Origin of the sequence: Oceaniglobus ichthyenteri, from assembly GCF_003057885.1 — a bacterium.
GTDB classification, from domain to species: domain Bacteria; phylum Pseudomonadota; class Alphaproteobacteria; order Rhodobacterales; family Rhodobacteraceae; genus Oceaniglobus; species Oceaniglobus ichthyenteri.
On sequence record NZ_QAGK01000002.1, the window covers coordinates 228,520 to 286,190 of the forward strand.

Below are 57,671 nucleotides of genomic sequence, written 5' to 3' on the forward strand. Positions count from 1 at the left end.
CGGTGGCCACGCTTGTCATTGTGGTAACGGCACAGATCGCCCGGATGACCCGCGCCATCATCAGCAATCTGTTGGGCCAGCCATTCGCGGAAATGGCGATGCTGAAAGGTGTGCCGCGCTATAAAATCGTCAGCCAACATGCCCTGATCATGGCGGTTGGCCCCTTGGCCAATGTCGTCGCCCTGAACGTGGCCTATCTGGTCAGTGGCGTTGTGGTTGTTGAAACCGTCTTTGCCTATCCGGGGTTGGCGCGGCTGATGGTGGATGCCGTACAGGCGCGCGACATGCCGGTGGTTCAAGCCTGCGCCATGGTGTTTGGCGCGGTCTATGTGATCCTGATCCTGCTGGCCGATACATTGGCCGATCTTTTCGACCCGTTTCTGACCACATCGCGAAAGGCAACAGGGCAATGACGACAAAACCCGATCTTGCCCCCCTGCCCCGACAGCGGCCATCACTGACCCTGTGGTTCAGTTTTGGTGTGCTGGGCGCATTTGTGTTCATCGCGGTGTTCTCACCCTGGCTTGTGCCGTTCGATCCGACCGAATTTGTCACCGATCTGCCGTTTCAGGCCGGCAATGGCGCAAGCATTCTGGGCAGTGATTATCTGGGCCGCGATCTGTTTTCGCGGCTGATTGCGGGAACATCGCTGACCCTGCTTATGGGGCTTGGGGCGACGTTGCTGGCGCATCTGGTGGGTGACACGCTGGGCATGCTTGTGGCGCTGCGCGGTGGATGGCTTGACGTGGTGCTGTGCCGGATTGTTGATGTTGCGCTGTCCTTGCCCAAGATCATCGTCGGTCTGGTGGTGGTTGCCGCGCTGGGATCATCCATCACCACGTTGGTTGTCGTGACCGGCCTGATCTATTCGGCCAGCGTGTTTCGCGTGGCGCGCGCGCTGGGGCGTGATCTTGTCGGACAGGATTTCATGCGCGTGGCCCGAATGCGCGGTGAGGGGCCGGTGTGGTTGTTATTTGGTGAAATGCTGCCCCATGTGGTGCGCCCTCTTGCCGCCGATTTCGCAATCAGGATGAGCTTTGCAATCCTGTTCATGAGCAGCCTCAGCTTTCTGGGCTTGGGCGTACAGCCACCGCTGGCCGACTGGGGCGCATTGGTGCGTGAAAACCTGCAGGGGTTGGGCGGCGGGTCGCTTGCTCCGATATACCCCGCTTTGGCAATCGCATTGGTATCCATCGCCCTGAACCTGTTTGTCGATGTGTTGGGCGAACGCAATGACGCGGCGGAGCTTTCGAAATGACACAAAACCCCGTTCTTGAATTTGACCGGTTGGTCATTGCCCAAACGTCGGGCGGAAAATCCATTCTGAACGACATATCCCTGTCCGTCGCCAAAGGTGAGGTTTTGGCGCTGATCGGAGAATCTGGATCGGGCAAAACATCCCTTGCGCTCAGCGCGCTGGGCCGTATCCGCCCGGGCCTGATGGTGCGCCACGGCAATGTGCGTCTGGCGGGCCTTGATATGATCCGCGCCACCGAACAGGAATTGCGCCACCGGCGCGGCAAAAGCATCAGCTATATCGCCCAGAGTGCCGCGATGTCGTTCAATCAGCGGATGCGCCTTGACCGGCAGGTGACAGAACCCGCCGCCGTGCACGGGGCCATGCCGGCCATGGCGGCAATCAAACGGGCCCATGCGCTGTATGCCTCGCTTGGGCTGCCTGATCCGGGCCAGATCGGCGCGCGCTTTCCCCACGAAGTGTCGGGTGGGCAATTGCAACGCTTCATGATCGCGATGGGGCTGCTTCTTGATCCTGATCTGGTGGTCTGTGACGAACCGACCAGTGCATTGGACGTGACCACCCAGATCGAAGTCTTGCGCGCGCTCAAGACCGGCATCCGCGAAAACGGCACTGCGGCGCTGTTTGTCAGTCACGATCTGGCCGTTGTGGCCCAGGTGGCCGACCGTATCGCGGTGCTGAAACGGGGCGATCTGATCGAATGTGCCAGCACAACCGAGATTCTTGAAAACCCGCAGCACGACTATACCCGCGAATTGATCAGGGCCTGTCAGCGCTGGCCGGTTACCGCACGTGATCTTGTCGCCAAAAAGCCCCCGGCAGCCGCCGAAGGCGCGATTGAGGCGCGCGGTATCGTGGCCGGCTATGGCAGCGTGACCAACAACAAACCCAAGATCGAAATCCTCAAGGGCGTGTCGCTGAATGTGGCGCGGGGCCGGGTCGTGGCCATCATTGGTGAATCGGGATCAGGCAAAAGCACGCTGGCGCGGGTGATTGCGGGGCTGCACGCCCCGGCGGCGGGCACGATCACCCTGTCGGGCAAGACCCTTGCAGATCGCGGCAGCGGGCGCACCCGCGATGAAATGCGCCGCATTCAGATGGTGTTTCAATCGGCCGATACCGCACTGAATGCAAAGCACAGTGTCGGGCGGATACTGGGCCGCGTTCTGGATTTCTTTGGCGATAAATCCCCCGGGCGCATTGCCGAGCTTTTGGAAATGGTAAACCTGCCCGCCGAATATGCGCGCCGCAAACCCAGCCAGCTTTCGGGGGGTGAAAAACAGCGCGTCAATCTGGCCCGTGCTTTGGCCGCCCGGCCCGAGGTTTTGATCTGTGATGAAATCACCTCGGCGCTTGATACCGTTGTTGCCGCCTCGATCATTCGACTGGTCGAAGATCTGCGCGACCGGCTTGACCTTGCCATTCTGTTCATCAGTCACGACATGGCCACCGTTGCCGCGCTGGCCGATCAGGTTGTCGTGCTGAAACAGGGCGTCGTGGTTGAAAACGGCGCCGCACCGGATGTTTTGCTGCGCCCTCAGGCCGATTATACGCGGCTCTTGCTGGGGTCGGTGCCTGAATTGCGTATCGGATGGCTTGAGGATACCGCACCGGGTGCGCCTGCCTTGTGATCCGAAAACTGCGATGACATATTTTTGGGAGTCCTGCCTTGAGTAAAAATCTATCCGCAATCGATGGTCAGACATTCGATGTTGTCGTGATCGGTGGCGGCGCCACCGGGGCCAGCGCCACACAAAACCTTGCGGCACAGGGATATAACACCCTGCTGGTGGACAAGGGCGATTTCGGCAGCGGCACATCCAGCCGGTCAAGCCGTCTTTTGTATTGCGGGTTGGCGCATCTTTCCCCGGATTATCCAATCTGGAAATTCCTGATCCATCCCCGCGATCTTTTTCGACGGTTGTGGATGGCGGGTCTGGCGATGAAATGTCGCGCGCAACTGGTTGAAACCATGCCCGAACGCCTTTTGGCCCATACATTCTTTTTCCCGATCTATCGCGGCGGGCAATATCCCGGCTGGAAGGTCGATCTGGGATTTCGCGCGCTTGAAACACTGGGCCGGTTTCGGGTCAGCCTGAAATACCGCAGGCTGGGCGTGAAAAAGGCCGCCGAGCAATACGGCATGGCAAAACTGCTGGCCGCACGCGAAGATCTGACCAGTCTCGCGGTGTATCGCGAATACCAATACAACTGGCCCGAACGGATCTGCGTTGATACCGTTCTGGATGCCGAACGGATTGGCGCACAGATTCAGAACTATGCCAAGGTGACAAAGCTTGAACAAACCGATGGTGAGGGTTGGAAAATCCGGCTGGAAGATGCGTTGGTGCCCGGATCAGATGCCACCGTTCAGGCGCGCATGGTCGTCAACAGCGCCGGCCCCTGGGTCGACCGCGTCAACGCGGTGTCTGGCCATGAAACGCGCAAGCACTTGGTGGGCATCAAAGGCGTGAACATCGTGGTGCGCCTGCCCGACGGGTGCGAGGGGCAAGGATTGGAAACGATCAGCAGCATAGATCAGCCGTTTTATTGCATGCCTTGGGGAAAATACCATTTCTTCGGCCCAACCGAAACGGTGTTTGAGGGCGATCCCGATGACGCCCGCGTTCTGCCCGAAGAGGTGGATTTCATCCTTGATCAGGCAAACCGGCTGTTTCCCACGCTGAAACTGACACAGGCGGATGTGGTCTATTCGTGGTGTGGCGTACGCCCCCGCACATCCAGCGCCGCCACCGATGGGATCAAGGCCCTGACGATGCACGAAATGTCCGACGAAGGCATGCCCGGTATGGTGGCCCTGACCGGTGTGCCGATCATGAACCACCGCCACGCCGGGTCTATCGTGGCGGGCCGCGTCGGCCAGTCATTGAAACCCACCCGCCCGGCCACGCCACTGTCACATGCGGCAAAGCTGTTTCCCGACAATCAGAACTCGCCGCCTCTTGATCCGGAAAACCCCCATGTGAAAATGGCCGATCTGCGCCATGCCGCGCGCCATGAACGTGTGCGCACCCTGAGCGATCTTTTGTTCCGGCGCACCGATATCGGCTGGACCCCGGCGATGGGACTGGGCGCGGCACGGCGTGCGGCATCCGAAGTGGCCGATATCCTGGACTGGGATGAGGCGCGCATCAACCGCGAAGTCGCGCAATATGAAACCTTCGTGCGCGACAATTTCAACCCCGTACCCCCATCCGAAAAGGCCGAGAAATGACTGCTGCGCCGCCCGCCCGGACGGGCGATGATATCTTTCATCCTGATTTCCAACAGCGCCCGTTCTGGTGGGATGATGCCCCCCCCGATGATGGCAATACGCCATTGCCACCGCGCGTGGATGTGGCGATTGTCGGCAGCGGATATTGCGGCCTTTCGGCGGGGCTGGAATTGGCCCGGGCCGGTCTGCGGATTGCCGTTCTTGACTCCGGTCAGATCGGCGAAGGCGCCAGCACCCGCAATGGCGGCATGGTCAGCGGCGGTTTGAAACTGCCGGAAAAAATGCGCCGGAAAATGGGGCCCGAACGGTTTGAGCGTGTCATGCAGGAAGCCGCCAAATCATTCTATTATCTCGAGAATTTCCTTGAGAAGGAAAAATTCGATGCGCAATATGTCCGCTGCGGGCGCTTTACCGGTGCGCATTCCCCCGGTGCCTATCACCGGTTAGAGGCCCAGGCCGACAGCATTCATCGCAACACGGGTTTTGCCACCAACATGGTGCCCAAACAGGCCCAGCATCAGGAAATCGGCGGTGATTTCTATCACGGCGGCATGGTCGTGGCGGAAAGTGGCGGATTGAACCCAGCCCGCTATCATCGTGCGCTGCGCCAAGCGTTCATTGATGCAGGTGGCACATTGCATGGCCATTCAGAGGTGAAAAACATCGCCCGTTCCGCTGGCGGGTTCACATTGCAAACCTCAGCCGGAGATATGCAGGCCGATCAGGTTTTTGTTGCGACAAATGGCTATAGCGGGCCGGTTTGGCCGTGGCTTCGCCGCCGGATCATTCCTATTGCCAGCTATGTCATTGCAACCGAGGAATTGTCACCGGATCTGATCAGCACCCTGAACCCCAAGGCGCGGATGCTGGTCGATACAAAGCGCATTTTGTATTATTTTCGCCAATCCCCCGATGGGCGCCGCATTATATTTGGCGGACGGGCCAGTTTTCGAAACTCAAGCGAGAAAACATCGGCAAAATCGCTGCACCGCTTCATGTGCGATGTCTGGCCACAGTTGGGGCAAACCCGCATTACCCATGCCTGGAAAGGCAATGTCGGGTTTTCCTTTGATATGTTGCCGCATATGGGCAGCCATGACGGGATACATTTTGCAGGCAGTTACCAAGGCACCGGCGTGGCCATGGCCACCTATCTGGGCCATCAATCCGCGCTGAAAATGCTGGGCCGTGATCAGGCACCATCGGTTTTTGGCGAATTGCGGTTTCCCGACAATCCGCTTTATCACGGCACGCCGTGGTTTTTGCCAATTGTCGGAAATTATTACCGCGCGCGCGACCGGTTCGAACGCTGGACCGGGCGCTAACGGGTCTGTGATTGCCGGCGGGCCGCGCGGTGTTTCATCATCGCATCGGCCCGCCCCAGAGCGGGATCAGGCCCGATGCCATTCCCGGTCACCATCAGTGTCTTTCACGCGGGTCGGCAGACCGATAGTGTCCAACACCGTGAACAACGGCTTTGGATCAAGCTCTTCAACGTTCAGCATTTTTCCGTGATCATAGGTGCCATCGGCAATCAGCAAGGCCACCGCAACCGGCGGCACACCGGCGGTATAGGAAATGCCCTGACTTCCCACCTCTTGATACGCGTCCTCATGATCGGCCACGTTATAGACGAACACTTCGACATCCTGTCCGTCTTTTTTGCCTTTCACCAGATCACCGATACAGGTCTTGCCCGTATAATCCGGCGCCAATGTCGAGGGGTCCGGCAACACCGCTTTCACAACCTTCAATGGCACAACCTCAAGACCTTCGGCAGTGACCACCGGTTGTTCCGACAACAGACCCAGATTTTGAAGAACGGTAAAGACGTTGATGTAATGATCGCCAAACCCCATCCAGAACCGCACGTCGGCTTCGGGATAGTTGGCGGCCAGCGAATGCACCTCGTCATGGCCTGACAGATACGCCTTTTGTTTGCCGACCACGGGCAAATCCCATTCCCGGCCCACTTCGAACATCTTGTTTTCCTGCCACGCCCCCTGCTGCCAACTGTAAACGGTGCCGGTAAATTCGCGAAAGTTGATTTCAGGATCGAAATTGGTCGAGAAATATTTGCCATGGCTGCCGGCATTGATATCGACGATGTCGATGGATGTGACCTCGTCCATGAATTCATCCACCGCAAAGCGCGCAAACGCGTTGACCATGCCCGGATCAAACCCCGCCCCCAGAATCGCGGTCACGCCTGCCTTGGCGCAATCATCGCGCCGCTTCCATTCGTAATTCGCGTACCATGGCGGAGTTTCGCAAATCTTGGCCGGATCTTCGTGAATGGCCGTGTCGATATAGGCGGCACCCGTGCGAATACAGGCCTCAAGCACTGTCATGTTCACAAAGGGTGATCCCACATTGATCACGATTTGCGCAGCTGTGTCGCGCAACAGCTTTTCAACCGCGTCGCTGTCCATTGCATCAACGCTATGGGCCTTGAATATCCCGTCCTGTTTCATCGCCGCCTTGTCATGGACGCTTTGAATGATCGCTTCGCATTTTGAAACCGTGCGGCTGGCGATATGCAGGTCACCCAGCCTGTCATTGTTCTGCGCACATTTATGCGCCACGACCTGGGCGACGCCGCCCGCTCCGATGATAAGGACATTGCGTTTCATGTATTCAAGAGACCTCGTGTGTTTGACAGTGTCAGGAAAGCGCGGATTTGAAATCCGCATAGTCAAATTCGCGCACCTCGGTGATGGTGCCGTCCAGTTCGCGAATGGCGATGCCGGGCATTTTCACCCCGTTGAACCAGTTCTTCTTCACCATGGTATAGCCGGCCGCGTCCTGAAACGAAATCCGGTCGCCCGATTTTAACGGGGCGTCAAACCTGAACTCGCCAAAGATGTCACCGGCAAGGCAGGATTTGCCGCAAATCATCCATTCATGCGCACCGGTGTCGGGGGTGATTTTCGCCGGTTCGCGATAAATCAGCAGATCCAGCATATGCGCCTCGATCGAACTGTCGACGATGGCCAGATTTTTGCCGTTATAAAGCGTATCCAGAACCGTCACCTCAAGTGTGGCGGCACCGGTGATCGCGGCCTCGCCCGGTTCAAGATATACCTGCACGCCGAAATCATCACCAAACCGCCGCAGCCGCGCCGCCAATCGCTCCAACGGATAATCCGCACCGGTAAAGTGGATACCGCCCCCAAGGCTGATCCAGTTCATTTTATGCAATGTGTCGCCAAACCGGGTTTCGATCATCGTCAGCATTTCATCGAAGCGGTCGAAATCGTCATTTTCGCAGTTGTTGTGAAACATCAGGCCGGTGATCCGGTCGGCCACGGCGGCAATCTGTTTGGGGTCATGTTCGCCCAGACGGCTGAACGGGCGGGCCGGGTCGGCCAGATCGAACTCTGAGGTTGAGACACCGGGATTCACCCGCAAGCCGCGCACGTGGCCTTGGGATGCGGCATCAAACCTGTTCAACTGGCCGATAGAGTTGAAGATAACCTTGTCGCAATTGGCCAACACTTCGGCAATTTCATGATCGGCATAAGCCACGGAATAGGCATGGGTTTCGCCCCCGAACTTTTCATAGCCCAATTTGACCTCGTAAAGTGACGAAGAGGTCGAGCCATCCATATAGTCCGCCATGATGTCAAACACCGACCATGTGGCGAAACATTTCAATGCCAACAGTGATTTGGCCCCCGATGCCGTGCGCAGCCAGGCAATTTTTTCCAGGTTCACCAGAAGGCGTGACTTGTCGATCAGATAAAAAGGGGTGTGCAAGGAAAAATCCTCTCGGTGGGCCGATGGCGATGGTTGGAAAAACTGAAGACCCACTATGACCAATTACCCCGGCCAATGCAATTCATGCACAGCGGCCCAAGCGGCGGAATTGGCAGCACTTTTGGTCACACCCCTTCACGTTAATGCGAAAGGCGCCCGTCCCGTGCGCCCTTGGGCACGGCAACGGGTCCTGTGCGAAATTGCGCTGACCGGTCCCGCCTTAGGCGGCGATGGCCCGGTTTATTGCGCCAGAAAGCTTGCCAACCAGTTCGCCGATCTGATCATCGGTGATGATGAACGGCGGCGCCAGCAGCACGTGATCGCCCTGTTGCCCGTCAATCGTGCCCGACATCGGATAACAGATCAGACCGGCGGCAAATGCCTCTTTCTTGATCCGCGCGGCGATGCCCCGGCCGGGATCGAACGGCGCTTTGGTTTCGCGGTCGGCAACCAACTCAACACCCCGAAAAAGACCGCGGCCGCGAATATCCCCGACATGGGCATGTTGGCCAAATTCATCCTGAAGCGCAGTTTGCAGTTTCAAACCTTGCGCCTGTACCCGGCTTAAAAGATCGCGGTCCAATATTTCGCCAAGCACGGCATTGGCCGCCGTCGCGGCAAGAGCGTGGCCCATATAGGTATGGCCGTGCTGGAAAAACCCCGATCCGGCCGCGATAGCGTCATAAATTGCGGCGCTGGTCAGCAAGGCGCCAATCGGTTGATACCCGGCACCCAGCCCCTTTGCGATGGTCACCATATCCGGCGCGACCCCGTCTTCGAGACAGGCAAACATATGGCCCGTCCGCCCCATGCCGCACATCACCTCATCAAGGATCAGTAAAACGCCGTGCCGGTCACAAATCTCGCGGATCCGGCGCAGATATCCGGGCACGGCGGGCACCGCGCCGCTGGTGGCGCCCACCACCGGTTCGGCGATGAACGCCATCACGGTTTCAGGCCCCAGACGCAGGATTTCGGTCTCAAGTTCGTTTGCAACCCGCAAACCATAGGTTTCGGGCGATTCACCATCGTGGCGATCACGGTATTCGTAACAAGGGCTGATGTGGCTTGTGTCGGCCAACAGCGGCGCAAACTGCGCCCGGCGCCATGCATTGCCCCCGGCCGCAAGCGCGCCCAAAGTATTGCCATGATAGCTTTGACGCCGCGCGATCACGCGGTGGCGTTCGGGTTGACCGATTTCCAGAAAATACTGCCGCGCCAGTTTCAATGACGCCTCAACCGCCTCTGATCCGCCCGACACCAGATAGACCCGGTCAATCCCTTCGGGCGCGTTTTCGATCAAACGATCGGCCAGACGTTCGGCGGGTTCAGAGGTGAAAAAACCGGTATGGGCGAAGGCAAACTGGTCAATCTGCCCATGCAGCGCGGCGCGCACGGCAGCGTTGGAATGGCCAAGGCACGACACCGCCGCCCCCCCCGATCCATCCAGATAGCGTTTGCCATCGGCATCGATCAGATAGCACCCATCGCCCGCCACAGCAGTGGGCAACGCCCCCTTGGTCGAGCGTCCGAAAATATGTCCAGCCATGACTTTTAAGACCTTATAACAAGCACGGAAACGGGCGAACGACGCACAATACGGTCGGCGTTCGACCCCACCAGAAATTCGCGCACACGGTCAGGACGGTGTGACGCCATGACCACCAGATCACAACCGGTCTGTTCGATCACTTGCAGAACCTTGCGATGGATTTTGCCAAACGCAAGATGCTGTTTGACCTTGATATCGCTTGGAACATGCTCTTCCACCAGTTTATCGAGCGCCTTGCTCGCTGCCTCAACGGCCAGCTTTTCGTAATTGCTGGGGAAAAAGCCATCAACCAGGGGCGTGCCCATATCCGGCACCACCGACATGACATGCAATCGCCCGCCCGAGGTGCGGATCAGTTCAATCGCCGCTGGCAGCGCCTTTTCCCAGGATTCCTTGGTGTTCAGATCAAGGGTCAGAAGAACCGTATTGAACATCTTCTCTCTCCTCAGGCGAGTGCGGTTTTACGGGGCGCGCGCGCGTTGCGCCCCCGCTGCAGGAATACGATCAGGCCCAACAGTAACAATGCCGGAATGAACATCCAGTATTTGCTGGGTTGTGGCACAGGTTTCAGAACGCGCACCACCTCTTGGTCCCAATCCAGCCCCGCCTCGGCGGCGGCGCTGCCATAGGCCACGTCGTCGATGAACATCCTGTCCCCCTCCTCGCGGAAGGTCAGGCCGGCATTTTCCAGTTTTTCCGCGCCTGTTGCACCTGCGGTGATCGGAACAAGCGCCACAAATTCAATCGGATCGCCGAGATCATTCAACCCCGCCACGCGCACCCTCAGGGTTTGCCCGATGTCGGTATCGGCCGCGGCCTCGGTGATCGCGGCGGGCGCTTCTTCAAGATAGGGGGCGCTGACCATATCCATCCAGAAACCCGGACGGAACAGGGTAAATGCGATCAGCAACAAAACGATGGTTTCATAAAACCGGTTCCTGGCCAGAAACCACCCCTGTGTCGCCGCCGCAAACAGCAGCATCGCCACGGTTGCCACGATAAACACGAATATACCCTGAATCAGTGTCACATTGATCAACAGCAGTTCGGTATTGAAAATGAACAGAAACGGCAGGGCCGCCGTGCGCAAACTGTAGAAAAACGCGACAACCCCGGTGCGGATCGGATCACCGCCCGAAACCGCCGCCGCCGCAAAAGAGGCAAGCCCGACAGGCGGCGTTACATCGGCCATGATGCCGAAATAGAACACAAACAAATGCACGGCAATCAGCGGCACGATCAGTCCGTTCTGTTGACCCAGTGTCACGATGACCGGGGCCAAAAGCGCGGAAACAACGATATAGTTCGCCGTTGTCGGCAGCCCCATGCCAAGGATCAGAGACAGGATCGCGGTCAGAAACAGGATCGCCAGGATATTGCCGCCCGACAGAACCTCGACCACATCGGCAAGGGCCGATCCAACGCCAGTCTGGCTGACCGCGCCGACGATGATACCGGCGGTTGCGGTGGCAATGCCGATGCCAATCATGTTGCGCGCGCCAACCACCAGACCTTCAAGAAGATCACTCGCCCCTTCTTTGACGCGGGCGCCCATCTGGCCTTCGCCGCGCAGCATCGCCATCAGCGGGCGCTGTGTGATCAGAATAAAGATCATGTACATCGTCGCCCAGAATGCCGACAGGCCCGGCGACAGACGATCCACCATCAGCGCCCAAACCAGAACGACAACCGGCAGGATAAAATGCAGGCCCGACCGCACGGTTGGCCCGGGCATCGGCAATGTGGTCACCGCCGCATTCGGATCATCCAGTTTCAATGGTGCCTCTTTCGATGCCACATAAAGCAGCCCGACATAGGCCGCCGTCAGCACCAAAAAGACGATATAGGGTGCCGCAACCGGAAAGGCGGGGCGGATCCAGCCCATGCCGTAATACACAAGAAACGACAGCGCACAGACAAGCGCGACACCAAACACAAACCCGACCAGCCGCCGAACCAGCGGCTTTGGCTCATAGGGCCTTGGCAGCCCCTCCATCCCGGCCTTCAACGCCTCAAGATGCACGATGTAAACCAGCGCGATATAGGAAATGACTGCGGGCAGGAACGCATGTTTGACCACGTCAAAATACGGAATGCCGACATATTCCACCATCAAGAACGCAGCGGCGCCCATGACCGGTGGCATGATCTGACCGTTGACCGACGAGGCAACCTCGACCGCGCCGGCCTTTTCGGAACTGAATCCGACCTTTTTCATCAGCGGAATGGTGAATGTGCCCGTGGTCACAACGTTGGCAATGCTGGACCCCGAAATCAGACCGGTCATCGCCGATGAAACGACGGCGGCCTTGGCCGGGCCACCCTTCATGTGACCCATCAGCGAAAATGCGACCTGAATGAAATAATTGCCCGCCCCGGCCCGGTCGAGAAGCGAGCCAAACAAAACGAACAGGAACACGAAACTTGTCGACACACCAAGGGCGATGCCAAACACACCCTCGGTCGTGATCCATTGGTGGTTCACGATTTCCGACAGGTTGTTGCCCTTGTGGGCAATGATGCTGGGCATCTGTGGCCCAAGAACGGTGTAGAGCAAAAACAGGGTGGCCACGATCATCAGGGCCGGACCCAACGCGCGGCGCGTGGCCTCAAGCAGCAGCATGATACCAATGACCGACACCACGAAATCCTGCAGGATCGGCGCACCGACCCGGCCCGAGATATCGCGGTAATATACAAACAGATACAGTGCCGCGGCCGCCGCAACAATCGCCATCGCCCATTCCCAAAGCGGCACCCGGTCCTTTGGGCTTCCGGCGACAATCGCGGCGACCAAGGTCAAGCCGACAACCGGAATCCACCAGATCGACGTGCCTTCCTTTGAGCTGACAACAAAAAGATAGGACAGTAAAATTGGAATAACGACGCCAAGGCCCAGTTGGAATTTCGACCGCGTCGCGGGAAAGGCAGCAAAGGCCAGAAAAATCGCAAAGGCCAGATGAATGGACCGGCTTTCGGTGTCGTTGAAAACGCCCCAACCGACGATGAACGGGATGGGCGACGCGATCCAAAGCTGAAACAGGGACCACGCCAGCGCGACCAGCATCAGGAATGTTCCGACCGGGCCGGTTACATTGCGCCCGCCGGTATCGGCAGAGGCGACAAGCGCATCCAATTCCGACTGATCCAGACCGCCGCGCCCGGCCGCCTCGGTTTCGACGCGCGCAGCCTTATATTGGTTCGGATCGTCGGTCATATTTGTCCCCCCGGTCACCCGCTCTGGACGGGCGAGATTTTTTATAACTTTTTTATAACGATAATTGGGCCGACTTTGTCAGAAAAATCGTGGTGCCGGTGGCCACCCCGAAAGGCGGCCACCGGCGTCAGTCAGGCAGAACTTACATCCAGCCTTTTTCTTTGTAGTAACGCTCGGCACCGGGGTGCAGAGGGGCAGCCAGACCATCCTTGATCATCTGCTCTTCGGTCAGATTGGCAAAGGCGGGGTGCAATTTCTTGAAGCGGTCAAAGTTGTCGAACACGGCTTTGACCACCTGATATACTGTTTCCTCATCCACATCGGCAGAGGTTACAAATGTTGCCTTCACCCCAAAGGTGACGGTGTCATCTGGCGATCCTTCGTACATGCCGCCGGGGATCGTGGCAGTAGCGTAATAAGGATTGTCAGCGATCAGCGCGTCGATTTCGGGGCCGGTAACGGAAACAAGAGTGGTTTCCACGGTCGAGGCCGCCTCTTGGATCGAACCGTTGGGGTGGCCAACGGTATAGATGATGGCGTCAACCTTGTTGTCACCCAATGCTGCGGCCTGCTCGGCAGGCTTCAGCTCGGATGCCAGGGCGAAATCGTCCATTGTCCAGCCCAAAGCGTCCATCACGACCTGCATCGTGGCATACTGGCCCGATCCGGGGTTGCCGATATTGACGCGCTTGCCCTTCAGGTCGGCAAATTCCTTGATGCCGGCATCGGCGCGCGCAACGACGGTGAACGGCTCGGAGTGAACGGAAAAGACGGCCCGCTCCTTGTCGAACTTGTTGCCCTCGAAATCGGATGTGCCGTTAAAGGCGTGGTACTGCCAATCAGACTGGGCAACGCCCATGGTCATGTCACCGGCCATGATCGCATTGATGTTGGCAATCGATCCACCGGTCGAGGGCGCGGTGCATTTCAGGTTTGTCTCGGCCGTGGTGCGGTTCACCAGACGGCAGATCGATTGACCGACAACAAAATAAACGCCGGTCTGTCCGCCGGTGCCGATTGTAATGAATTGTTCCTGAGCATGCGCTCCGGTCCCTGCGATCATCGCGCCAGCCAGGGCCATTTGCTTTAGTATCTTCACTTGTTTCTCCCGTTTTTCAGGGGAACTTTACCATACCTTGCAGCAGGTTGCGCATTCACGCGCCAGTTTCCCTGTGTTTTACCCGAACGTCAGTGCGCTCGGACCCCAAGTCTCTGACTGAGTATGATGGAGCAGAATTTACGTGTCAACAGATCAGACCGGCAGGATGACCGGCCCAAAACGCCATATTTGCCTATCGCGATCAATGCCTTGCCCTTCCGCCACGTAACCCGGGCACCTGCGGATTTCGCTATCCTGTGGCGGCGCGCCAGAACACCGATCAACATCCGCGCGGGCAGGACACGCTTTCGCCCCATCAAAATTGTTGACAATCTTCAATCGATCATCAACCTTGCACCCATATTCACCACACCGAAAGACGCCCCTTGATCTCTTCGCCGCTGAAACGTGAAACGATGAGCGCGCAAATCGTGGCGCTTTTACGGCGTGCGATTTTGACGGGTGAACTGACGCCGGGCGCGCAAGTGGTTGAAACCGCGCTGGCCGTGCGATTGGGCGCCAGCCGTGGGCCCCTGCGCGAAGCGATGCGCCAGTTGATCGACGAAGGGCTTTTGGTGAACGTGCCCTATACCGGCACGCGCGTCGTCGATATTTCGGTACAGGATATCAACGATATTTATGCTATGCGCACCTGTCTTGAACAGTTCGCCTTTGCGCAGATCTGGCCGCACCGCGACACGGATTTCACCGCCGAACTGGCCGCGCGCAGTGCCGCGCTTCACCATGCCATTGATCAGGCCGACGATGTGCGCGCCATCGAGGCCGAGCTTGACTTGCACGGTCTGGCTTATGAACGGGCGGGCAACCGTATCCTGCTGACCACCTGGACCGGGCTGCGCGGGCGATTGCAACTGTATTGGGCGGCGCACCACCGCGCCCACGGCCTGACCGGGCCGAAACGTGACAGCCACGATGCCTATATCCGTCTGGCCAAGGGCAACAGCCTTGAGGCGATGCAGGCCGAAATTCACGACCACATGCGCCTTGGGCTGGAAACCACCAAAGCCTTTGTCGAATCCCGCACCCGGGCGCAGACGGAACCACAGATTAAATAACCAAAGGGAGAAGACGATGAACCGACGCATGATGTTTGCGGCCGCCGTTGCGGCCACGTTGATCGGGATGGGCGCCAGCGCCCAGGCCCAGGACAGCACGATGGATCAGGTCAAGGAAAACGGCGTGTTGCGCGTGGGCGTGACCCAGGCGCCGCCCTGGTATTCCAAGGATGTGATGAGTGGCGAGTGGACCGGGGGCCTTGGCATTTCCATGGGTAAGGCAATGGCCGAAAACCTGGGCGTGACGTTCGAACCTGTCGAAGTGACGTGGGGCACCGCCGTTGCCGCCCTTCAGGCGAACCGGATCGATCTGATGTATGTGCTGGATGCCACCGACGAACGCCGTCAGGCCGTGGCCTTTCCCGAAACGCCGTTGCTGTATTACTCGCTTGCCGTTTTGGCGCGCGACGAGTTGGAAATCACCGACTGGGCCGATCTGAACACCCCCGAGATCAGCATTTCAGTACCCCAAGCCACCAGCATGGATGCCTTTGTGACCGAACACGCACCCGACGCCGATATTCAGCGGTTCCCGGGCAATGCCGAAGCCATCGCCGCGTTTCAGGCCGGTCGTGTGGATGCGGTGACGTTGTTTCACCCGCCGCTGATTGCTGCGCGCCAACGCCTTGGCGCAGGTCAGATCGTGGTGCCCAAACCGGTTGAATCGCGCCCCTCGTCGGTTGCCGTGCGCCAAGAGGCCGATACCGCCTTTGTCGATTGGGTGAACGAACAGATCGATGGATACTATACGTCGGGCCAGACCCAGCAGTGGTACGAGGATTTTCTGACCGAATTCGGGCTTGATCCGGCCAGCGTGCCCGCAATCATGCGCGAACGGCTCTGACCTTGCAGGCAGGGCACAGAACAGATGTATGAGTGGGATTTCACCCCGGTAATCCAGAATGCCGATCTGCTGTGGCAGGGGCTGGTGGGAACGCTGGCGATCACCGGCACGGCACTGGCCTTTGGGCTGCCGCTGGGTCTGATGCTGGCCCTGGCGCGGTTGTCGCCGCGCCGCTGGCTGGCCTGGCCTGCGGGGTTCGTGATTGAATTTTTCCGTACGACACCGCCGCTTGTGCAACTGTTCTGGTTCTTTTTCGCCCTGCCGATTCTGATCGACATTCGGATGACGCCGTTCCTTGCGGCGGCGATCACCTTTTCAATCCAATCCTCGGCGTTTTTCGCCGAGGTGTTTCGCGCCGGTATCGTTTCCATCGAGCGGGGCCAATGGGAGGCCGCGCGCGCCATCGGCATGCAACGCAAACAGGCGATGCGCCGCGTGATCCTGCCCCAGGCGGTGAAACGGATGATCCCCGCCTTTACCGAACGCGCCATCGAGTTGATGAAAACCACAACGCTTGTGGCTACGGTTTCCTATGCCGATCTTTTGTATCAGGCCAATGAGCTGGCCCAGAAAACCTTTCGCCCGATCGAGGTATTTACCGCCACCGCGCTGATTTATTTCGTGGTGATCTTCGGGCTCAGCCTCTGTGTGCAGGCGATTGAGCGCCGCCTTGCCGTCAGCGGCGACAGCACGGTGCGATAATATGGAATACACTTGGGATTTCGGATCGGTCTGGATGTACCGCGAAGCATTGTGGATCGGGCTGCTTAACACTCTGAAGATATTTGTGATCTGTCTGGTTGCCGGCCTGTCCTTGGGCCTGGCGATCGGGCTTGCCCGGTATTCGCCGCGCCGCTGGCTGCGTTGGCCTGCGGCCTGTTTTATCGAATTTTTCCGCAATACGCCGGTTCTGGTGCAGATCTTCTGGTTCTATTTCGCGTTTCCGATCCTGGCACCGTTTGAAATCACCTCACTGACTGCCGCCGCCCTTGGGATCACCCTTAATTCTGCCGCCTTTTCTGCCGAAATCTTTCGCGGCGGCATTCAATCCATCGATCCCGGCCAATGGGAGGCGGGGCGCGCCATCGGTATGCGCCACCGCGATATCATGCGCCGCATCATCCTGCCCCAGGCGGTGCGCCGGATGCTGCCCGCCCTGACCAATCGTGGCATCGAAATTTTCAAGATGACAACGCTGGCCTCGGCGATTGCCTATGCCGATGTGCTGCATCAGGCGCGGCTGATCGCCTCGATCAACTATAACCCGATTGAGGCCTATACCGTCGTCGCGCTGGTGTTCTTTGCTATCCTCTATCCCGTCGTGCGCGCCACCTATGCGCTGGAACGCCACATGGCCAAAGGAGACTGAGCCGATGAGTGATGACCCGATCCTGCGCATCCGCGGGCTGCAAAAGTCGTTTGGCGACAATCACGTGCTGCGCGGCATGGATCTTGATGTGAAACAGGGCGATTGCATTGCGATCCTGGGCGCATCGGGGTCGGGCAAAAGCACCTTTTTACGCTGCCTGAACTTTATGGAAATTCCCAGCGATGGTGAAATCATCCATGCCGGTAAAACCGTCGGCACCGCCCGAAATGGCAAGCCGCGCCTGTACCCCGAAGGCGAATTGACCAAGGTGCGCCAAAAGGTCGGCATGGTGTTTCAACAGTTCAACCTGTTCCCGCACATGACCGTTCTGGGCAATGTCACCGAAGGGCTGCGCATTGTGCAACGCATGGACAAGACAGGCGCCGAAACGCGCGCGCGCGAAGAACTGGCGCGCGTCGGATTGGCCGAAAAGGCCGATGAATATCCCGCGCGTCTGTCGGGTGGTCAGAAACAGCGCGTTGCCATCGCCCGCGCGCTGGCGCTTGCCCCCGATCTGATGCTGTTTGACGAACCCACATCCGCCCTTGACCCCGAATTGGTGGGCGAGGTGTTGAATGTGATCCGCGGTCTGGCCGATGAAGGGCGCACCATGCTTTTGGTCACCCACGAGGTTGGCTTTGCCTATCACGTCGCCAACCGGGTGATTTTCATGGCCGCTGGCGTGATTCAGGAAGAAGGACCACCCGAACAGGTGCTGAAAAACCCGAAAAACCCGCGCACGCAGGCGTTTCTTTCGCGCCACAAACAATTCGAATTCTGAACAGGACCGATCCCATGACCGATGCAACCCAAGCCAGCGCCCAAAGCTATGCCCACGACCCCCGCAACGACCGGGTCGAAGTTTACGTAAACGGCCAGTTCTTTCCCCGCGACAAGGCAATGGTGCCGGTGTTTGACAGCGGTTTCGTGCTGGGCGATGGCGTGTGGGAGGGGCTGCGCCTGGTCAAGGGGCGGCTTCTGGCCATCGACGAACACATGGCCCGGCTCTATGAGGGTGCAAATTCCATCCAGCTGGATATCGGCATGGAACGCGCCGCACTGGTCGAGGAAATCTGGAAAACCCTGCGCCATAATGACATGGAGGATGGGGTACATATCCGCCTGATGATTTCACGCGGTCTGAAATCCACGCCCAACCAGGATCCGCGCTTTATCATTGGCGCTGCAACCATCGTGATCGTGGCCGAATACAAGCAACCCAATGCCGGGCTGAAAGAACGCGGGCTGAAACTTCTGACCTCGACCATTCGCTGTTCGACGCCTGATGTGTTTGATCTGCGGCTGAATTCCCATTCGCGGCTAAACTATATTCAGGCGTTGATTCAGGCCATCAACATGGGCGCTGACGAAGCGCTGATGCTGGATGACCGGGGCTTTGTGGCCAGTTGCAATTCCACCAACTTCTTCATTATCCGGGGCGAAGAATTGTGGACATCCACCGCCACCACCTGTTTCAGCGGCATCACACGGTCCAAGGCGATCAAGCTGTGGCGTGACGCGGGCAAGCCAGTGTTTGAAAAGGATTTCACCCTTGCCGAAACCTACGCCGCCGATGAATCCTTTGTCACCGGCACCTTGGGCGGTATCACCCCTGTTACCGTGATCGACGGGCGCAAGGTGGGCACCGGTACGCCCGGCCCGGTCACCGGAAAAATCGCGGATCTGTATCGCGCTTATTGCGGCGAATAACCGGGCTGTTCATGGCGGCGCGTGCGCCCTACCCCACCGGCTGGGCGATCACGCCGACGCAATCGCCCATGCCGACCAACCCGGAAAAATGCCGCGCCGTCAAAATGCCCGACAGGCGCGCCTCAAGGTGCCGGGGGGCCGCGCCGCTGTGATCGGTTGGCCACAGCCGCGCGATGGGCTGCCCCTCGCTCACGCGTCCGCCCAGATCGACCAAAGGTTCCAGCATCCCGGCATGTTCGCTGATCACGAAACAGCGCCCGTCCGGCATGTCGAGCAGGGTTGATGGGCCTTGCTCCGGCGTTCCGTCCAGAATTCCGGCGTGAATCAACAGATTGCGCGCGCCCTTGCGCGCCACCGCCACGCTGGCCGCTGTCGATGTGCCACCGCCGCCCAGTTCCGTGGTGACAAACACCTTGCCTTGGCTTTCCACTTCGGTGTCGAACATGCCGACATTGTCGATTTCCAGCATTTTCATCGAATAGGGCGCGTTGAACGCGGCCATTGCCGCCATGCAGGCGGCCTCCTGCTGTTTGTCAGGCAGGATATGGGCCGCGGCGAACGGCAGAAAATCCAGCGTGCGCCCGCCGGAATGATAATCAAGTACGATATCGGCCAGCGGCACCAGATGGGTGGCAATGTAATGGGCAATCTTTTGGGTCACGGTGCCATCGGGGCGGCCCGGAAAGCTGCGGTTCATGTTGCCGCCATCAATCGGCGAACAGCGCCGCCCGACGGAAAAGGCCGGCAGATTCATCATCGGCAAAATGATGACCCGGCCCTTGATCGTTGCCGGATCAAGGGTCGCGGCAAGGCCCTGCAATGCGATTGGCCCTTCATATTCATCGCCGTGATTGCCGCCGGTCAACAATGCGGTTGGCCCGTCGCCGCCCGCGATCACGCTGATCGGAATCATCACCGCCCCCCAGGCGCTGTCATCGCGGCTGTGAGGCAGGCGCAGGAAGCCATGAAATGTGCCGATGGCATCCAGCGGGATTGTGGGGGTGACAGGGCTGTTGGTCATGTTTTCACAAACAATTCGCGGGGTGTGGTGCAGAAACACTCATACCCGGTTTCGGTGATGCGGATCGGTTCGGTGATTTCCAGCCCGCCATCGTCAAGCCAAAGTGCCGGCATGAAATGAAAGGTCATGTCAGGCTCCAACACGGTTTGATCGCCGCGCCGGAACGAAATCGTGCGTTCGCCCCAATCGGGCGGATAGCTGATGCCGATGGCATAGCCACACCGGCTGTCCTTTTCAAAGCCGGCCTTGTTGAGGGTGGCGTTGAAGGCATTGGCGATGTCTTCGGCGCGGTTGCCCGGGCGGGCCTGTTCCAATCCGGCTTCAATCGCGTCAAGAACGGCGGATTCAGCATCGCGGTATTTCTGCGGCACCTCGCCCAGAAACAATGTGCGCGATTGCGGGCACTGATACCGCCGATGCGCGCCGGCAATTTCAAAGAAGGTGGATTCACCGGTTTCCATCGGCCGGTCATCCCACGTCAGATGCGGCGCGGTGGCATCCAGCCCCGAGGGTGCCATGGGTACGATGGCCGGATAATCGCCCCAGAACCCATGGGCCCCCCGAATGCCGGCGGCATAGATTTCGGCAACCAGATCGTTCTTGCGCATTCCCGGTTCGGCGACTTCGCGGATGTGTTCGTGCATCACTTCGACAATCCGTGCCGCGCGCTGCATATATTCAATCTCGCGCTCCGATTTGATCGCGCGCTGCCAATTGACCAGCGCGGTCACATCCGACAATTTTGCCTTTGGCAAATCCCGCGCAAGGGTGGCATGGGCGGCGGCGGAGTAATAATAATTGTCCATCTCGACGCCGATCCGCGCCTTTTCCAACCCCAGATCTTTCAACACGACGGCCAGATCGGACATTGGGTGCTGTTCGGGGTTCTGGACAAAAATATCGTCATACCCGCGAATGCAGGCGTCATCATCCATGAACACCGTGCGCCGGGCCCCTTGGGCATCCATGCCGCGCCCCCACCAGACCGGATCGCCCTCTTGGGTCAGGATCACGGCCTGAAACACATAAAACGACCACCCGTCATAGCCCGAAAGCCACGACATGTTCGACGGATCGGTAACGACAATCGCATTGAGCCGCCGGTCGGCCATGACCTTGCGGGTTTTGGCGATGCGCCGCCCGTATTCGCCCTTGGTGAAGTTTGCCTCAAACGTTGTCATGCCCTGCCCCCGTCATTGCTGTGAAATTCTGTTGCGCGTCACCCGCCGATGCCGTTGGCAAAGGCCGCAGGCAGGGCAAGGGTGCGCAACCGCCCGTATTGTTCGGGGCGGCCGCGCCCCCCGGCGATCCGGCCAAGCGCCCAGCAGAGCGCCTGATTGGATGTGACCACGGGCTTGCCCAGCCGCGCCTCGATCCGGTCAATCACATCGACGCCGCGCATCGCCGTGCAAGACAGGAACACCGCCTCAACCTCGGGGGTGTCCAGCGCGCAGGCGGCGTTGATCATGCTGTCGTCATCAATCCGGGCCATATCGCGGTCATCCTCCAGCGCGAAACAGGCGCTGTTGACCACGTCCAACCCCTGGTTTTCAAAGTATTCAACCATCGGTTCGGTGGTTTCAGGCAAATACGGGGTCAGCAAGGCAACCCGCGTCACCCCAAGGGCGGCGAACCCGGCCATGGCGGCATAGGACGGTGTGAAAATCGGAACACCCGGCAGGCCGACGTGAATGGCATCGGCAACCGCCCCATTGCCGATGGTGACCGATGCCGAGGTGCAGGCAAAGGCCACCGCCGCCAGATCGGCCCCCGGCACAAGCAATCCGGCAGTGCGGGCCAGATCGGGGGCCATGGCGCGCAAGGTTGCCGGGGTGGTGGGGTTTTCAAACCCGATCCGCGCCACGTGCAAAACCGCCTGTTCAGGGTCAAGCAGGCGTGCGGCGTCTGCCTCGAACACAAGATCGGTGGACAGAAGGATCGCGCCCAGGCGCGGCGGGCTTTCCGAAAGCTTCCGCAAACTGCTTTTGACGATATGCGTTTGCGGGGCGGCGGCCATGCAATTGCCCCCTAGACCACAAGAACCGGGCATTTCGACAGCCCGGTCACCTTGTGCGATACACTGCCCAACAGATACCCGTCGCCCGATGCGCCCAAACCGCGACTGCCGACAATGATCAGATCGACACCATGTCTGGCGGCAAATTCGTTGATTGCCCGGGCCGGACGGCCCGACCGGACAAAGCCGCGCACATCTTCGACGCCCGCCTCAATCAACATGTTTTTCGCATGGGTCACAATCCCGGCGGCATGTTCGCGCATGGCATCATCAATCCGCCCCGGATCACTGACCCGCACCATCGAAAGCGACGCCTCAAGCATCGAATGATGGCGAAAGACCGTCAACACCGTAACTCTGGCACCGGTCAGTTTTGCCATTTCTGCGGCCTTCTCCAACGCCCGGTCCGCGTTCTTTGATCCATCATAGGGCGCAAGGATATGGGTGAACATGCAAGGCTCCTTAATGGGTTATTTTGCGAATGCCAGATCACGCAGGAACAGGGCGATCTGCGGAAAGAAGATCAGCGCAACAGACACGCTGAGCAGCATCAGAATGAAGGGCGGCGTGCCACGGATGACTTCGATATAGGGGCGTTTGAACACCGCAATGGCGGTAAAGATGTCACAGCCAAACGGCGGCGTGGCCGATCCGATGGCCACCTGCAACGTGATCACCGTGCCCACCAAAACCGGGTCAAGCCCGACAGATTTCACCACCGGCGCAAAGATCGGCACCAGAACCAGGATCACCACGATCGGATCCACAAACATGCAGCCGATAAAGAACGCAATCGAGATCACGAACAGCACCCCGATTGACCCCATCTGATCAATCCCGATCCCGCTAAGGATGGCCTGTGGGATCTGCGCGAATGAAATCACCCAGGAAAACGCAGCACCCGCCGCAACCAGAATGAACACCACTGCCGTGATCAATCCGGTCGATTTCGCCGTTTCATACAATCCCCGCAAATCAAGGGAGCGGAACACGATCAACTCCAGAAAGATCGCATAAAGAACACAGGCGGCCGCCGCTTCGGTCGGGGAAAAGATGCCACCATAGATGCCGCCGATGATGATCGCCGGAAAGCCCAGCGGCCAAAGCGCCTGTTGCACCGCGCGCACGCGCTGGCCCCAGGTGGTTTTTTCCTCGGTCGGAACATTGTTGCGGATCGCATAGATCACGGAATAGATCGAAAACAATAAAAGGATCAAAAGCCCCGGTCCGATCCCGGCAATGAACAGTTCGGCAATCGAGGTGTTGGACACCACGCCATAAATGATCATGCCGATCGAGGGCGGAATAAGAAACGCGATGTCGGATGAGTTGACGATCAGCGCCAGAACGAAACTGTCCTTGTATCCCGCTTTCAACATCCGGGGCCGCATCGGTGATCCGATGGCAACCACTGTCGCCTGCGTCGATCCCGACACCGCGCCAAACATCGTGCAGGCCGCCGCAGTTGACACCGCCAGCCCGCCCTTGAGATGGCCGACAAACGACATGACCATGTCAATCAACCGCCCCGCCGACTGACCCCGGGTCATGATATCGGCGGCAAAAATGAACATCGGCACCGCGATAAGGGATGCAGGCCGGATGCCCGCCATCATCTGTTGCACCATGGTTTCAAGCTGTCCAAACCCGTTGAACAGCGAATAGAACCCCACAAAGGCCCCGACGATCAGCGGAATCATCATCGGAAAGCCTAAAAGCAGCAGAACGATCATGGTCGAGAATATCGTGATGGCCATGGCTCAGACCTCCGTTTCGTTGTCGTCGTAACCTTCCAGAACATTGGTCGAAAGATATATATCCCTTTCGATCATGTTCTTGACGGCGGTCAGAAGATATTGAACCCCGGTCATGAAAAACCCGACCGGCACCCAGACAAGGGTGAGCCATACGGGAATCTGCAACGACGGCAGGACACGCCCGCGCCCCGCCTGGGTCATGATATATTGCAGCGAATACCATGCCAGCCCCAGCATGAACGCCGCCGTAACCAGCGAAATCACGATCATCAAAATCTTGCGCCCCCTGTTGGGCAAGGCATCGAAAATGGCCGACATGCGGATATGGCGGCCATGGCGCGCGGCATATGAAATACCGGCAAAGGTGATCATGATAATCAGGATGCGGTTCAGTTCTTCGGAAAAGAACAGCGAACTTTGAAAAACAAACCGCCCGATGACATTGGCACTGGTATTGGCGGCCATCAGCAACACGCCAATCGCCAGCATCGCGGATTCAATTTTGCTGATCCATGTATCAAGCGTGCCGAGAATACCCGGCAAGCTGGATTCATAGACTTCGAGAGGCGCGTCATCCGTGCCGGTGGTGTCGGTCTGCGATTGCAGTTGCGAGCCGTGGTTCTTGTCCGTCACCGGCATCCTCCCGTCAGTGGTTCAACGACAGGCCCCCGGCGACGGTGCGCCGGGGGCCTGAAGGCGTGGTCTTACTTCTTGACGGCGTCGAGATCGGCCTTGAACTGCTCAAGCAGCGATTTGCCGCTGTCGCCGGTCATTTCAATGAACGCGGCCTCGACCTGTGCGGCGGCATCCTTGAACGGCTGGCGCTCTTCCTCGGTCAGGGTGGTGACGGTGTAACCGGGCTTGGCCTCCATGATGCCGTTGATGGCTTCTTCGGTCTGGCCCTGCTGATAATCGAGGATATATTCAAACGCCACGTCGATGGCGTTGCCGATCATCGTCTGATCTTCTTCGGACAGACCGGAATAGAAATCCTGATTGGCCATCACGGCCGTGGTAAAGTTGTTGTGGCCGATATAGGTCATGTAATCGCTGACCTCATACAGTTTGTTGGACAGGATATAAAACGTCGGGTTTTCCTGTCCCTGAATGATACCGGTCTGCAGCGCGCCGTATACTTCGCCCCACGGCAGCGGCGTTGGCGTGGCGCCGAATGCCTTATAGCTTTCAACCAACAGCGGGTTGGTCATGACGCGCACCTTGACTTCGTTCAGGTCAGCAGGTGATTTCAGCGGTTCGCGCGTTGTGATCGCCACGTCGCCCTCGGGGAACATGGTCAGCAATTCCAGGCCCTGCTTTGCATAAAGCTCGGGGAACATTTCGGTGATCGCTTTTGATGTGCGGAAAAACTCGAACAGTTCCTGATCATCCTGCGGCAACAGATAAGGCACAAAGAATACCTGTGCTTCGGGGATCAACGCGCCGGTGAACCCCGGTGACTGGTCGACAAACTGCAGGATGCCGGCCTGCGTCTGTTCCATGATATCGGCGGACTCGCCCAAAGTACCATAGGGGAACAGTTGAATTTCATGGTCGGAATTGGCTTCGACCTCTTCCTTGAATTTCTGTGCAAACTTGCCCTGCACTTCGTCCATTGCCTCTTCGAAGGCATAGCGCCATGTGTCGGCGTGAACGGCGCTTACACCTGCAATTGTGGTTGCGGCGGCAAGAATGCTGCTTGCCAAAACCTTGCTGTAGACTGCCATCGTTCTTCCTTCCTATTTCTTTGCTTTACCCGGCGCGCACGGCCAAAAAGGCCGCCGCAAACGGATTGTGCTGATGGGGGGATCATTGAAAAGGCAGCCAATCATGTCAATCCGATAATTGAACCATTACAATTACCTTATTTATTTTCAATCATTTAGGTGCTTTATTAGATTTCGACGCCGCTGATCTGGCGGGTAATCTGCGCAACAATGCGCAGACCGCGGGCGAAATCCGGGAAGGATTGACCACCAAGCGCGACTCGTATCCCGGGATGAAGCCCGTGTGGGCCAATGGCAAAACTTGACGCGGGCGCCACGGCCACACCCCCCTCGCGCGCGGCGGAAACAAGGGCCTTTTCCTGCTGCACGTCGGCGCAGCCGATCCAGATATGCAACCCATTCGGACTGCTTTGAAACGGCAGCCCCTCAAGAATGCGGCGGGCATAATCCGCCCGATCGCCCAATGCCAAACGCTGTCTGTTCAGCAGTTTTTCGGCGGTGCCATCCGCGATCCAGCGTTCTGCAATTTCGGTCATCAGGCCCGTGGCCATCCAGTTTGTCACCAGATGCCGGTTGGCCACCGCCGCGCCCAGATGATCGGGTGCTGCCAAATACCCCACCCGCAAACCGGGGATCAGACATTTCGACAGGCTGGTGAAAAACAGCGTGCGTTCGGGGGCAAGCGCGGCAATGGGGGGCGGCGGCGCATCCTGAAGCGGGCCCCAGGCGTGATTTTCGATGATGGTGATATCGTGCCGGCGGGCAATATCCACCACCGCCGCACGCCGCGCCTCGGACATGGTAAAGGCCAGCGGATTCATTCCCGTGGGCATGATATACAGGGCTTTGACCCCGTGATCGCGGCATATATCCTCTAACGCATGCGGGCAGATGCCGCCGTCATCAACGGTGACGCCCTGCAACCGCAGGCCCAGAAACCGCGCCAGGGGGCGTAGGGTGTGATGGCCGATATTTTCGGTCACCACCAGATCGCCGGGCTGGGCCGCCGCCATCAACGCAACACTCATCGCGCTGGTGCTGCCGTTGGTCGGGATCACCGGCCCATCGCCCACATCCAGACCGCACAGGCCAAGCCAGTGTTTGATCGCAGCCGAGGCCGCACCAATGCCAAGGTCGGGCCGCGATCCGCCCAGAACCGAATGGGGCACCGACCGCGCAATGGCGTGCAACACTTCTTGCAATGCGTCTTCGTGGGCGTGGTCGGTGACGGGTTTCAGGATCGACATATCCAAAAGGCCGCGCGATGTTTTTCGGGTCACAAACGGCATCTTTACATCATCTTGCGATGCCCGCACGAATGTGCCCCGCCCCACCGCGCCGGTGATTTTTCCCGCTTCGGTCAGTTTGGCATAGGCGCGGCTGACGGTTTGCACGCTAAGGTTCAGATCATAAGCCAGCTTGCGCTGCGTCGGCAGGCGGTCGCCCGGTTTCAGGGCGTCGTTTTGTATCGCGGTTTCAATCGCCTTTACCAGCGACCGGTAGGCAGGACGCCTGAGCGATCCGGGATCGGGTGGCCAACTTGTCATGATTGGCACCATTGCGATAATCATGACAATTGACAAGTCTGCGCGCGCTGCCCATCACTCGCCCATGAGCTTTTTGAAACTCGATTCACGCGATATCGCAATCCTGCGGGTGCTGTCCACACAGGGCCGGATTTCAAAATCGGCCTTGGCCGATCAGGTCAATCTGGGCGCCAGCGCCTGTGGTGACCGGTTGGCGCGAATGGAAACCGCGGGCCTGATTGCGGGCTATCGCGCCGAGGTCGCGCTGCGCCGCATGGCGCCCCATGTCACGGTCTTCGTTCTGGCCGAACTGGCCAGCCATCAGGCGGCCGCATTCCAGCTGTTCGAACAGGCGATTGAGCGGCACGATGAAATAACCGGGTGCTGGGCGCTGGGCGGTGGATATGATTATCTGTTGCAGGTGGTGACACGCGATATCGATAGTTATCAAAGCCTTATTGATGATCTGCTGGCGCAGCGCGTCGGGCTGGCGCGGTATTTCACCTATGTCGTGACCAAGGCGATCAAATCGGCACCGCCGCCTTTTGCCATCCTGCATCCGGGCGCCGCCGACTGAACCGCAGATTTCACCGCCACCGCGGGCAGATCGGCGCAGAATGCCCCGTTAATTTCCGCGCAATCCGGCGTTTCTGCGCCCTTGCATGGCTATTTTACCCCTCTGAACAGAACAACCCGCCCCTGTGCCGACGATGGCGCGCGGACAGGGTTGGTTTAACGCGCCCGCCGCAAGAAAGGTAAGACGATGCTGAAGAATGATATGTTGGAACAGTGGGACCGTGAAAATTTTTTTCATCCCTCAACCCATCTGGCGCAACATGCCCGCGGTGAAACCCCCACCCGCGTGATCAAGACCGCCCAAGGCTGCCATATCACTGACCGCGACGGCAATCAGTCACTTGATGCCTTTGCCGGCCTTTACTGCGTGAACGCAGGGTACGGGCGCAGCGAAATCGCCGAAGCAATCGCGCAACAGGCCCATGAACTGGCCTATTATCATTCCTATGTCGGTCACGGGACCGAGGCATCGATCACCCTGTCGAAAATGATCCTGGACCGCGCACCAAAGGGAATGAGCAAGGTCTATTTTGGCCAATCCGGTTCGGATGCCAATGAAACCAACATCAAACTGATCTGGTATTACAACAATATCATGGGTCGCCCCGAAAAGAAAAAGATCATCAGCCGGTGGCGTGGCTATCACGGATCGGGCCTGATGACCGGTTCATTGACCGGGCTTGAGGGGTTTCACCGCAAGTTCGATCTGCCCCTGCCCTATGTCATTCATACCGACGCGCCCTATTATTATCGCCGCGAAACCGAAGATCTGACGCCCGAACAGTTCACCGATCATCTGGTCGCCCAGCTTGAGGCGCTGATCGAACGCGAAGGCGCCGACACGATTGCCGCCTTCATTGGCGAGCCGGTTCTGGGCACGGGCGGCATTGTCCCCCCACCCCCCGGCTATTGGCCCGCGATCCAGAACGTACTGGATCGTCACGATATCCTGTTGGTCGCGGATGAGGTTGTAACCGGTTTTGGCCGCCTTGGATCAATGTTCGGGTCCGATCATTACGGGATGCGCCCCGATCTGATCACCATCGCCAAAGGGCTGACATCGGCCTATGCGCCGCTGTCAGGGTCCATCGTGGGCGAGAAGATGTGGAAGATTCTGGAACAGGGCACCGATGAAAACGGCCCCATCGGCCACGGCTGGACATATTCTGCCCACCCGATTGGCGCGGCGGCGGGGGTCGCCAACCTGAAATTGATTGATGAGCTTGGGTTGATCGAAAATGCCAAAAACGTAGGTACCTATCTGAACCAACAGATGCAGGCCGCCGTCGCCGACCACCCCAACGTGGGCGAAGTGCGCGGGACCGGCATGTTATGCGCGGTTGAATTGGTGGAAAACCGCGCGGGTCGGCAGTTTTTCGACCCGGCGCGCAAGATCGGGCCGGCGGTTTCGGCAGAAATGGCGAAACAGGGCGTGATCGCCCGCGCCATGCCACAGGGTGATATCCTGGGCTATGCGCCGCCATTCTGCCTGACCCGGGAAGAGGCCGACACAATCGTCAGCGTCACTGCTGACGCGCTGAACACGGTTCTCAACGCGTGAGTGGTGGTCGGGCGCGGCAGCTTACTCTGGCGCCGCGCCCGACCCGTTGTATGTGTCGCGCAAGACGTTTTTTTGAACCTTGCCCATGGTGTTGCGCGGCAGGGCATCGCACAGAATATAGCGGCGGGGGTGTTTGAACCGCGCCAACAGGGGTTCAACCTGTGCCGCGATTGCATCGGGTGTAACGGATGCACCCTGTTCAAGGATCACCGCCGCCAGCACGCTTTCGCCGAAATCGGGATGTGGCACGCCAAAAACCGCGCTTTCCAGCACGCCGTCCACATTATTGATCAATTCTTCGATTTCTTTGGGGTAAATATTGTACCCCCCGGAAATGATCAGATCCTTTTGCCGGCCGACAATGCTGATCCGGCCATCGTCGGATTGAACCCCCAGATCACCGGTGATGAAAAAACCGGTATCGCGCAATTCTTCGGCGGTTTTTTCCGGCATGTTCCAATAGCCCTGAAACACGTTGTCACCGCGCACTTCGATCATGCCGATGTCACCGGCCGCAACAGGCGCGCCGGTGTCTGGATCTGTGATCACAACCTCGACCCCCGGCAGGGCATACCCGACAGTTCCCGCAACCCGGTCGCCCTCATAGGGGTTTGAGGTGCTCATGTTTGTTTCGGTCATGCCATAACGTTCAAGAATGCGGTGGCCTGTGCGGCGCGCAAATTCGGTATGGGTGTCGGCCAAAAGCGGCGCCGAACCCGACACAAACAACCGCATTTCGGCGCAAAGATCACGGGTGAGGCGCGGATCATCCAGCAGGCGGGTGTAAAAGGTTGGCACCCCCATCATCAGCGTCGATTTTGGCAGCTCTTTCAAAACTTCATCACCGTTGAATGCCGCCATGAACCGCACCCGCGCCCCGACCAGAAGACAGGTATTCAGGGCAACAAACAAACCGTGGGTGTGAAATATCGGCAAGGCGTGGATCAGTCGATCCTGATCGGTGATTTCCCACAGATCGGCCAAGGATATGGCGTTTGAAAGCAGGTTCTTGTGCGACAGCATCGCGCCCTTTGAACGCCCGGTGGTGCCCGACGTGTACAGCAGCGCGGCCAAATCATCAGGTCCGCGCGCGACTGTCTTGAATGTATCCTCTGCCGCGTCGGCCGCGGTTGCCAGACTGCCGGTGCCATCGGGCCCCAACGTCAGGATCGTCACGCCCTGTCGCCCACAGATCTGCGCCATCGCCGCCTCGTCCTTGGGGTCGCAGATGATGGCGCGGGGCTGGGCATCTTGAATGAAATACGAAAGTTCGCTCAGGGTATAGGCGGTGTTTACCGGCAGATAGACCGCGCCCGCCTGAATTGCCGCGCCATACAGGGCGATGGTATCAGACACTTTGGGCGCTTGCACAAACACGCGATCGCCGGGCGCAACCCCGGCGTTGACCAACACATGGGCCATCTGCGCCACCCGCCGCACATACCCTCCATAGCTTAGGACCGTGCCATCGTCACACTCCAGAAACACCTGCTCAGAGGTCGCGTGGGGCGCGATCAGCGCATCGTATAAAGTATTGCTCACGATGTGGATTCCTTGGTCTTGGTCACAAATGGGGCGGTTGACAGCGCGCGCACCCCGCGCGCCGCGGTGATGGCTGCCGTGGCGGCAAAACTTTCGTGGTTGCGTTCGGTTTGGGCACGGTCGTAGAGATAATTCACCATCGCGCCGCTGGATTGTGCCATGCCATTGTCCGACAGATCGGCGCTGGCGTGAATTTCATGCACCTCTGCGCCGTTGCCCAGATGAAACCGCGCCACCGGATCAAGCGGCAGACCATCTTCGCGTTTTGCACCCAACAGATAGCGCGCCGCCATGGCCCGAATATCTTCGGCCTCGGCTGTTCCATCCAGAACCGATTGCGCCGCCTGCCCATGGGCCGGGTCGTCAATCTGCGTGGCCAACCACCGGTTCAGACCCGGAATAGGCGACAGCGTGACATAAGACGCAATTTGTGGGCATTCGCGTGAAAGTTCGGCCACCACCTGTTTGATCAGAAGATTGCCAAAGCTGACCCCCGACAGGCCCTTTTGGCAGTTCGAAATCGAATAGAACACGGCCGCCTTTGCCTGATCGGCATCCAGCGGCGTGCGCCCCTCGGACAATACCGCATCAATCGATCCCGGAATCGCAGCGGTCAGGGCGACTTCGACAAAAATCAGCGGCTCATCGGGCATCGCGGGGTGGAAAAACGCAAAACAGCGCCGATCGGCGGGGTACAACCGGCGCCGCAGATCATCCCAATCGCTGATTTCATGCACGGCCTCATAGGCGACAATCTTGTCCAGAATGCTGGCCGGCGTATCCCAGTTTATTTTCCGCAACACCAGAAATCCGCGATTGAACCAACTGCGCAGCAGATGCAGGAAATCGATATCGGTGCGCGCAAGATCGGGGTGGTCTTTCAACCGGTTCAACAGATCAACCCGCATCGCCACAAGTTCGGCCGTGGCACCCACCGGCTGATTCAACCGGCGCAAAAGCTCTTGTCGTCTGGCCTCGGATGCGGTGCACAGGTGTTTGAATACCTCTGGGGTTGGCGTGGCTGCATACTCTGCCGCCAGGGTCGCCACCTTGGTTGCATCGATATCAAGTTCGTTGTTCAGGAACCGGAAAAAATCGGTTTTCTCATCGTCGGACATGGCCCCGTACCGGGCCAGAATCGTGGTGGAAAGGCGCAGCCCCGCAACCTCGCCTTCGGCCGAGAGTAACGCCGCGCACAATTCATGGGTATCGCGCGCATCATCCCGCCCCCGCCTCACGCCCCGGCGGTCAAAAAGTTGTGACAGGATTTCCCCCAGAAATCGATTTCGCTGCATATCCGCCTCCAAAAATCAGAGCTGTGATGATGATATGGACATTCGCCGCGGGCTTCCAACGTAAATCGCCCCTTTGTGCGGGTTGGTCGGGTAAGTGGGGCGCGCATGATCCCCTTGCACGCTGGCGCGAACCATGCGCCCATGGTCGACGGTGCAAAAAGCGCGACGTTAAACAGGCGAAACATGACCATGACTGAGATCGCACAAACCATCGACGCGGCCTTTTCGGCACAGCGTGATACCGTTGCCAGCCGTAGACAAAGCTTTGGCCTTGCCGAACGGCGCGCCGCCCTTGCGCGCCTTGGCCGTGCCATCCGCCAGAACGAAACCGCCCTGATCGCGGCCTTGGCCACGGATTTTGGCAAACCCGAAGCCGAAGTGATCCTGACCGAGATTGTGCCGGTGATGCAGGAAATTCGCCACACGTCGCGTCATCTGCGCCGCTGGATGCGCGCCAGACGCGTTTTGCCAACCCTTGCAACCCTTGGCACATCCGCCCGGGTCCGGCCCGAGGCGCGCGGCGTCTGCCTGATCATCGCGCCGTGGAATTATCCCTTCAGCCTGGCGATTGGGCCACTGGTTTCGGCATTGGCGGCGGGCAACAGCGCAATCATCAAACCATCGGAAATGGCCCCTGCCACATCTGCATTCATTGCGCGGCTGATCAGCGAGATATTTCCACCCGATCTTGTTACCGTGATCGAGGGCGCCGTTGACACTTCGACCGAATTGTTGGCCCAACCGTTCGATCATATCTTTTTCACCGGCAGCCCCAAGGTGGGCAAGATCGTGATGGGGGCGGCCGCGAAAACGCTGGCATCGGTGACGTTGGAGTTGGGCGGAAAATCCCCCACCATCATCGGCCCCGATGCCGATCTGAACGCAGCGGCGCGTTGGATTGCCTTTGGCAAATTCGCCAATGCGGGGCAAACCTGCATCGCGCCCGATCATGTGTTTGTTCATCACGCGGTAAAGAACGATTTTTTAACCGCCCTGCGCGACAGGATCGCCGGGTCGTATGGCACCGGCCCAACCAGCCCGCATTTGGCCCGCATCGTCAACGCCGATCATGCCACGCGTTTGGCGGGGCTGCTGCGCGATGCCGTGGCCAAAGGCGCGCGCGTTCTTTTGGAAGGCGGCCAAAAAGACCGCGAGATGGGCCCAACATTAATTGAATCCATCACCCCCGAGATGGAAATCGACCACGAAGAAATCTTTGGCCCGATCCTGCCGATCATGACCTATGACAATCTGGATACGGTGATTGATCGCATCAACGGACGGCCCAAACCCCTGGCGCTGTATATTTTCAGCAAACAGCGGTCACAGGTTGACCGGATCATCGCCGCCATCAGTTCGGGCGGTGTGGGTGTCAATCTGACGGTGGCGCAATTTGTTCATCCCAATCTGCCGTTTGGCGGGGTAAACACGTCGGGCATCGGCATGGCCCATGGCCATTACGGATTTCGCGCCTTCAGCCATGAACGCGCAATCCTGTCCAACCATTTTTCGGCGCTGCCGCTGATTTTTCCGCCCTATACCCCCAAGGTGAACCGCCTGGTTGCCTTGATCAAACGTATTCTGGGGTAAAACGCGGCCTGCAATCGGTATTTTTCTGTCATTGCACCTTGATCAAAAATTGCGGCAGCGTTGCGGTAAAACTGCCGGTGATCTGCAAAGTTTGGGATGGGTCACTTTCCCCCGAGGATAACGGTTTCTTGTAATTGGTTTCGGCGGCAAACCGGCCCTCAACCAGAACGCCATCGTCGCGGGGCGCCAGTTCGGTCAGGGAAAATTCGATCTGTTCAGCCTCATCCGCCATCCAGCCCGCGGCCCAGCCCGATTCAAGATAAGTCAGTGACACGTTCAGGGGGATCATTTGTGTACCCATGGACATGACATCAAAGCTGAGCAACAGCGCCCCATCGACCGTTTGAATATCGTCTGCGCCGGGCATTCCCCACAGGGTGAAGGATTGCAAATTCGCAACCGCCATGGACAGACCAAAGGATTGGCTTTCCCCATCCTGTGCGGTCAGAAACCAGGTGCGCGCAACCCCGTCGATATCTGCGTCGATGGTGCCAAACACCTGTTGCGCCCACGCACCCGAGGGTGCCAGACAAAGAGCGGCGGCAATAACCGCGTGGCGAAGTGATGGAATTGGCATGGGCGCTCCGGGGATTGGACAAAGGGATGCCGCGTCTTTCAAACCGTCGCTCACAGGCTACGCCTGCATATGCCGTTACGTCAACTTAAACAGTGCGGGGCGGCACGCAAACGCACCCGCGCCTTTTGCCATCAAATCGGATTATTCCAACGCCTCAACCTTCAAAGATCCGCACCGGGCCAGATCAGATATGCTGCAGGGAGGCAATTCACGCGCGATGGCGCGCAGGGCCGAGCGCAGCCCCTCCTCCAGTGTCGGGTGATAGAACGGCATCGCCAGCAAATCATGCACGCTCAGGCTCTGACTTATTGCCAGCGCCAACAACTGGGCAAAGTGTTCCGCTGCGGGCGCTGCCATTTCAGCGCCCAGAATGCGGCCACCATCGCGCTCGGCATAGATGCGCAACATTCCATGGTTTTCCTGCATGACCCGCGCGCGCCCTTGCGTGCTGAAATCAACAGCGCCCACCAGACAGGTTTCAAGGTTTAGCTCACTGGCACGTTTACCAACCGATGCAACCTCGGGCGCGCAGAACGTGACGCTCATCGGGGTGCGCCGGTCCAGTTTCACAGTCTCATCGCTGACCGCGTTGATCCCGGCAATGTGGCCATCATCCGAAGATTCGTGCAGAATCGGGCGGATTCCATTGGCATCTCCGGCCAACAAAACAGATGTATCGCCAATGCGCATGGTCTGTGGATCAACCTTGGGCATGCCCTTGTCATCCAGCGCAACATCCAGTGTTTCAAGGCCAAGATCCTGCACATTCTGCCGCCGCCCCACGGCGACAAGCACCTTGTCCACCACCACCCGGTCATCGCCCCAGCGGATTTCAACACCGTCATCGGCAGCGGCAAGATCAACCTCAACCCCCAGATGAATGGCAAATTCGCGGGCCAATGCCTTGTGCAATGTCTGGGCGATCTTTTCATCGGAAATACCGGCCATTTGCGGCGCGCCGTCAAATCCGTGCACCTCAATTCCCAGACGCGCCATGGCCTGTGCCATCTCCACGCCGATTGCGCCCAGCCCGATGACCCCGATCCGTGCCGGCAGGTCTGTTTGTTCAAACAAGGTGTCGGTGGTGATGATCCGGTCGCCCAGCTCTTTCCACGGTTTGGGCACAATCGGGCTGGACCCGGGTGCCAGAATGATCTGGCGCGCCTCAATCGTGTGCCCGTCAACAATCAGACGGTTTGGCCCATCAAGACGCGCCTGCCCTTCGATGTTGCGCGCGCCCAGACCTTCGGTCGCGTCCAGAACACCAGCAACAAAATGATCGCGCAACGCGCGCACACGGTCCAGCACGGCGGGAATATCAGCCGTCAGATGCGCGGCTCCGCGAATGCCGAACGTATCCAGCAAGGTGCGCTGATGAAACGCATTCGCCGCCGCAATCAGCGTTTTTGAGGGCATGCATCCGACACGCGCGCAGGTCGTGCCATAGGGGGCCTTGTTGATGATCACAAAATCATCGGTTTTCTGACGCACCTCGCGCAGCGCGGCCAGCCCCGCAGTGCCAGCACCCACAATTGCCACGTCTACCTTGTCAATCATTCTGGATCTTCCTTTTTGCCCTCATGCATTCCGGTCCATCCTGACCGGATACGATATAAAATGACACGCCGCCTGCCCGCCCGATGTTTTTCAGCGTACGTTTGATATAATCCGGGCGGCCCGTGATGGTTCCTGTATCGGCCTCTGACCCCGGCGCGCACGCAATCACCACGGTTGAAACTTTACATATCCCTATCAGGTTTTTCGTTTTCTTACAATATTTTAGCGCCAGACCCGGAATCCTGCGCGCGCAATTGACGGCATTCGGGTATTTCCTTGCCGAACATATCACAATCCGCGAATATGATAACCAGTAACCAGAAGGAGGAGATTACCATGGCCTATATCCGCACCACTCTTGCCGCGCTTACACTTGGCGCGATCACCTTGTCCCCGGCGTTTGCCGAACCGATGCACAAGGTGGCAATACATGTAGACGAAGAAAAACTTTCGACCATGAACATGGCGTTGAACAACGCGCAGAACATTGCGAAACACTATGCTGATCTGGGTCAGGAAGTTGCGATTGAAATCGTCACCTATGGCCCCGGTCTGCACATGTTGCGCGCGGATACATCGCCGGTGAAAGACCGCATCGCGATGATGGATCTGGAACTGGACAATATCAGCTTTTCCGCCTGTCTCAACACCGTACAGGCCATGCAACAAACCACCCAGACCGATATTACCCTGATCGACGAAGCCACGGTTGTGCCATCAGGCGCGGTGCGCCTGATGGAATTGCAGGAACAGGGATATTCTTACCTGCGCCCCTGATTGATTTATGGGGCGGTGGGGGATCAAAGGTTCAGTAAATCAGATCCGTACCGCCCTGTTTCATCGACGGCAGCACGATCACCGATGCGCCGTGCACCGCCCGCTGATGCAGATCAATCACATCCTGATTCAGCATCCGGATACAGCCCGACGACACCGCCTTGCCCAATTCCTGTGGCGACGCACTGCCGTGAACACGATACAGCGTGTCTTTGCCATCCTTGAACAGATACAGCGCCCGCGCGCCCATCGGATTGCCCGGGCCCGGTTGCATGCCGCCATTTGCCACCGAATAGGGGGCCAGTTCCGGCTGACGCTTGATCATCGCTGCGGGCACTTTCCAGACCGGCCATTCGCGGCAAAACTGAAGCCGCGCCGCGCCTTCCCACGCAAATCCGGCCGCGCCGACGCTGACGCCATAACGCATCGCCTTTTGCGGGCTTTCGACAAAGTGAAGAAGTGCGGCATCGGGATCAATCACGATGGTGCCACGGGCGCGCGTCGGAAACGGGTTTTCCACCTCTTGCCGCCACAGGTGCGGGGCAAGGGCGCCATCGGGAATGGCCGGAATCGGAAAAGGCTCGGTGGTGATGGCGGCGTAAAAATCCGGCACCGGCGGATAGGTCGGGGCGGGCGGTGCCACCACGGCGCGTGTCACCGGTTCGGCAGGGGGGCGAACGCAAGCGGCAAGGCCGCCCGCCCCGGCCAAAGCCACAAATGAGCGACGGGTCAACATAATACTCTCCTGATAATCAGTGAATGAAATTGGGTTACGCGCGGGCGTTCGCGATTGCTTCTTTCAGCTCGGCGCGGTTCATGGTGCCCGGATAAATGGTTGTGCCAATGATGTAGGCAGGAGTGCCGCGCAATCCAAGCTGTGCCGCCTGAAAGTCATTGCGCGCCATCAGCCCATCCCATTGGCCCCGGTTCGCCCGGTACGCGCCATCCAATTCGCCCAGGTCAAGTCCGGCGGTTTCCAATGTCGCCGTGATGTCGGCCTCGGACAGGCGGCCTTTGGTGGCCATCAGCGCGGCAAGCACCGTTTCATACGCCCCAACATCCACCGCCCCCAGCGCCAGTTGGCTGGCCCGTACCGATGGTGCCCCGAAGATCGGCCAGTCTTTCATCACCAGACGAATGTTTCCATCTGCGCCGGTGACATCCATCAGATCCGGGTGGTTCGCCTTGCAATAGGGGCATTGATAATCAAAGAATTCAACAATGGTCAGATCGCCATCGGGGTTGCCCAGCACCGGATTGACCGGATCAAACAGCACATCCTCAACCGTCAATTCCTGCGCCTTTGCCTGCGTTGCCCCCGGAAAGCGGGCAACGCCGATAATTCCCGCGGCCCCCGTCGTGGCAACGGCCCCCAGCAATAGATTTCTGCGTGTTGTCTGTTTCATGACGGCTCTCCTTCGTGTTCGAAAATATGTTTGATAGCGGGCGCTTGCGTCACTCTGCGCCGCTGTCGCGCTTGAGATCGTTGATCGCGGCCAAAAGGGCGGCGCGCGAAATCTCACCGGTGTGAACCGATTGCAGCGTGCCATCGGCGGTGAAAAACAGCGTGCTTGGCAAACCCAACAGGCCAAATTCCTGCATCAGGGCGCGGGTGGGGTCACGCACCATCCCCGCCGCTGTCAGGCCGGTCAGATCAAGATAGCGTTCGATGTTTCTTTCCGGCTCGCCCTGATTGGCAAAGATGATATCGACCCCGGCTTGCGATTGCGCCAGATCGACCATCATCGGCATTTCGCGTCGGCACGGCGGGCACCAGGTGGCCCACAGGTTCAACACCAAAGGTTGCCCATCGCGCGCGGCCAGGTTCACCGGAACACCCGACATGTCCGTAAAGATCGCCACCGGGATCCGGCCTTTTGCCTGATCGGGCAAAAAATACGTGGCAACGCCAAAGGCCAGCGCCCCGCCCAGAATGCTGATGGCAAGGGGGCCGATAATTTTGGGCCGCGTGAAAAATGCCGCCAGAACGGTTGCGCCCAACCCGACCGCGCCGGCGGTCGCGTTAAATCCACCCTGCCAGATGGCCAGAACGGTCAAGGGCGCGGGGGCGAACCCTTCCCAATTGGCAATGACAAAGCCAAGGCGCGCGGTGATGATCCAGATCACCAGCGCGCCAGCGGTCCAGTTGTGAATTACCGCGCGGTAATCGGGCCGACGCCGTGCCACGATCTCTGCCACGATGAAAAAGGTCAAAACCGTAAGGATCGCGACAAAGCGGTCATTGGAAAAAACAAACGGTCCGATGGCGATGGCATTCATTGCAACACCTGCGCCGATTTCTGCACCGCGCCCGGCCCGGTATCGCCGATAATGCGGGTGCCCGGTGCCTCGGATTTGTCACGGTTCAGGAACACCATGGTGGGCGGCCCGACCGCGCCGAGGCGGTTCAACATCTCTTGCCCCTGTGCACCGAAATCCGACACATCGGCGGCAATCACATTCACCCCAGACAGGGCCGCCTGCACGCCCGCATCGGGCCAAACCTTGCGTTCGATCACCCGGCAGGTGACGCACCAATCGGCGGTAACATAGATCATCGCGGGCTGATCGGGCTGTGCCGATATCGCGGCGTCAAGCGCGCTGGCGCTGGTGACGGTGCTGAAGGTCACGCTGCCCGCTGGCTCTGCCACGCTTTGCAGCATCGCCAGGGGGCGGGTTGGATCACTGCCGCCCAATGCCGCACCAACGGCCATGATCGCGCCTGCGATCAACGACAAAACGCCACCCGTTTTCACGCCCCGCCGTACCGGTCCAGCATCGGCTGGCAATAGATCCATCGCACCCGCGAAAATACCGGCCCCCACCAGCAACGCCGCCCAAAGCGCGAGGATAACAGGGCCGGCAATCAACCGCCCGATCAGCCAGATCGCCATGCCCAGAAAGACGAAACCAAAGACCCGCTTCACCCCGTCCATCCATGCGCCCGCACGCGGCAACACCCGTGCGCCCAGGGTTCCGGCAATCATCAGCGGAATTCCCTGACCCAGCCCCAAAGCGAAAAGTGCCCCGGCCCCCAGCCACACATCGCCCGTTCCGGCAATATAAAGCAGCGCGCCCGCCAGCGGTGCCGTGACACAGGGGCCGACAATCAGCGCCGATGTGAACCCCAGGGTTGCCGCACCGCCAAACGTACCGCGCCGCCCCGCCCCGGCCGATGACAGGCGGCGTGTCCAGGCCTGGGGCAGTTGCAGTTCGTACAGCCCGAACATAGACAGCGCCAGTGCCACAAAAATCGCCGCCACGGCATAGATCGCCGCAGGGGATTGCAGCGCCACCTGAAGGTTTTGCCCCGACCACGCCGCCGCAACCCCAAGCAGGCCAAAGGCCGACGCCATCGCCAAGACATAAACACCCGACAACGCCGCACCGCGCCGCGCGGTCAGGGTATCGCCCTGCCCGCTTAACACTCCGGCGAGGATCGGAAACATCGGAAACACACAGGGCGTAAACGCCAGCAACAACCCAAAGCCCAGAAATCCCGCCAGAACCAAAACCGTGCCGCCGCGTGTGCGGAGCGTGTCGATCATCCCCTGTTCCTGCGCCAGAACGATGCCATCAGCCGGGGGCGCGACAGCGGCAACCGGGGCACCCCCATCAAGCGCGGCAAAGGTCTGTTGCACCGGAGGATAGCAAATGCCGCCGTCCTGACAGCCCTGCCATGTCACGGTCACCGGCCCATCGGCAGGCCCCATCACCGCCTGTGCGGTGTCGAAATATACTTCGACCGATCCAAAGGTCGGATCATCCATTTCGATACCGGGATCCGTGTCCAACGCCACGCTGACCCCGCTTTCGGTCTGCGCCGCCAGATAATCGCGGTACAAATAATACCCTTTGGCAATGTCCCATGACAGTATCCGCGTGCCGTCGTCCTGATCGGCAACGGTGATCTGAAATGCCTCGTCGGCAGGCAACGGCGCGGTATTGCTCAGGCTCAGAAGCTGTGCGGTTGCGGGCAACGCTGTGGTGACGATAAACAGCACAGACAATGCTGTGGCGATGGATCGCGCGGCGCGGCGGATGTGGTTTGAAATTCTGCTCATGGTGGCCTCTTTCGCGCCCCGACCTTAAGCGGGGCTTAAGGTAGCCCTTCTATCCGACAAACGTTGGGGAAAGGAACTTGGCCAATGCGCATACTGATTGTCGAAGACGACGCGATGCTGGCCGATGGCCTGTCGGTTGGGCTGCGTCTGAGCGGATTCACCCCCGATCTGGTGACCACTTGCGCCGATGCGGATGAAGCATTGGCAAATGGCGGATTTGCCGCCGTGGTTCTGGATATCATGCTGCCCGACGGGTCGGGTCTGGATGTTTTGTCGCGGATGCGCGCGGGTGGCGACCGCACGCCGGTTTTATTGCTGACCGCCCTTGATCAGGTGCGTGACCGGATTGCCGGGCTTGATCTGGGCGCTGATGATTATCTTGGCAAACCCTTTGATCTTGAAGAGGTGACGGCGCGCCTGCGCTCGATCGTGCGCCGAGCCGAAGGGCGCGCCGAGGCCGGGCTGGAATGGAACGGGCTGAGCGTTGATCCCGCCCGGATGAGTGGCCGGCATTCCGACCGCGATATCGCGTTTTCTCCGCGCGAATTTGCGATCCTGCGCGCTTTGCTGGAACGCCCCGGTGCAATCTTGTCGAAATCGACGCTCGAAAATCGGCTGTATGGCTGGCAAGACGGTGTGGAAAGCAATGCGGTTGAGGTGCATATTCATAAACTGCGCGCCAAACTGGGGCCGGATTTCATTCAAACGGTGCGCGGCGCGGGATACAAGCTGTCAAAGGGGGCGCAATGAATTCCATTCGTGTCCGGCTTTTCCTGATCCTGCTGCTGGCAACCGGCGTTGTCTGGCTTTCGGCGTTTTTCTGGATTCAACATTCAACCCGGGCCGAGGTTGAGAGGGTGCTGGATGCCCGCCTCGCCGAGTCGGGGCAGATGGTATCATCGCTGATTTCCGACCGGCGCATCGATGTCGCCAGCGCGGCAACGGTTGTACCGGATTTCAAGGTCGCGGACGACGGGCCGATGGCGGGGTATTCCCACCGCCTGTCCTGTCAGATCTGGTCGCTTGAGGGTAATCTGGTCGGCAGATCCGCCAGCGCCCCAACCGACAGCCTGTCAGGACAGGCCCCGGGGTTCAGCAGCAATATCGTGGATGGCGAAGAATGGCGGGTTTATACCGTCATCAACGAAGAACTGGGCGTGCGCGTCATGGTCGGTGACAGTCACACGGTGCGTGACCGTCTGGTGCGCGATGTGACAACGGGGTTGGTTTTGCCCGCGCTGATGATCCTGCCGGTTCTTGCCGGTCTGATCTGGTTATCGCTGCAGCGCGGGTTGCGCCCGTTTGACCGTTTGGCCGAAGGATTGGCGCGCCGCACCGCCGATGATCTGAACCCCATCGCGATTGGCGCAATGCCGCGCGAAATCCGCCCCGTTGGCGCCGCGTTGAACGGGCTGTTCAGCCGTGTGGATGCGGCACGCGAACGGGAAAAGGCATTCACATCCTTTGCCGCGCACGAATTGAAAACGCCCCTGGCCGGAATCAAAACCCAGGCCCAGGTGGCAATGATCGCCCCCGATGCCGCAACCCGCACCACCGCCCTGCGCCATATTCAGCGCGGGGTTGACCGGACCGACAGGATGGTGCGACAGCTTCTTGCGCTGGCATCCGTGGACGGGGCCGAGGCGGGAAATGTTTCATCCGTCGATGTTTGCGAACTGGTGGCGGATGTTGTTGGCGATCTGGCGCGTTTGGCGGGCGCCAAGGATGTATCGCTCACCGGCCCTGACAGCGGGCCAACCCCGTTCACAACCGATCCGGTATTGTTGACCGTGGCCCTGCGCAATGTGATCGAAAACGCCATTGCCGTTGCGCCGCAAGGCAGTCAGGTCACGATCACGCTGGAGTCCGCACGACAGCGTTTGCAGATTTGCGTGCTGGACCGGGGGCCGGGCATTGCCGACTCCGACCGGGCCAAAATCACCGACAGGTTCTTTCGCGGTGCCAGCGCCGATGCCGATGGAACCGGTCTGGGCCTTGCCATTGTGAAAACCGCGGTGAAACGCCTGAATGGTACGCTGACCTTTTGCGCCAGACCGGGGGGCGGTGAGAGTGTCAGCCTGACGTTTAACAAAACCTGAAACAGCCCGGCTTGGTGCCCATCCGCCCCGACAATCCATACAACCGGCGCGCAACCGGTGCCGATTTCGCGCAACTCACGATCCTTTGACCGTTTGCCCCCCCTTCGGGTCTTGACCCCCCCCTTGTCAGGCGGCACTTGGTGGATCGCTGGAAATGGGAGAGCCTTTCCAGCTTCGGGTTTCATCCGCAGGCAAAGATCACACATATGTTCAAGCGACTTTTTATCGCAATCGTTCTTCTCGGGCTCGTCGTTGGCGGGATCGTCTGGTTCAAATTTTTTCGCGATGACATGATCGCGCAATTCATGGGCGCACGTGTGCCGCCGCCGGTGCCGGTCACCGCACAGGTGGTTGAACCCGTCACCTGGGAGCCGGGGATCGAGGCGATTGGCACCGCGGTATCGGCGCGCGGTGTCGATCTGGCGATTGAGGCGGGCGGCGTTGTGCGCATGGTCAGCTTCGAAGCGAATGACACCGTCGCCGAAGGCCAGGTTTTGCTGGAAATCGATGACGACAGTGAACGCGCGGCCCTGGGCGCAAGTCAGGCCGCCCTGAGCGTGGCCGAAACCGATTTGCGCCGCGCACAGACCCTGGCCGACCGGGGTGTGGGCGCCGCCACGACCACCGAAAGCGCCGAAGCCATGGTGGAAAGTGCCCGCGCCGAGGTTGCGCGCGTGCAAACCACGCTGGATGCCAAACGGCTGACCGCACCATTTGCCGGCACAATCGGTATTCCCCGGATTGAGGTGGGCGAATATGTCCTGCCCGGCAAGGTCTTTGCCACTCTTCAGGATCTTGATCAGATGCGCGTCGATTTTTCCGTGCCCGAACAACAGATCAGCGCGCTGGAACTGGGCCGGTCCGTGACCGTCAACACCGAGGTCGGAGATTTCACCGCGACGGGCAAGATCATTGGCGTTGAACCCCAGGTTGACGCCAATTCGCGCCTTGTTTCGGTGCGTGCCGCCGTAGACGATGCCACCGGCACCCTGCTGCCCGGTCAGTTCCTGCGCGTGCGCGTGGCCCTGCCTGTCGAAGAAAATGTGATTGCCGTGCCCCAAACCGCCGTCACCACCAGCCTTTATGGCGATTCGATCTATGTGGTCGAACCTGCCGAAACCGAAGGCGAGCTGACCGTCAAACAGGTGTTCGTGACGATTGGCCGCCGCTCGGGCGGATTGATCGAAGTGGTCCGTGGCATTGAGGGCGGCGCGCAAATCGTCACCTCGGGTCAAAACCGCCTGACCAGCGGCGCCAAGGTGGTGATCGACGACTCTGTGTCGCTGTCGCCCACCCAACAGCCTGCCGAATAAGGAAAGACGATGCATTTCTCGGAAATCTTTATCCGCCGGCCCGTTCTGTCGACCGTTCTGGCGGCGCTGATCCTGTTTCTTGGCATGGCGGCAATGCTGAACCTGCCGGTGCGCCAATACCCCGAAGTCAAGGAAAGCGTGATCACGATCACCACCGTTTATCCCGGTGCCTCGCCCGATTTGATCCAGGGGTTCGTGACTGCCCCGATTTCGGCGGCTGTCTCGACCACGGAAAACGTTGATTACATCACCAGCCAATCGCGCCCCTCGGCCTCGATCGTGACGGTGCAGATGAAACTGGGCGCCGATCCGGATGTGGCCCTGACCGAAGTGATGTCAAAGGTGCAAACCGTGGGCGGCCAATTGCCCCAGGACACCGAAACCCCGGTTGTGGCCAAAGGCACCGGCATGACGTTCGCGTTGATGTATCTGGCGGTTCAAAACCCCAACATGACGCCCGAACAATTGAACGAATACCTTGAACGCGTCGTGCGCCCGCGGGTGACCAACATCGCCGGCGTGGCCCAGATGGAAATCATGGGGGCGCAGAAATACGCGATGCGCATCTGGCTTGACCCGCTGCAATTGTCGGCGCGCGGCGTTACCGCCCCCGAAGTTCTGGCCGCGATCCGCTCGTCCAACTTCCTTTCTGCCCCCGGCAAGACCGAAAACGAATATTTCAGCTATGCCCTGACCCTTGATTCCACGATCCAGTCGCCCGAAGCCTTTGGCGCGCTGCCATTGGTACAGGGGCAGAACGGCACCGTCCGCCTGCGCGATGTGGCGCGGATCGAACTGGCCTCGGGGTCAAACGATGCCATCGTCACGTTTTCGGGCGAACCCGGCACATTCATCGGCATCATTCCCGCCCCCGGCGAAAACCAGTTGGATGTTGCGGGCAACGTTCTGGATGCCCTGCCCGAACTGACCGCGACCCTGCCCGAGGGCATGACGATCAGCCTGGTCTATGACGCGACAGAAACAATTTCGGCCTCGATCAACGAAGTGTTCAAAACCATCGCCGAGGCGGTGCTGATCGTTGCCGTCGTGATTCTGATGTTCCTTGGTTCGTTCCGCTCGGTTGTGATGCCGGTCGTGACGATTCCGCTGTCGCTGATCGGTGTTTGCGCGATCATGCTGTCGCTGGGATATTCAATCAACCTGCTGACACTGCTTGCCATGGTTCTGGCCATTGGTCTGGTGGTCGATGACGCCATCGTGGTGGTGGAAAACATTCACCGCCATATCGACGATGGCATGTTGCCCGCTGCCGCCGCCGTCAAAGGCATGAAGGAAATCACCGGGCCAGTGGTGGCAATGACAATCACCCTGGCGGCCGTTCTGGCGCCGCTGGCCTTTACCGGCGGGCTGACCGGGGCGCTGTTTACCGAATTTGCCCTGACCCTGGCCGGATCGGTGATTATTTCCGGCATTGTCGCGCTGACCATCACGCCCACCATGTCGGCGCGGTTGTTGAGACACGGCGATCCGGGGCGGTTTCAGCGCATCATTGACCGCACGTTGAACGGGCTGGCCAACTGGTATGAGCGGCGGGTGTCGTCATCTCTGGATTATCGGCCTGTGACCATGTTGATGGTTCTTGCACTGCTTGGGGCGACGGGGTTCATGTTTCTCAACACCTCGTCCGAACTGGCCCCCGAGGAAGACAACGGCGCGCTGTTTGCGATCATGAATGGCCCGCGCTATGCCACGTTGGATTACACGGCCACCTTCACCGATGAGGTCAGCCGCCGCACCGCCGACATCGAAGAGGTGCAAACCTCATTCTCGGTGGCGGGGATGGGCGGGGCTGCGAACACCGGGTTTTACATCTGGGCCTTGAAAGACTGGGCCGAGCGCGAGCGCAGTCAGGCCGAAATTCAACAGCAGATTCAAGGCACCCTGGATGGCACGCCGGGCCTGCAAAGCTATGTCTTTGCGCCGCCCTCGTTGCCCGGATCGGGCGGCGGATTGCCGATTTCCATGGTGCTGCAATCGATTTATGCGCCCGAACGGGTGGTCGAAATTGCCGAGGAAATTCGCCAGAAAGCCATGCAATCGGGTATGTTCATCGTGGTGCAGAACAGCCTGTCGTTTGATGCCCCACAGGTGCGCGTGACCATTGATCGCGACCGCGCGGCGCAGCTGGGCGTCAGAGTCAGCGATATCGGCTCGACCCTTGGCATTCTGGTGGGCGGCGGGGCCGTGGCCCAGTTTGACCGCGATTCCAACAGCTATGACGTGATCACCCAGGTGCCGGCCGAATGGCGCGACAACCCCGAAAAGCTGGGCGAATTTTTCGTGCGCGCCCGGTCCGGCGTGATGGTGCCGCTGTCGTCGGTGGTGACGATCAACCCGACCGTGACCGCCGCATCGGTCGATCAGTTCAACCAGTTGAACTCGGCCACCCTGTCGGCAATGCCGATGATCGGGCTGTCCACCGGCGTGGCGCTGGCCGAACTGGAACGCATCGCAGCCGAGGTAATGCCCGATGGGTTTTTCATCGACTTTACCGGTCAGTCCCGGCTGGAGAAATCCGAAGGCAACACCATCGTGCTGGCCTTTGCGGCAGCGATTGTGGTGATTTACCTGGTCTTGGCGGCGCAATTCGAAAGCTTCCGTGACCCGCTGATCATTCTGATGTCGGTGCCGTTGTCGATTTTCGGGGCGATGCTGCCGCTGTATTTCGGGATCAGCACCCTGAACATCTATACCCAGGTGGGGTTGATCACGCTGATCGGGCTGATCACCAAACACGGTATTCTGATCGTTGAATTTGCCAATCAGCAGCGTGAAAATAACGGATTGTCGCGCAATGCCGCCATCGTGGCCGCATCAAAGGCGCGTCTGCGCCCGATTCTGATGACAACGGCGGCAATGGCTCTGGCTGTTGTGCCACTTATGCTGGCCGATGGGGCCGGTGCGGCGGCACGTCAGGCGATGGGTCTGGTGATTTTCACCGGCCTGATGATCGGGACCATCTTCACCCTGTTCGTGGTGCCGATGTTCTATACTCTGATCTCGCGCAGCGATGCATCCTATCTGATGCACCAACGCACCGTGGAAAAACAGTTCGGCGGCGTTTGACCGCCGAACTTTTACCGCCCTACTGCACGCGCATGATTTCTCCGGTATCAAGCTTTTTGACGTAATCCACCGCCTGTCCGTTCCAGTGATAGGCAAAATGCGCCCCCTGCGTGGGAATCGCCACCACATCGGGCCAGAATGCGGCAATGCAGCTGCCGCCGCTGTACCGCACGCTAGGCCAGGTGATGCCGTTTGAACCGGCGGCACGGCGTTGCGCGCCAAATATCTGTGAAGGGCCGTAAATTTCGGGATGCAGCAGATCATCCTGCCCGGTCACATCATCCATGGTGGCGTCGAGCGATCCGATCAATTCGCGAAATTGCGATGTCCAACCGGCGGGTTCGGCGGTGGCGCGCATGGTTTTGCTGTGATGATGGATGGTTTCGGCAATCGCCACCTTGGTGCTGTCGCCCGCGTAATACAGACCAAAGGTGCCATCGCTGAACCGACCGGGGCGCAGGGGTGAACAATGCACAAACGGCGCCATGACCCAACTGGCGCCGGGGCCGGTGACACGCCGGGCCACGGGCACCTTGGCCAGATCACCGATACTGTCGCGAATACGCGGGTTGAATTTGGCCTCGGCCGAGGCCAACGCCTCCCAATCGGCGGGGTCGGCGATATCTTCGAACAGATCAATCGGCGGAAAGATCGAGCGGATGATCCGCGCAGTTCGCGGCCAGATGACCCGGCGCACCGGCACTGTCACCACGCGCCACGCTCGGCATCCAGATAACTGCGCAGATCGATCAGATCGGTGATTTCACCGCGCATCATGACGTCAAGCGCGCTGTACCCCTGAAACGCCGCGTTCGGTTTCCTGATCCAGTCATAGCCGCGCCTCGGTTCGCGAAACAAATAGCGCAGCCCCTTGTGAATCCCCATCAGAATCGCCATTCGGGCGCGCAGATCACGATCAATCCGGCCAATATTGCCGTCTTTCCAACGCGCCCAGGTGCGTTGCGCCATATCGCCCAACAGGGTGCGCGCCTCAATATCGCTCAGTTGCCAGGCCCGAAACAGGTTGACCGTGGTGCGCGCCAGGGCGGCGGCCTCTTCATCGGTGATTGATGGCAGGTCGGGGCGGGCGGTGGTGGGGTGAAGGGTGGCAAATTGCATGGCTTATCCTCTTTGACATAAATATAGAGGTTAAATGCCATTTGGCAAGATTTCGTTTCCGGCGCGACCGCCCTGCCCTAATTGAACTGATGCAGGTCGATCACCCGGGCCTCGGGAAAGGCGGCGCGCGCGATATCGCACAGATGTTGGTGGTGGGTCAGGTAAATCACCTGCCCCGTGCGCGACATGTCGCCCAACAGGGCAAACGCCTGTTCGGCGCGGCTGTCATCAAAGGTTTCCATGATGTCATCGGCGATGAACGGCACCGGTGGCCGCGATTTGGCCAATTCGTGATAACCCGCAATCCGCAGCGCCAGATACAACTGAAACCGCGTGCCTTTTGACAGATCGGTGGCCAGTTTCGCGCCGCCCTGATCAGGGATCGCCACCAACACTTCGCTGTCGCCCTTTGGCTGCGCGGCAAGACCGGAATACGCCCCAAGGGTCAGTTTGGAAAACGCCCCCGAGGCACGGGCCAACATGGCACTGCGGTGGCTGTCGCGATACTGGCGCAGGCCCTGTTCAAACGCCATCAGGGCAAAACGTTGCGCCAGATGCGCGCGCGTCTGATCTTTTAGCTCGTTCAACAGATTGGCCCGCTCTGCGGCAATCCGGGCCACGGCATCGTCACCGCCAACCGCCGCCAGCGCGCGCTTTGCCTCGGTCAGGGCGGCAAAACATGCCTCTGATTCAGAGCGCGCCAGAGACACCTGATCGTGCAATTCCGCCGCCTCGGATTCCAGGGTTTGCGCGTCGCGGTCCGGCGCCGGATGCTGGGCCAGTTCCGCCTCAAGCTCGGCGATGGATCGGCGCAACCGGGTGGCGCGCAAACACTCTGCCATATGATCCGCCAAGGTGCCATCGCCCGCCCAATTCAGGCGCTCGCCCAAGGTGCGCGCCTGTTGGTTCAGGGCATCGATCTGGGCCTGATCCCCGGCTTGGGCCTGCTGTTCCCTCGCAAGATCGGCGGTGATCCGGGCATGATCCTGTTCGGCCTTCTGCGCCGCGGTCTGGCGATCAATCACACCCGACCACGGCTGATCCGCAGGCAGCGACAGCGCGGCAAGGATACCACCCGCACAGGTGTGAAAGGCGTGACTGTTGGCCTCCATCTTGGCGATGCGGCCTTGCAATTCTGCCCGCTCGCCCGCGGCACGGCCCAAATGATCAAGATCATCCAGAAACGCCGCCAGCGCTGGATCGTCTTCGTCCAATTGGGCCAGGGCGGTGCCACTGCACGCGGCGCGCCAGTCTTGTTGCCAAGTGGCCAGATCGCGCGCGGCGGCGTCCAGATCGCTTTGCCGGGCCTTCAGGTCGTCGTGCATTTCGGCAAGGCGCAGTGCCGCCTGTTTTTGCCGATCCATCAGATCAAGGCGGCCCAATGCCTCGGCCAGCAGTCCGGCAAAACCGGTGCTTTCAGGCAGGCGCAGCGCGCGCGCCAACTGCGCCGCCGCCTCGGTCAAATCGGCCTGTGCCTGTGATCGCAGCGCGCGCGCGTGATCGCGGTTTTGCACAGCCTCCAGCGCCCGGTCACGCAGATCAAGCCAACGCTGCATATCCCCAAGGCTGGCCCCCGGCAAACCAAGGGCGGCGGCACAATCGTCAACCGCCTGTTCATGGGCCTGCTGCGCGGCCTGTTTCGCCTGCCAATCGGCCTCTTTTGCGGCGACATCAGCGGTCAGTCGGGTCAGCGCTGCCTGCCCTTCGATCCGCTGCCGCTGGGCGGCTGTGGCTTCGCCGATATGCACCGTGATCCGGTCATCCAGACGCAGTGCCGTTTCAAATTCCGCCGCGGTTGCCGGGGTCATCCGGGCCAGATGGGTGGCCCAGGCCGCCTCGCGTTGGCGGCGCGCGTCGGTTGCATCGCTCAGGGTGGGCGCACCGGGAATATCGGCGGGCATGGTCTGATGCGCGGCGGCCAGATAGGCCTGACTACGCTCTTTGGCGTGGGCGGCATCGCTCAGATCCTGTCGGATTGTATGTTCTGCTGTGGCCCAGGCGGTGATCTGCCAGGGGGCGGGCACGTCTTGCGCCACCAGGTCGGCCGCCGTGCCACGCCAGGGGGCCAATGCCTGAATCGCGCGATCCAGATCACTATCGCGCGCCGCACAGTCATGTTCGGCCCGCGACAACACCGCCTCGGGGTCCGTGCTGCGCAGACGGGACACCAGATGCGACAGGCTGCGCAGATCCTGTTCAGGGGCCGGATCCCCCAGCGTTTCACGGCTGTTGCGCAAACGGTTTTCCGCCACGCGGGTTTCTTCCTGCGCCTTTTGATGGGCAAGGGTCACAACATCCCGGCGCGCCACCAAGGCGCGCAGCCGCGCCAGTATCGGCGATGCAATCGCATGTTCGGCGGCATCGCCCGATAGGCCCAGTTCGGCCATCTGGCGCGCCAGATCGGCATCGCGTTTTGCAAGAGTATCGCGCCGACGGGGAAGATCGGCCAAGGCGGCATGGTGCAACGGGTGCAGGCCCGCTGCCTCGGCGATCTGATCGGTCAAGGCCAGGATCGCGGGATCACAGCACAGCGCATTGATGCGCCGTTCGTGTTCGGCAATGGTTTCGGCGCGCAGGGTGATTTGCGCGCCACGTTCGCGCAGGGTTTGCTCAATATCCTGCAGACTGCGCGCATCGGCATCGGTCACATCCGGCAGAGTGGCAAGCGGGGCAAGTTCGGTGCGCATTTTTGCCAGCCGTGCCTGTTGGGGCAGCATCGCCAAGGTTGTTTCGATCTGTTTCAGGGCCGCAGTTGCGGTTTTTTCGGTCTGGCGCGCCGCCTCCCATGCCTTTTGCGCCGCGCCCACCTCGCGCTGGAGTTTTTGCGCGGCACTGGCCGAAACATCCAGATCGCGCCGCTGCCGATCCAGATTTTGCAACGCCTCTTTGGCGGCTTTCAGCGTGGTATTGCGCGCCCGGGGCTTGTGAAAGCCATCCAGTTCTTTGCGAATTGTATCGAGTTGCGGGCCAAGCCCGGCCAATCCGGCACTGGCGGAAAACAGCATCTCACCCAGATCCCCCCTGCTGGACAGGATCGATTCACCGCCCTGTTCCAGCGTATCGTCATCCAACGAAAACATCGCCCCGTATCCATCACGGCCCAGCCCGGCCAGGGCCGCCTGCATCGTTGCCTCGGGCAGGGTATTGCCCATGTTGTCCTGCAAACTTGGCCCATTGCGTTTCACCCGCACCACATCCAGCGTGCCGTTTGCATGGGTCAGTTCCGCCCCGATCTGAAGGGTTGGGCCGGGGTGCAGAAAATCATACCGGGTGCGCACCGGAATTCCATAAAGCAGATCAAGCCAGGCAGAGAACAGCGTGGATTTGCCCGCCTCGTTGCGACCAAAAATGATGTGCAGATCCGGCGCACCCGCCGTGGGGGCGGGAAATTGCAACTGCGCATCGCTAAAGCGGCCATAACGGGTCAGATCCAGACGGTTAAGACGCATCAGCCCGCCTCGCCAATCGTGAGGCGCGGCAAAAGCTGTGCTGTGCCCTCGGCCAGAAGGGTGGCGCATTGGGCACGCAGGGCGGCCTCATCCTCGCCCAGAAGATCGCGCAGATCGGCGGGCAGATTGCCCAGCATATCCTGTGCCACATCGCCAAGGGCCGCCAACAGCGCCGGATCATTGGCCAAATCGGTGGCGACAATCTGTACCAGTTCGCCCGGCAGATCGGTCTGGGCAGGGCCACGGGCGGTGGTGCGGTTTTCAACCTTGTCGATCCAGACACCGGGCAAGGTTTCGGCGATGGCTTTTGCCTCTTGCACCAGGCGATCCTGATCGCGGGCAATGCGAAATGCCAGCGGCGTCTGCCCCAAAAGCCGTGGACGCAGCACCAGATGATCTTCGGTGCGCGCCTGTGATCCGGCGGTTTCTATCGCGCGGGCAAGGGCGGAAACCGCCGCCGACCAATCATCAATCCCGGCCAGATCGACGGTAACGCGATCAAACCGCAAACTGGCAACGCCGCGCTGTTCCAGCGTCAGATTGCCGTCATCGCCCAGCGTCGCCAAAGTGACCGAACGCGCGCCCGCCTCACCAATATCGCGCCCTTGCGGGATGCCGGGCATGACCACGGTGGATTGGCCCGTATGCACATCGCGTTTGTGAATATGGCCCAGCGCCCAATAATCATATCCATGGGCATCCAGCGCGCCAAGGCTGCAGGGGGCATAGACATCATGCTGCGCGCTGCCATTCAAACTGGTGTGCATGATCCCGATGTTGAAGGCCCCCGCAACCGGCGCGGGATATTTCGGCAACAGGCTTTCGGGGATGGACCCATCGCAAAACGACAGGCCATGCACCGCGATGGTATGACCGCCCGCCTCAAACTGTTCAGTGCCCGGTTTGGTGGCAAAAATATGGGTGCCGGGGGGCGGCACCAGTTCCCTGGTGATTTTTGAGGCGGCGTCGTGATTGCCGCGAATGATAAAACAGCGGATACCGGCGTCGGACAGGCGGGTCAGTTCCTGTTTCAAAAACCGCGGTGTCTTGGCCGAAACCTGTGATCCGTCCCACAGATCCCCGGCAATCACCACCGCATCGACAGCCTCGTTCAAGGCCAGATCGACAATCCGGGTCAACACCGTGCGGCTGGCCACGCCCACCTCGGCCGCAAGATCGGGATCGCGCAGCGCCAAAGACACCAATGGCGAATCCAGATGCAGATCGGCGGTGTGAAGAAAACGAAAGCTCACCGAAACATGTACCCTGCCGTTGCCCGCCCCCCGAATTGGGGGCGCACCACCATGCTGTCAGGCAAATCGAGCAAAAACAAGGCGGTGCAGCGCCTGATCCGCCAAATCCCGATGGGGCAATGCGAAAGTTCGGGCCGAAAGGCCGGGTTATTCGCCCCCTGTCACCGTCAGCCCCAGCAACCGCCAGGTTTGCATCCCGCCCCGATAATAGGAAATACGCTCGGCGGGATACCCTTCTTCGATCATGTTGCGGATTGCGGTTGGGGATTGGCCACACCACACACCATTGCAAAACAGCGCCACAGGTTTGGCATTTTCACAATCCCAACCGTCAAAATCCGGCTCGCAGCCCAGCTGCGCCAGTTCATCCACGACATAGGTATAGGGAATGTTGATCGCGCCCGGGATCGTGCCGCCAAGAAACCAGTCGCTGGTGCGGCTGTCCACCACCGTGGCGTTGGGGTCTTGCAACATTTCGATCAATTCCAGCTCGCCGATCGTGTGTACGCCGGGGGCGGGTGAATGGGGCTGAATGCAAAATTCGGGGCACGGGCGCGATGTGCGGGCCCATTCATCACTGATCAAGTGGTCGGTATCCTGAATCCGGCTGATCTCAACCGCGCCTGACGGGGTTTGCACCGTGGCCGAATGCATGTCTTTGCTGATGCCCACTGCACCCTCGGCCAATGCGGCCCCGGCGCCCAGGGTCAGGGCAAGTGTCAATGCGAATTGTTTCATGGCGTGTCCTCCGAATGTTTCACATTCATAAATCTGGCATGTCTGCGGCATGGCGCCCGGGCCTTGCACAGACCCCGACCCATATCAGATTACTCAAGGCACGGCCAACTCTCCAAAAAAATTGGCCCCATGGTGCAAAAATTCCGGTTCTACGCGGGGCGCATCCCGGGGAGAGTGAGGCCATAACCGGCCTCACCCGCCCGCATCACGCGGTCAGTTCGTCGTAACATTCCAACGCTTTGGCGGCGTACATCATGGCCGGGCCACCGCCCATCTGGATCGACATGGCCAACACATCGCCCAATTCTTCGCGGGTTGCACCCGCCTTGATCAAGGCTTCGACATGCAGGGAAATGCATGGTTCGCACCGCACCGCGATGGAAATGCCCAGCGCGATGAATTCCTTGGTCTTGAAATCCAACGTGCCGCCTTCCTTGACGGTTTTTCCCATGGCGTTGAACGCCTGGGTGGTGTTTGAAATTGCACCGTTCAGGGTGCGCAGCCCATTGCGGGTTTCGCCAAGTTTGTCTTTCCACGTCATTGCATACACTCACTTCGGTAAAATCTGTGATTTGATTACCCGACGACACAGCCTGATACTTTGATCTGGGTCAAGGGGCGGGGGGCATCGGGCCATGCAACCGGCACGGCATTTACGGGCGATCCAGCTCCGTCTCTCGTCCAGGATGGGCGCGTTAAAATCTTTGCCCACCGCATTGACCGAAATCCACTGATCGCACCGAAATGCCAACACCGCTTTCTAGCTGGCCGACAGCGTTTCACGGCAGCGCGCCAGCAGGAAATCGATGAACAGGCGCACCTTGTTATCCTGTAAACGCCGGTGTGGATACAGGCACCCGAACAGTGCCGGTTCGGGCGGGGTTTCGGGCAATATTTCAACCAATGCGCCGGATTTCAGATGATCGGCAATGTCAAACCGCGCCTTGTTGACGATGCCGCGCCCGGCCAGGGCCCAGCCGGTCAGAACATCACCATCGTCGCAATCGTAACTGCCCGACACATCCATGCGCAACGGGCCCTGTGCGGTTGCCAATGTCCAATACCATTCGGGTGAGCGGGGATAGCGCAGCAGCAAACAGTTGTGCCGCCGCAAATCGTTGGGCACCTGTGGCGTGCCGCGTTTTGCCAGATACGCGGGCGCGGCGCATAAAACCCGGGGGGTATCCATGATTTTGCGCAGCTTCAGGTTTGAATCCGGCGGGCGGCCCACAAACAGGGCCACATCCAGACCATCCTCAAGCAGATCAACCTTGCGATCCGACAGGCGCAGCCGCACCGATACCTCGGGATAGCGATCCACAAATTCGGGGATCAGCGGTGCCACCACCCGTTTACCCACGCCCAACGGGGCCGACACATGCACCGTGCCATGGGGATTGTGGGAAAAATCCGATATCGCCGCCTCGGCATCTTCCAGGGATTGCACGACGCGCCGGGCATGATCGTAAAACGCCAACCCGACTTCGGTGGGTGACAATTTGCGCGTGGTGCGGTTGAACAGGCGCACATCCAGCCGCCGCTCCAATTCCTTGATCCGGTTGCTGGCTACGGCAGGGGTCAGGCGCAAATCCCGCCCCCCGGCAGTGATACTGCCCAGTTCCACAACCCTGACAAACACTTTCAGGCTTTCGAGATAGGGCATGCGCGCCTCTGATTATCTACGATTCGTTGAAAGAGTATACCTGACTGCGCTGTATTTTGAACAATCATAATCGGGCATAACCATCCTGCGCGCAGATGTCTGACTGCGCCAAAGGGGGATATATGACAGCCAGATCCGAAATTCGGTTCGTTCTGAACGACCGCGATGTCACGCTCGGCGCGGTCGGGGCCAGCGACACGTTGCTGGATTTTCTGCGCATCGACCGCCGCCTGACCGGCAGCAAGGAAGGCTGTGCCGAGGGCGATTGCGGGGCCTGCACCGTGTTGGTGGGCCGGTTGCAAAACAGCACATTGCGCTATGAGCCGGTGAATGCCTGTATTCGCCTGCTGGCCTCATTGGATGCCTGCCATGTTGTATCAATCGAATACCTGTCCGGCCCCACGGGAAAGCTGCATCCGGTACAACAGGCCATGGTCGATCATCACGGCAGCCAATGTGGCTTTTGCACCCCCGGTTTCGTGATGTCGCTGTATGCGCTGTGGATGGAAAACCCCGACCCCAGCGAAACCCAGATTGAAACCGCGCTTCAGGGCAATCTGTGCCGCTGTACCGGATATGAGCCGATCATCAAGGCCGCGAAGGCGATGACAACCCTGGGCAGCCCCGCCGACGATGCCCTGACCCAAGAGCGCGCTGCCATGCGCGCGAAACTGGCTGATCTGCAAGACGGGCGGCGGGTTGAGGTGGCAAAGGGCAACAGCCGATGCATCCTGCCCGCCTCGGTCGATGATTTGGCCGATGTGTTGGTCCACACCCCCGATGCGACCATAATCGCCGGGGCCACAGATGTGGGCCTGTGGGTGACGAAATTTCTGCGTGATATATCGCCGGTGGTGTTTTTGGGCCATCTTGATGAATTGCGCCGACTGGATGTAACCGATCAGGCAATCGAAATCGGCGCCGGAGTCAGCTATACCGACAGCCGCGCCGCGATGGCGGCGGATTATCCGCATCTTGGCCCATTCTGGGATCGGATCGCGGGCTGGCAAATCCGCAGCATGGGCACCATCGGCGGCAATGTCGCCAACGGATCGCCCATTGGGGATACGCCACCGGTTCTGATCGCCCTGGGCGCATCAATCACCCTGCGCCGTGGCACTGACAGGCGCACCATGGCGATCGAGGATTTCTTTATCGACTATGGCAAACAGGATATGGCCAAGGGCGAGTTTCTGGAAACCATCACCGTGCCCCGCCCCGCCCCCGGCACGCGCCACGCTGCATACAAGATTTCAAAACGGCGCGATGAGGATATCTCATCGGTCTGTGCGGCGTTCAATATTACCGTTGAGGGCGGCAAAATCACCGCCGCGCGCATTGCCTTTGGCGGCATGGCCGCCACCCCCAAACGCGCCGCACAGGTGGAAGCGGCCCTTGTTGGCGCGGATTGGAGCGAGGCGGCGCTGCTGAATGCCGCCACGCGTCTGGGCGATGATTTCACCCCGCTCAGCGATTGGCGCGCCTCATCCGATTACCGCCTACAGGTGTCAAAAAACCTGTTTCGCCGGTTCTGGCTGGAACAGCAGGGCGGCGATGCCCCGGTTCGGTTAAGTGCATGAAAGAGGGCCAGCAGATGAATAAAACGATTCAAACCCCCGTAAAAACCGACAAACGCAAAGATCCGCCCGTGGCCCAACACCTGATGCGCGCCGATCAAAGCCGCGACACGATCAAGGGCGGCGTCAGCAAGGATTTGCGCCACGACAGCGCGATCAAACACGTCACCGGACGCGCCGATTATTGCGATGACATTCCTGAACCAATTGGCACGCTGCACGCCTATCTGGGCCTGTCGACGCGCGCCCATGCGATGATCCGCGATCTTGATCTGACCGCCGTGCGCGCCGCCCCCGGTGTCGTTGATGTGTTGACCGCCCGCGACATTCCCGGCGTCAACGATGTGTCGCCCACCGGGCGCGATGACGAACCGATTTTCGCCACGGAAAAGGTTGAATTCTGGGGGCAGCCGATGTTCGCCGTGATCGCCGAAACCCGCGATGCAGCGCGGCGCGCGGCGAAACTGGTGCAGGTGGATTATGAAGACCTGCCCCATGCCTTGGATGTGAAAACGGCACAAGAGGCGGGCACCGGATATGTCACGCCGCCCCTGACCCTGAAACGTGGCGCGGCGGTGGATGCGATGGAACAGGCGCGTCACCGGATCAAGGGGCAAATGGCCGTCGGTGGACAGGATCACCTGTATCTTGAGGGGCATATCGCCTTTGC

51 protein-coding genes (2 of these 51 only partly in view) are annotated in these 57,671 nt (G+C 59.5%); 22 read left to right on the forward strand and 29 right to left on the reverse strand.

What is annotated here, in order from left to right:
* The 5 genes in view from C8265_RS04130 to C8265_RS04150 are tightly spaced (at most 38 nt apart) and all read left to right on the forward strand, a layout consistent with a single transcriptional unit that may run on beyond the window.
* Positions 1-413, forward strand: the 3' end of a protein-coding gene (locus tag C8265_RS04130) for an ABC transporter permease (protein WP_108482715.1). The gene continues 550 nt to the left of window position 1, outside the view; only the last 413 of its 963 coding nucleotides appear in the window; its start codon lies beyond the left edge, outside the window; its stop codon occupies positions 411-413.
* Positions 410-1,258: an ABC transporter permease gene (locus tag C8265_RS04135; protein WP_108482716.1), complete on the forward strand. Its 849-nt coding sequence runs from the start codon at positions 410-412 to the stop codon at positions 1,256-1,258. Before C8265_RS04130 ends, C8265_RS04135 begins: the two co-directional genes overlap by 4 nt.
* On the forward strand, positions 1,255-2,889 hold the full coding sequence (locus tag C8265_RS04140; RefSeq protein ID WP_108482717.1) for an ABC transporter ATP-binding protein: 1,635 nt from the start codon (positions 1,255-1,257) through the stop codon (positions 2,887-2,889). Before C8265_RS04135 ends, C8265_RS04140 begins: the two co-directional genes overlap by 4 nt.
* Before the next feature lie 38 nt (positions 2,890-2,927).
* Positions 2,928-4,493 (forward strand): FAD-dependent oxidoreductase, encoded by a 1,566-nt coding sequence (locus tag C8265_RS04145; protein WP_108482718.1) that lies wholly within the window; start codon positions 2,928-2,930, stop codon positions 4,491-4,493.
* On the forward strand, positions 4,490-5,818 hold the full coding sequence (locus tag C8265_RS04150; RefSeq protein WP_108482719.1) for an NAD(P)/FAD-dependent oxidoreductase: 1,329 nt from the start codon (positions 4,490-4,492) through the stop codon (positions 5,816-5,818). Before C8265_RS04145 ends, C8265_RS04150 begins: the two co-directional genes overlap by 4 nt.
* A 66-nt stretch (positions 5,819-5,884) precedes the next feature.
* On the opposite strand, the gene C8265_RS04155 is transcribed toward C8265_RS04150, so the two are convergent.
* The 6 genes from C8265_RS04155 to C8265_RS04180 all read right to left on the reverse strand — a co-directional run bounded on the left by C8265_RS04155 (position 5,885) and on the right by C8265_RS04180 (position 14,102).
* A complete protein-coding gene (locus tag C8265_RS04155; RefSeq protein ID WP_108482720.1) occupies positions 5,885-7,126 on the reverse strand; it encodes a saccharopine dehydrogenase family protein in 1,242 nt (413 codons plus the stop codon).
* 31 nt (positions 7,127-7,157) lie between these two features.
* Positions 7,158-8,252 (reverse strand): carboxynorspermidine decarboxylase, encoded by a 1,095-nt coding sequence (locus C8265_RS04160; RefSeq protein WP_108482976.1) that lies wholly within the window; start codon positions 8,250-8,252, stop codon positions 7,158-7,160.
* 220 nt (positions 8,253-8,472) lie between these two features.
* A complete protein-coding gene (locus C8265_RS04165; RefSeq protein WP_108482721.1) occupies positions 8,473-9,801 on the reverse strand; it encodes an aspartate aminotransferase family protein in 1,329 nt (442 codons plus the stop codon).
* Between the two features lie 5 nt (positions 9,802-9,806).
* Positions 9,807-10,238, reverse strand: coding sequence for a universal stress protein (locus C8265_RS04170; RefSeq protein WP_108482722.1), 432 nt, complete (start codon positions 10,236-10,238; stop codon positions 9,807-9,809).
* Positions 10,239-10,249: 11 nt separating this feature from the next.
* Positions 10,250-13,021 carry a TRAP transporter permease gene (locus C8265_RS04175; RefSeq protein WP_108482723.1) on the reverse strand — a complete coding sequence of 924 codons (2,772 nt, stop codon included), beginning with the start codon at positions 13,019-13,021 and terminating at the stop codon, positions 10,250-10,252.
* Positions 13,022-13,163: 142 nt separating this feature from the next.
* Positions 13,164-14,102 carry a TAXI family TRAP transporter solute-binding subunit gene (locus C8265_RS04180; protein WP_108482724.1) on the reverse strand — a complete coding sequence of 313 codons (939 nt, stop codon included), beginning with the start codon at positions 14,100-14,102 and terminating at the stop codon, positions 13,164-13,166.
* 141 nt (positions 14,103-14,243) lie between these two features.
* Between C8265_RS04180 and C8265_RS04185 the strand changes: the two genes are divergently transcribed.
* From C8265_RS04185 to C8265_RS04215, 7 genes are read left to right on the forward strand one after another with little or no spacing between them, the layout of a single operon-like run.
* Positions 14,244-14,510 carry a hypothetical protein gene (locus C8265_RS04185; RefSeq protein ID WP_108482725.1) on the forward strand — a complete coding sequence of 89 codons (267 nt, stop codon included), beginning with the start codon at positions 14,244-14,246 and terminating at the stop codon, positions 14,508-14,510.
* A gap of 26 nt (positions 14,511-14,536) precedes the next feature.
* On the forward strand, positions 14,537-15,196 hold the full coding sequence (locus C8265_RS04190; RefSeq protein ID WP_240610972.1) for a GntR family transcriptional regulator: 660 nt from the start codon (positions 14,537-14,539) through the stop codon (positions 15,194-15,196).
* Positions 15,197-15,212: 16 nt separating this feature from the next.
* Positions 15,213-16,040, forward strand: a complete 828-nt coding sequence (locus C8265_RS04195; protein ID WP_108482727.1) for a transporter substrate-binding domain-containing protein — start codon at positions 15,213-15,215, stop codon at positions 16,038-16,040.
* 24 nt (positions 16,041-16,064) lie between these two features.
* A complete protein-coding gene (locus tag C8265_RS04200; protein WP_108482728.1) occupies positions 16,065-16,742 on the forward strand; it encodes an amino acid ABC transporter permease in 678 nt (225 codons plus the stop codon).
* Between the two features lies 1 nt (position 16,743).
* Positions 16,744-17,409 (forward strand): amino acid ABC transporter permease, encoded by a 666-nt coding sequence (locus C8265_RS04205; protein WP_108482729.1) that lies wholly within the window; start codon positions 16,744-16,746, stop codon positions 17,407-17,409.
* A gap of 4 nt (positions 17,410-17,413) precedes the next feature.
* A complete protein-coding gene (locus tag C8265_RS04210; protein ID WP_108482730.1) occupies positions 17,414-18,190 on the forward strand; it encodes an amino acid ABC transporter ATP-binding protein in 777 nt (258 codons plus the stop codon).
* 14 nt (positions 18,191-18,204) lie between these two features.
* Positions 18,205-19,119 carry an aminotransferase class IV gene (locus tag C8265_RS04215; protein ID WP_108482731.1) on the forward strand — a complete coding sequence of 305 codons (915 nt, stop codon included), beginning with the start codon at positions 18,205-18,207 and terminating at the stop codon, positions 19,117-19,119.
* Between the two features lie 28 nt (positions 19,120-19,147).
* Here C8265_RS04215 and doeB read toward each other — a convergent pair whose 3' ends face one another.
* From doeB to ehuR, 8 genes are all read right to left on the reverse strand, one after another.
* Positions 19,148-20,140 (reverse strand): N(2)-acetyl-L-2,4-diaminobutanoate deacetylase DoeB, encoded by a 993-nt coding sequence (gene doeB / locus C8265_RS04220; RefSeq protein ID WP_108482732.1) that lies wholly within the window; start codon positions 20,138-20,140, stop codon positions 19,148-19,150.
* Complete coding sequence (doeA, locus tag C8265_RS04225; RefSeq protein ID WP_108482733.1) at positions 20,137-21,321, reverse strand: ectoine hydrolase DoeA; 1,185 nt, start codon at positions 21,319-21,321, stop codon at positions 20,137-20,139. Before doeA ends, doeB begins: the two co-directional genes overlap by 4 nt.
* Positions 21,322-21,359: 38 nt before the next feature.
* Positions 21,360-22,157: an aspartate racemase/maleate isomerase family protein gene (locus C8265_RS04230; protein WP_164512266.1), complete on the reverse strand. Its 798-nt coding sequence runs from the start codon at positions 22,155-22,157 to the stop codon at positions 21,360-21,362.
* An 11-nt stretch (positions 22,158-22,168) separates the two neighbouring features.
* The gene (locus C8265_RS04235; protein ID WP_108482735.1) at positions 22,169-22,609 is read right to left on the reverse strand and encodes a universal stress protein; all 441 of its coding nucleotides are present in this window, start codon (positions 22,607-22,609) and stop codon (positions 22,169-22,171) included.
* Between the two features lie 18 nt (positions 22,610-22,627).
* The gene (locus C8265_RS04240; RefSeq protein WP_108482736.1) at positions 22,628-23,914 is read right to left on the reverse strand and encodes a TRAP transporter large permease; all 1,287 of its coding nucleotides are present in this window, start codon (positions 23,912-23,914) and stop codon (positions 22,628-22,630) included.
* Between the two features lie 3 nt (positions 23,915-23,917).
* Positions 23,918-24,553 carry a TRAP transporter small permease gene (locus C8265_RS04245; protein ID WP_108482737.1) on the reverse strand — a complete coding sequence of 212 codons (636 nt, stop codon included), beginning with the start codon at positions 24,551-24,553 and terminating at the stop codon, positions 23,918-23,920.
* 65 nt (positions 24,554-24,618) lie between these two features.
* Positions 24,619-25,638 carry a TRAP transporter substrate-binding protein gene (locus tag C8265_RS04250; RefSeq protein WP_108482738.1) on the reverse strand — a complete coding sequence of 340 codons (1,020 nt, stop codon included), beginning with the start codon at positions 25,636-25,638 and terminating at the stop codon, positions 24,619-24,621.
* A gap of 167 nt (positions 25,639-25,805) precedes the next feature.
* Entirely contained in the window at positions 25,806-27,185 is a 1,380-nt protein-coding gene (gene ehuR / locus C8265_RS04255; protein WP_240610973.1) for a MocR-like ectoine utilization transcription factor EhuR, read from the reverse strand.
* Between the two features lie 73 nt (positions 27,186-27,258).
* On the opposite strand from ehuR, the gene C8265_RS04260 reads away from it, so the two are divergent.
* Both C8265_RS04260 and C8265_RS04265 read left to right on the forward strand, forming a co-directional pair.
* Entirely contained in the window at positions 27,259-27,741 is a 483-nt protein-coding gene (locus C8265_RS04260) for an Lrp/AsnC family transcriptional regulator (RefSeq protein WP_206050265.1), read from the forward strand.
* A gap of 186 nt (positions 27,742-27,927) precedes the next feature.
* The gene (locus C8265_RS04265; protein WP_108482741.1) at positions 27,928-29,301 is read left to right on the forward strand and encodes an aspartate aminotransferase family protein; all 1,374 of its coding nucleotides are present in this window, start codon (positions 27,928-27,930) and stop codon (positions 29,299-29,301) included.
* A 21-nt stretch (positions 29,302-29,322) separates the two neighbouring features.
* Here C8265_RS04265 and C8265_RS04270 read toward each other — a convergent pair whose 3' ends face one another.
* Positions 29,323-30,843, reverse strand: a complete 1,521-nt coding sequence (locus C8265_RS04270) for a malonate--CoA ligase (RefSeq protein ID WP_108482742.1) — start codon at positions 30,841-30,843, stop codon at positions 29,323-29,325.
* Positions 30,840-32,138, reverse strand: coding sequence for a malonyl-CoA decarboxylase (locus C8265_RS04275; protein WP_108482743.1), 1,299 nt, complete (start codon positions 32,136-32,138; stop codon positions 30,840-30,842). Before C8265_RS04275 ends, C8265_RS04270 begins: the two co-directional genes overlap by 4 nt.
* 183 nt (positions 32,139-32,321) lie before the next feature.
* On the opposite strand from C8265_RS04275, the gene C8265_RS04280 reads away from it, so the two are divergent.
* A complete protein-coding gene (locus tag C8265_RS04280; RefSeq protein ID WP_240610974.1) occupies positions 32,322-33,728 on the forward strand; it encodes an aldehyde dehydrogenase family protein in 1,407 nt (468 codons plus the stop codon).
* Between the two features lie 28 nt (positions 33,729-33,756).
* Here C8265_RS04280 and C8265_RS04285 read toward each other — a convergent pair whose 3' ends face one another.
* Both C8265_RS04285 and C8265_RS04290 read right to left on the reverse strand, forming a co-directional pair.
* Positions 33,757-34,305, reverse strand: coding sequence for a hypothetical protein (locus C8265_RS04285; protein WP_108482744.1), 549 nt, complete (start codon positions 34,303-34,305; stop codon positions 33,757-33,759).
* A gap of 141 nt (positions 34,306-34,446) precedes the next feature.
* Complete coding sequence (locus C8265_RS04290; RefSeq protein WP_108482745.1) at positions 34,447-35,862, reverse strand: dihydrolipoyl dehydrogenase; 1,416 nt, start codon at positions 35,860-35,862, stop codon at positions 34,447-34,449.
* Positions 35,863-36,198: 336 nt separating this feature from the next.
* On the opposite strand from C8265_RS04290, the gene C8265_RS04300 reads away from it, so the two are divergent.
* Positions 36,199-36,639 (forward strand): DsrE family protein, encoded by a 441-nt coding sequence (locus tag C8265_RS04300; protein WP_108482747.1) that lies wholly within the window; start codon positions 36,199-36,201, stop codon positions 36,637-36,639.
* 31 nt (positions 36,640-36,670) lie between these two features.
* Here C8265_RS04300 and C8265_RS04305 read toward each other — a convergent pair whose 3' ends face one another.
* The 4 genes from C8265_RS04305 to dsbD are packed head-to-tail and all read right to left on the reverse strand — an operon-like array spanning position 36,671 to position 40,703.
* Positions 36,671-37,375 (reverse strand): L,D-transpeptidase, encoded by a 705-nt coding sequence (locus C8265_RS04305; protein WP_108482748.1) that lies wholly within the window; start codon positions 37,373-37,375, stop codon positions 36,671-36,673.
* A gap of 34 nt (positions 37,376-37,409) precedes the next feature.
* Positions 37,410-38,045: a DsbA family protein gene (locus tag C8265_RS04310; protein WP_108482749.1), complete on the reverse strand. Its 636-nt coding sequence runs from the start codon at positions 38,043-38,045 to the stop codon at positions 37,410-37,412.
* Positions 38,046-38,094: 49 nt separating this feature from the next.
* Positions 38,095-38,919 carry a TlpA disulfide reductase family protein gene (locus C8265_RS04315; protein WP_108482750.1) on the reverse strand — a complete coding sequence of 275 codons (825 nt, stop codon included), beginning with the start codon at positions 38,917-38,919 and terminating at the stop codon, positions 38,095-38,097.
* Entirely contained in the window at positions 38,916-40,703 is a 1,788-nt protein-coding gene (dsbD, locus tag C8265_RS04320) for a protein-disulfide reductase DsbD (protein WP_108482751.1), read from the reverse strand. Before dsbD ends, C8265_RS04315 begins: the two co-directional genes overlap by 4 nt.
* Before the next feature lie 84 nt (positions 40,704-40,787).
* On the opposite strand from dsbD, the gene C8265_RS04325 reads away from it, so the two are divergent.
* From C8265_RS04325 to C8265_RS04340, 4 genes are all read left to right on the forward strand, one after another.
* Entirely contained in the window at positions 40,788-41,453 is a 666-nt protein-coding gene (locus C8265_RS04325; RefSeq protein ID WP_108482752.1) for a winged helix-turn-helix domain-containing protein, read from the forward strand.
* Positions 41,450-42,802, forward strand: a complete 1,353-nt coding sequence (locus C8265_RS04330) for an ATP-binding protein (protein ID WP_108482753.1) — start codon at positions 41,450-41,452, stop codon at positions 42,800-42,802. The genes C8265_RS04325 and C8265_RS04330 overlap by 4 nt, the downstream gene beginning before the upstream one ends.
* Before the next feature lie 206 nt (positions 42,803-43,008).
* On the forward strand, positions 43,009-44,115 hold the full coding sequence (locus C8265_RS04335; RefSeq protein WP_108482754.1) for an efflux RND transporter periplasmic adaptor subunit: 1,107 nt from the start codon (positions 43,009-43,011) through the stop codon (positions 44,113-44,115).
* 9 nt (positions 44,116-44,124) lie between these two features.
* Positions 44,125-47,202 (forward strand): efflux RND transporter permease subunit, encoded by a 3,078-nt coding sequence (locus C8265_RS04340; protein ID WP_108482755.1) that lies wholly within the window; start codon positions 44,125-44,127, stop codon positions 47,200-47,202.
* A 19-nt stretch (positions 47,203-47,221) separates the two neighbouring features.
* On the opposite strand, the gene C8265_RS04345 is transcribed toward C8265_RS04340, so the two are convergent.
* The 7 genes from C8265_RS04345 to C8265_RS04375 all read right to left on the reverse strand — a co-directional run bounded on the left by C8265_RS04345 (position 47,222) and on the right by C8265_RS04375 (position 55,424).
* Positions 47,222-47,911: an RES family NAD+ phosphorylase gene (locus tag C8265_RS04345; RefSeq protein ID WP_420818845.1), complete on the reverse strand. Its 690-nt coding sequence runs from the start codon at positions 47,909-47,911 to the stop codon at positions 47,222-47,224.
* Positions 47,908-48,321 (reverse strand): MbcA/ParS/Xre antitoxin family protein, encoded by a 414-nt coding sequence (locus C8265_RS04350; RefSeq protein WP_108482757.1) that lies wholly within the window; start codon positions 48,319-48,321, stop codon positions 47,908-47,910. The genes C8265_RS04345 and C8265_RS04350 overlap by 4 nt, the downstream gene beginning before the upstream one ends.
* Before the next feature lie 77 nt (positions 48,322-48,398).
* Complete coding sequence (locus C8265_RS04355) at positions 48,399-51,770, reverse strand: ATP-binding protein (protein WP_164512267.1); 3,372 nt, start codon at positions 51,768-51,770, stop codon at positions 48,399-48,401.
* Positions 51,770-53,023 carry a metallophosphoesterase family protein gene (locus C8265_RS04360; RefSeq protein ID WP_108482759.1) on the reverse strand — a complete coding sequence of 418 codons (1,254 nt, stop codon included), beginning with the start codon at positions 53,021-53,023 and terminating at the stop codon, positions 51,770-51,772. Before C8265_RS04360 ends, C8265_RS04355 begins: the two co-directional genes overlap by 1 nt.
* Before the next feature lie 147 nt (positions 53,024-53,170).
* Positions 53,171-53,761, reverse strand: coding sequence for a rhodanese-like domain-containing protein (locus C8265_RS04365; RefSeq protein ID WP_108482760.1), 591 nt, complete (start codon positions 53,759-53,761; stop codon positions 53,171-53,173).
* Between the two features lie 205 nt (positions 53,762-53,966).
* Complete coding sequence (locus C8265_RS04370) at positions 53,967-54,302, reverse strand: carboxymuconolactone decarboxylase family protein (protein ID WP_108482761.1); 336 nt, start codon at positions 54,300-54,302, stop codon at positions 53,967-53,969.
* 219 nt (positions 54,303-54,521) lie between these two features.
* A complete protein-coding gene (locus tag C8265_RS04375; RefSeq protein ID WP_108482762.1) occupies positions 54,522-55,424 on the reverse strand; it encodes a LysR family transcriptional regulator in 903 nt (300 codons plus the stop codon).
* Between the two features lie 122 nt (positions 55,425-55,546).
* Between C8265_RS04375 and xdhA the strand changes: the two genes are divergently transcribed.
* Positions 55,547-57,004 (forward strand): xanthine dehydrogenase small subunit, encoded by a 1,458-nt coding sequence (gene xdhA, locus C8265_RS04380; protein WP_108482763.1) that lies wholly within the window; start codon positions 55,547-55,549, stop codon positions 57,002-57,004.
* 83 nt (positions 57,005-57,087) lie between these two features.
* Positions 57,088-57,671, forward strand: partial view of a xanthine dehydrogenase molybdopterin binding subunit gene (gene xdhB, locus C8265_RS04385; RefSeq protein ID WP_108482978.1) — the beginning only. The gene runs 1,738 nt beyond the window's last position; 584 of the gene's 2,322 nt are visible here — the first part of the coding sequence; its start codon is at positions 57,088-57,090; its stop codon lies off the right edge, out of view.

Coding starts and splice junctions, on each gene's coding strand:
- C8265_RS04205 (WP_108482729.1), top strand. CDS start 16,744: ATGGAATACACTTGGGATTTCGGATCGGTCTGGATGTACCGCGAAGCA.
- C8265_RS04180 (WP_108482724.1), bottom strand. CDS start 14,102: ATGGCCCTGGCTGGCGCGATGATCGCAGGGACCGGAGCGCATGCTCAG.
- C8265_RS04290 (WP_108482745.1), bottom strand. CDS start 35,862: ATGATTGACAAGGTAGACGTGGCAATTGTGGGTGCTGGCACTGCGGGG.
- C8265_RS04200 (WP_108482728.1), top strand. CDS start 16,065: ATGTATGAGTGGGATTTCACCCCGGTAATCCAGAATGCCGATCTGCTG.
- C8265_RS04230 (WP_164512266.1), bottom strand. CDS start 22,157: ATGGCCGCCGCCCCGCAAACGCATATCGTCAAAAGCAGTTTGCGGAAG.
- C8265_RS04140 (WP_108482717.1), top strand. CDS start 1,255: ATGACACAAAACCCCGTTCTTGAATTTGACCGGTTGGTCATTGCCCAA.
- C8265_RS04175 (WP_108482723.1), bottom strand. CDS start 13,021: ATGACCGACGATCCGAACCAATATAAGGCTGCGCGCGTCGAAACCGAG.
- C8265_RS04195 (WP_108482727.1), top strand. CDS start 15,213: ATGAACCGACGCATGATGTTTGCGGCCGCCGTTGCGGCCACGTTGATC.
- dsbD (WP_108482751.1), bottom strand. CDS start 40,703: ATGAGCAGAATTTCAAACCACATCCGCCGCGCCGCGCGATCCATCGCC.
- ehuR (WP_240610973.1), bottom strand. CDS start 27,185: ATGACAAGTTGGCCACCCGATCCCGGATCGCTCAGGCGTCCTGCCTAC.
- C8265_RS04215 (WP_108482731.1), top strand. CDS start 18,205: ATGACCGATGCAACCCAAGCCAGCGCCCAAAGCTATGCCCACGACCCC.
- C8265_RS04330 (WP_108482753.1), top strand. CDS start 41,450: ATGAATTCCATTCGTGTCCGGCTTTTCCTGATCCTGCTGCTGGCAACC.
- doeA (WP_108482733.1), bottom strand. CDS start 21,321: ATGACAACGTTTGAGGCAAACTTCACCAAGGGCGAATACGGGCGGCGC.
- C8265_RS04170 (WP_108482722.1), bottom strand. CDS start 10,238: ATGTTCAATACGGTTCTTCTGACCCTTGATCTGAACACCAAGGAATCC.
- C8265_RS04310 (WP_108482749.1), bottom strand. CDS start 38,045: ATGAAACAGACAACACGCAGAAATCTATTGCTGGGGGCCGTTGCCACG.
- C8265_RS04185 (WP_108482725.1), top strand. CDS start 14,244: ATGATGGAGCAGAATTTACGTGTCAACAGATCAGACCGGCAGGATGAC.
- C8265_RS04245 (WP_108482737.1), bottom strand. CDS start 24,553: ATGCCGGTGACGGACAAGAACCACGGCTCGCAACTGCAATCGCAGACC.
- C8265_RS04235 (WP_108482735.1), bottom strand. CDS start 22,609: ATGTTCACCCATATCCTTGCGCCCTATGATGGATCAAAGAACGCGGAC.
- C8265_RS04265 (WP_108482741.1), top strand. CDS start 27,928: ATGCTGAAGAATGATATGTTGGAACAGTGGGACCGTGAAAATTTTTTT.
- C8265_RS04340 (WP_108482755.1), top strand. CDS start 44,125: ATGCATTTCTCGGAAATCTTTATCCGCCGGCCCGTTCTGTCGACCGTT.
- C8265_RS04280 (WP_240610974.1), top strand. CDS start 32,322: ATGACCATGACTGAGATCGCACAAACCATCGACGCGGCCTTTTCGGCA.
- C8265_RS04275 (WP_108482743.1), bottom strand. CDS start 32,138: ATGCAGCGAAATCGATTTCTGGGGGAAATCCTGTCACAACTTTTTGAC.
- C8265_RS04315 (WP_108482750.1), bottom strand. CDS start 38,919: ATGAATGCCATCGCCATCGGACCGTTTGTTTTTTCCAATGACCGCTTT.
- C8265_RS04150 (WP_108482719.1), top strand. CDS start 4,490: ATGACTGCTGCGCCGCCCGCCCGGACGGGCGATGATATCTTTCATCCT.
- C8265_RS04375 (WP_108482762.1), bottom strand. CDS start 55,424: ATGCCCTATCTCGAAAGCCTGAAAGTGTTTGTCAGGGTTGTGGAACTG.
- C8265_RS04335 (WP_108482754.1), top strand. CDS start 43,009: ATGTTCAAGCGACTTTTTATCGCAATCGTTCTTCTCGGGCTCGTCGTT.
- C8265_RS04210 (WP_108482730.1), top strand. CDS start 17,414: ATGAGTGATGACCCGATCCTGCGCATCCGCGGGCTGCAAAAGTCGTTT.
- C8265_RS04165 (WP_108482721.1), bottom strand. CDS start 9,801: ATGGCTGGACATATTTTCGGACGCTCGACCAAGGGGGCGTTGCCCACT.
- C8265_RS04355 (WP_164512267.1), bottom strand. CDS start 51,770: ATGCGTCTTAACCGTCTGGATCTGACCCGTTATGGCCGCTTTAGCGAT.
- C8265_RS04370 (WP_108482761.1), bottom strand. CDS start 54,302: ATGACGTGGAAAGACAAACTTGGCGAAACCCGCAATGGGCTGCGCACC.
- xdhA (WP_108482763.1), top strand. CDS start 55,547: ATGACAGCCAGATCCGAAATTCGGTTCGTTCTGAACGACCGCGATGTC.
- C8265_RS04135 (WP_108482716.1), top strand. CDS start 410: ATGACGACAAAACCCGATCTTGCCCCCCTGCCCCGACAGCGGCCATCA.
- C8265_RS04240 (WP_108482736.1), bottom strand. CDS start 23,914: ATGGCCATCACGATATTCTCGACCATGATCGTTCTGCTGCTTTTAGGC.
- C8265_RS04325 (WP_108482752.1), top strand. CDS start 40,788: ATGCGCATACTGATTGTCGAAGACGACGCGATGCTGGCCGATGGCCTG.
- C8265_RS04365 (WP_108482760.1), bottom strand. CDS start 53,761: ATGAAACAATTCGCATTGACACTTGCCCTGACCCTGGGCGCCGGGGCC.
- C8265_RS04190 (WP_240610972.1), top strand. CDS start 14,537: ATGAGCGCGCAAATCGTGGCGCTTTTACGGCGTGCGATTTTGACGGGT.
- C8265_RS04350 (WP_108482757.1), bottom strand. CDS start 48,321: ATGCAATTTGCCACCCTTCACCCCACCACCGCCCGCCCCGACCTGCCA.
- C8265_RS04285 (WP_108482744.1), bottom strand. CDS start 34,305: ATGCCAATTCCATCACTTCGCCACGCGGTTATTGCCGCCGCTCTTTGT.
- C8265_RS04155 (WP_108482720.1), bottom strand. CDS start 7,126: ATGAAACGCAATGTCCTTATCATCGGAGCGGGCGGCGTCGCCCAGGTC.
- C8265_RS04300 (WP_108482747.1), top strand. CDS start 36,199: ATGGCCTATATCCGCACCACTCTTGCCGCGCTTACACTTGGCGCGATC.
- doeB (WP_108482732.1), bottom strand. CDS start 20,140: ATGACCAACAGCCCTGTCACCCCCACAATCCCGCTGGATGCCATCGGC.
- C8265_RS04250 (WP_108482738.1), bottom strand. CDS start 25,638: ATGGCAGTCTACAGCAAGGTTTTGGCAAGCAGCATTCTTGCCGCCGCA.
- C8265_RS04305 (WP_108482748.1), bottom strand. CDS start 37,375: ATGTTGACCCGTCGCTCATTTGTGGCTTTGGCCGGGGCGGGCGGCCTT.